Origin of the sequence: Parafrankia sp. EUN1f, assembly GCF_000177675.1 — a bacterium.
Lineage (GTDB): Bacteria > Actinomycetota > Actinomycetes > Frankiales > Frankiaceae > Parafrankia.
In genome coordinates, this window is record NZ_ADGX01000009.1 from 1 (window position 1) to 56654 (window position 56654).

The 56654-nt window shown below is 70.9% G+C and carries 52 protein-coding genes and 1 pseudogene (1 of these 53 running past the window's edge); 31 read left to right on the forward strand and 22 right to left on the reverse strand.

Annotated features, from left to right (window positions below):
- On the reverse strand, positions 1-1198 hold a 1198-nt coding region (locus tag FREUN1FDRAFT_RS03840), incomplete at its 3' end, for an FtsX-like permease family protein (protein WP_006538625.1).
- The gene (locus tag FREUN1FDRAFT_RS03845) at positions 1198-1953 is read right to left on the reverse strand and encodes an ABC transporter ATP-binding protein (RefSeq protein ID WP_006538626.1); all 756 of its coding nucleotides are present in this window, start codon (positions 1951-1953) and stop codon (positions 1198-1200) included. The genes FREUN1FDRAFT_RS03840 and FREUN1FDRAFT_RS03845, both read right to left, overlap by 1 nt.
- Positions 1954-2201: 248 nt before the next feature.
- Between FREUN1FDRAFT_RS03845 and FREUN1FDRAFT_RS03850 the strand changes: the two genes are divergently transcribed.
- The 3 genes from FREUN1FDRAFT_RS03850 to FREUN1FDRAFT_RS03860 all read left to right on the forward strand — a co-directional run bounded on the left by FREUN1FDRAFT_RS03850 (position 2202) and on the right by FREUN1FDRAFT_RS03860 (position 5472).
- Positions 2202-3674 carry a sensor histidine kinase gene (locus tag FREUN1FDRAFT_RS03850; protein WP_063745260.1) on the forward strand — a complete coding sequence of 491 codons (1473 nt, stop codon included), beginning with the start codon at positions 2202-2204 and terminating at the stop codon, positions 3672-3674.
- A gap of 48 nt (positions 3675-3722) precedes the next feature.
- Positions 3723-4436, forward strand: coding sequence for a response regulator transcription factor (locus FREUN1FDRAFT_RS03855; RefSeq protein WP_006538628.1), 714 nt, complete (start codon positions 3723-3725; stop codon positions 4434-4436).
- Positions 4437-4605: 169 nt separating this feature from the next.
- Positions 4606-5472 carry an acyl-CoA thioesterase II gene (locus tag FREUN1FDRAFT_RS03860; RefSeq protein WP_006538629.1) on the forward strand — a complete coding sequence of 289 codons (867 nt, stop codon included), beginning with the start codon at positions 4606-4608 and terminating at the stop codon, positions 5470-5472.
- A 47-nt stretch (positions 5473-5519) separates the two neighbouring features.
- Here FREUN1FDRAFT_RS03860 and FREUN1FDRAFT_RS39450 read toward each other — a convergent pair whose 3' ends face one another.
- Together FREUN1FDRAFT_RS39450 and FREUN1FDRAFT_RS47895 are read right to left on the reverse strand one after the other, a co-directional pair.
- Complete coding sequence (locus tag FREUN1FDRAFT_RS39450; protein ID WP_006538630.1) at positions 5520-6482, reverse strand: tetratricopeptide repeat protein; 963 nt, start codon at positions 6480-6482, stop codon at positions 5520-5522.
- A gap of 31 nt (positions 6483-6513) precedes the next feature.
- Positions 6514-7449: pseudogene (locus FREUN1FDRAFT_RS47895) on the reverse strand (serine/threonine-protein kinase); the annotation flags it as partial.
- Here FREUN1FDRAFT_RS47895 and FREUN1FDRAFT_RS03870 point away from each other — a divergent pair.
- Entirely contained in the window at positions 7377-8858 is a 1482-nt protein-coding gene (locus tag FREUN1FDRAFT_RS03870) for a hypothetical protein (protein ID WP_232295028.1), read from the forward strand. The pseudogene FREUN1FDRAFT_RS47895 and the gene FREUN1FDRAFT_RS03870 sit on opposite strands and share 73 nt — an antisense overlap.
- Before the next feature lie 95 nt (positions 8859-8953).
- Positions 8954-10069, forward strand: a complete 1116-nt coding sequence (locus FREUN1FDRAFT_RS03875) for a transporter substrate-binding domain-containing protein (RefSeq protein WP_232295029.1) — start codon at positions 8954-8956, stop codon at positions 10067-10069.
- A 46-nt stretch (positions 10070-10115) separates the two neighbouring features.
- Here the strand turns inward: FREUN1FDRAFT_RS03875 and FREUN1FDRAFT_RS03880 are convergent, their stop codons facing one another.
- From FREUN1FDRAFT_RS03880 to FREUN1FDRAFT_RS03895, 4 genes are all read right to left on the reverse strand, one after another.
- Positions 10116-11438, reverse strand: a complete 1323-nt coding sequence (locus FREUN1FDRAFT_RS03880) for a VWA domain-containing protein (protein WP_006538633.1) — start codon at positions 11436-11438, stop codon at positions 10116-10118.
- Positions 11439-11480: 42 nt separating this feature from the next.
- A complete protein-coding gene (locus FREUN1FDRAFT_RS03885) occupies positions 11481-13793 on the reverse strand; it encodes a serine/threonine protein kinase (RefSeq protein WP_006538634.1) in 2313 nt (770 codons plus the stop codon).
- A 115-nt stretch (positions 13794-13908) separates the two neighbouring features.
- A complete protein-coding gene (locus FREUN1FDRAFT_RS03890; protein WP_006538635.1) occupies positions 13909-14517 on the reverse strand; it encodes an FHA domain-containing protein in 609 nt (202 codons plus the stop codon).
- The gene (locus FREUN1FDRAFT_RS03895; RefSeq protein ID WP_006538636.1) at positions 14517-15101 is read right to left on the reverse strand and encodes a hypothetical protein; all 585 of its coding nucleotides are present in this window, start codon (positions 15099-15101) and stop codon (positions 14517-14519) included. The genes FREUN1FDRAFT_RS03890 and FREUN1FDRAFT_RS03895 overlap by 1 nt, the downstream gene beginning before the upstream one ends.
- A 297-nt stretch (positions 15102-15398) precedes the next feature.
- On the opposite strand from FREUN1FDRAFT_RS03895, the gene FREUN1FDRAFT_RS03900 reads away from it, so the two are divergent.
- On the forward strand, positions 15399-16322 hold the full coding sequence (locus tag FREUN1FDRAFT_RS03900) for a TIGR03564 family F420-dependent LLM class oxidoreductase (protein ID WP_006538637.1): 924 nt from the start codon (positions 15399-15401) through the stop codon (positions 16320-16322).
- A 60-nt stretch (positions 16323-16382) separates the two neighbouring features.
- Here FREUN1FDRAFT_RS03900 and FREUN1FDRAFT_RS03905 read toward each other — a convergent pair whose 3' ends face one another.
- The 4 genes from FREUN1FDRAFT_RS03905 to FREUN1FDRAFT_RS03920 all read right to left on the reverse strand — a co-directional run bounded on the left by FREUN1FDRAFT_RS03905 (position 16383) and on the right by FREUN1FDRAFT_RS03920 (position 22348).
- Positions 16383-17555: a lipase family protein gene (locus tag FREUN1FDRAFT_RS03905; RefSeq protein WP_157474290.1), complete on the reverse strand. Its 1173-nt coding sequence runs from the start codon at positions 17553-17555 to the stop codon at positions 16383-16385.
- Between the two features lie 283 nt (positions 17556-17838).
- Entirely contained in the window at positions 17839-18711 is an 873-nt protein-coding gene (gene purU, locus FREUN1FDRAFT_RS03910) for a formyltetrahydrofolate deformylase (RefSeq protein ID WP_006538639.1), read from the reverse strand.
- Entirely contained in the window at positions 18708-21032 is a 2325-nt protein-coding gene (locus tag FREUN1FDRAFT_RS03915; protein WP_006538640.1) for an FdhF/YdeP family oxidoreductase, read from the reverse strand. Before FREUN1FDRAFT_RS03915 ends, purU begins: the two co-directional genes overlap by 4 nt.
- Positions 21033-21289: 257 nt before the next feature.
- Positions 21290-22348, reverse strand: a complete 1059-nt coding sequence (locus FREUN1FDRAFT_RS03920; RefSeq protein WP_232295030.1) for an SGNH/GDSL hydrolase family protein — start codon at positions 22346-22348, stop codon at positions 21290-21292.
- A gap of 776 nt (positions 22349-23124) precedes the next feature.
- Between FREUN1FDRAFT_RS03920 and FREUN1FDRAFT_RS03925 the strand changes: the two genes are divergently transcribed.
- Positions 23125-24315, forward strand: coding sequence for an ABC transporter substrate-binding protein (locus FREUN1FDRAFT_RS03925; protein ID WP_232295031.1), 1191 nt, complete (start codon positions 23125-23127; stop codon positions 24313-24315).
- Between the two features lie 87 nt (positions 24316-24402).
- Here FREUN1FDRAFT_RS03925 and FREUN1FDRAFT_RS03930 read toward each other — a convergent pair whose 3' ends face one another.
- The gene (locus FREUN1FDRAFT_RS03930; RefSeq protein WP_006538644.1) at positions 24403-26520 is read right to left on the reverse strand and encodes an MMPL family transporter; all 2118 of its coding nucleotides are present in this window, start codon (positions 26518-26520) and stop codon (positions 24403-24405) included.
- A gap of 376 nt (positions 26521-26896) precedes the next feature.
- Here FREUN1FDRAFT_RS03930 and FREUN1FDRAFT_RS03935 point away from each other — a divergent pair, with 376 nt between their 5' ends.
- The 3 genes from FREUN1FDRAFT_RS03935 (at position 26897) to FREUN1FDRAFT_RS03945 (ending at position 29243) form a co-directional block, all read left to right on the forward strand.
- Complete coding sequence (locus FREUN1FDRAFT_RS03935; protein ID WP_232295032.1) at positions 26897-28099, forward strand: sensor histidine kinase; 1203 nt, start codon at positions 26897-26899, stop codon at positions 28097-28099.
- On the forward strand, positions 28096-28773 hold the full coding sequence (locus FREUN1FDRAFT_RS03940; protein WP_006538646.1) for a response regulator transcription factor: 678 nt from the start codon (positions 28096-28098) through the stop codon (positions 28771-28773). Before FREUN1FDRAFT_RS03935 ends, FREUN1FDRAFT_RS03940 begins: the two co-directional genes overlap by 4 nt.
- A 77-nt stretch (positions 28774-28850) precedes the next feature.
- The gene (locus FREUN1FDRAFT_RS03945) at positions 28851-29243 is read left to right on the forward strand and encodes an MmcQ/YjbR family DNA-binding protein (RefSeq protein WP_006538647.1); all 393 of its coding nucleotides are present in this window, start codon (positions 28851-28853) and stop codon (positions 29241-29243) included.
- Between the two features lie 183 nt (positions 29244-29426).
- Here the strand turns inward: FREUN1FDRAFT_RS03945 and FREUN1FDRAFT_RS03950 are convergent, their stop codons facing one another.
- The gene (locus FREUN1FDRAFT_RS03950) at positions 29427-30053 is read right to left on the reverse strand and encodes a peroxiredoxin (RefSeq protein WP_006538648.1); all 627 of its coding nucleotides are present in this window, start codon (positions 30051-30053) and stop codon (positions 29427-29429) included.
- 282 nt (positions 30054-30335) lie between these two features.
- Here FREUN1FDRAFT_RS03950 and FREUN1FDRAFT_RS03955 point away from each other — a divergent pair, with 282 nt between their 5' ends.
- Together FREUN1FDRAFT_RS03955 and FREUN1FDRAFT_RS03960 are read left to right on the forward strand one after the other, a co-directional pair.
- Complete coding sequence (locus tag FREUN1FDRAFT_RS03955; protein ID WP_006538649.1) at positions 30336-30539, forward strand: hypothetical protein; 204 nt, start codon at positions 30336-30338, stop codon at positions 30537-30539.
- A gap of 176 nt (positions 30540-30715) precedes the next feature.
- On the forward strand, positions 30716-31489 hold the full coding sequence (locus FREUN1FDRAFT_RS03960) for an SDR family oxidoreductase (RefSeq protein WP_035949652.1): 774 nt from the start codon (positions 30716-30718) through the stop codon (positions 31487-31489).
- A 640-nt stretch (positions 31490-32129) separates the two neighbouring features.
- Here FREUN1FDRAFT_RS03960 and FREUN1FDRAFT_RS03965 read toward each other — a convergent pair.
- Positions 32130-32546, reverse strand: coding sequence for a helix-turn-helix domain-containing protein (locus FREUN1FDRAFT_RS03965; RefSeq protein ID WP_006538652.1), 417 nt, complete (start codon positions 32544-32546; stop codon positions 32130-32132).
- A gap of 124 nt (positions 32547-32670) precedes the next feature.
- On the opposite strand from FREUN1FDRAFT_RS03965, the gene FREUN1FDRAFT_RS03970 reads away from it, so the two are divergent.
- The 8 genes from FREUN1FDRAFT_RS03970 to murD all read left to right on the forward strand — a co-directional run bounded on the left by FREUN1FDRAFT_RS03970 (position 32671) and on the right by murD (position 41273).
- Positions 32671-33318, forward strand: a complete 648-nt coding sequence (locus tag FREUN1FDRAFT_RS03970) for a DsbA family oxidoreductase (RefSeq protein WP_006538653.1) — start codon at positions 32671-32673, stop codon at positions 33316-33318.
- A complete protein-coding gene (locus FREUN1FDRAFT_RS43440; RefSeq protein WP_006538654.1) occupies positions 33315-33479 on the forward strand; it encodes a hypothetical protein in 165 nt (54 codons plus the stop codon). The genes FREUN1FDRAFT_RS03970 and FREUN1FDRAFT_RS43440 overlap by 4 nt, the downstream gene beginning before the upstream one ends.
- 418 nt (positions 33480-33897) lie before the next feature.
- Complete coding sequence (locus FREUN1FDRAFT_RS03980; RefSeq protein ID WP_006538655.1) at positions 33898-34776, forward strand: TauD/TfdA family dioxygenase; 879 nt, start codon at positions 33898-33900, stop codon at positions 34774-34776.
- Between the two features lie 70 nt (positions 34777-34846).
- Entirely contained in the window at positions 34847-35413 is a 567-nt protein-coding gene (locus FREUN1FDRAFT_RS03985; protein ID WP_006538656.1) for a hypothetical protein, read from the forward strand.
- The gene (locus tag FREUN1FDRAFT_RS03990; RefSeq protein WP_157474291.1) at positions 35410-36909 is read left to right on the forward strand and encodes an amidase; all 1500 of its coding nucleotides are present in this window, start codon (positions 35410-35412) and stop codon (positions 36907-36909) included. The genes FREUN1FDRAFT_RS03985 and FREUN1FDRAFT_RS03990 overlap by 4 nt, the downstream gene beginning before the upstream one ends.
- Before the next feature lie 43 nt (positions 36910-36952).
- Positions 36953-38326 carry a KamA family radical SAM protein gene (locus FREUN1FDRAFT_RS03995; protein WP_006538658.1) on the forward strand — a complete coding sequence of 458 codons (1374 nt, stop codon included), beginning with the start codon at positions 36953-36955 and terminating at the stop codon, positions 38324-38326.
- A 135-nt stretch (positions 38327-38461) separates the two neighbouring features.
- Positions 38462-39886, forward strand: a complete 1425-nt coding sequence (locus FREUN1FDRAFT_RS04000) for a hypothetical protein (protein WP_006538659.1) — start codon at positions 38462-38464, stop codon at positions 39884-39886.
- Entirely contained in the window at positions 39873-41273 is a 1401-nt protein-coding gene (gene murD, locus FREUN1FDRAFT_RS04005; RefSeq protein ID WP_006538660.1) for a UDP-N-acetylmuramoyl-L-alanine--D-glutamate ligase, read from the forward strand. Before FREUN1FDRAFT_RS04000 ends, murD begins: the two co-directional genes overlap by 14 nt.
- A 295-nt stretch (positions 41274-41568) precedes the next feature.
- On the opposite strand, the gene FREUN1FDRAFT_RS47330 is transcribed toward murD, so the two are convergent.
- The 5 genes from FREUN1FDRAFT_RS47330 to FREUN1FDRAFT_RS04030 form a co-directional block, all read right to left on the reverse strand.
- Positions 41569-42759, reverse strand: a complete 1191-nt coding sequence (locus FREUN1FDRAFT_RS47330; protein ID WP_006538661.1) for an acyl-CoA dehydrogenase family protein — start codon at positions 42757-42759, stop codon at positions 41569-41571.
- Positions 42756-43970, reverse strand: coding sequence for an acyl-CoA dehydrogenase family protein (locus tag FREUN1FDRAFT_RS04015; RefSeq protein ID WP_006538662.1), 1215 nt, complete (start codon positions 43968-43970; stop codon positions 42756-42758). Before FREUN1FDRAFT_RS04015 ends, FREUN1FDRAFT_RS47330 begins: the two co-directional genes overlap by 4 nt.
- Positions 43963-45198, reverse strand: coding sequence for an acyl-CoA dehydrogenase family protein (locus tag FREUN1FDRAFT_RS04020; protein WP_006538663.1), 1236 nt, complete (start codon positions 45196-45198; stop codon positions 43963-43965). The genes FREUN1FDRAFT_RS04015 and FREUN1FDRAFT_RS04020 overlap by 8 nt, the downstream gene beginning before the upstream one ends.
- Positions 45199-45458: 260 nt before the next feature.
- Positions 45459-45887 (reverse strand): nuclear transport factor 2 family protein, encoded by a 429-nt coding sequence (locus FREUN1FDRAFT_RS04025; protein ID WP_006538664.1) that lies wholly within the window; start codon positions 45885-45887, stop codon positions 45459-45461.
- 102 nt (positions 45888-45989) lie between these two features.
- The gene (locus FREUN1FDRAFT_RS04030; RefSeq protein ID WP_006538665.1) at positions 45990-46631 is read right to left on the reverse strand and encodes a TetR/AcrR family transcriptional regulator; all 642 of its coding nucleotides are present in this window, start codon (positions 46629-46631) and stop codon (positions 45990-45992) included.
- A gap of 164 nt (positions 46632-46795) precedes the next feature.
- Here FREUN1FDRAFT_RS04030 and FREUN1FDRAFT_RS04035 point away from each other — a divergent pair, with 164 nt between their 5' ends.
- The 6 genes from FREUN1FDRAFT_RS04035 (at position 46796) to FREUN1FDRAFT_RS04055 (ending at position 51211) form a co-directional block, all read left to right on the forward strand.
- Positions 46796-47851, forward strand: a complete 1056-nt coding sequence (locus FREUN1FDRAFT_RS04035) for a zinc-binding dehydrogenase (protein ID WP_006538666.1) — start codon at positions 46796-46798, stop codon at positions 47849-47851.
- Positions 47852-47917: 66 nt separating this feature from the next.
- Positions 47918-48460: a nuclear transport factor 2 family protein gene (locus FREUN1FDRAFT_RS04040; protein WP_006538667.1), complete on the forward strand. Its 543-nt coding sequence runs from the start codon at positions 47918-47920 to the stop codon at positions 48458-48460.
- Positions 48457-49365 carry an NAD(P)-dependent oxidoreductase gene (locus tag FREUN1FDRAFT_RS04045; RefSeq protein WP_369809769.1) on the forward strand — a complete coding sequence of 303 codons (909 nt, stop codon included), beginning with the start codon at positions 48457-48459 and terminating at the stop codon, positions 49363-49365. The genes FREUN1FDRAFT_RS04040 and FREUN1FDRAFT_RS04045 overlap by 4 nt, the downstream gene beginning before the upstream one ends.
- Positions 49362-50171 carry an NAD(P)-dependent oxidoreductase gene (locus tag FREUN1FDRAFT_RS04050; protein ID WP_006538669.1) on the forward strand — a complete coding sequence of 270 codons (810 nt, stop codon included), beginning with the start codon at positions 49362-49364 and terminating at the stop codon, positions 50169-50171. Before FREUN1FDRAFT_RS04045 ends, FREUN1FDRAFT_RS04050 begins: the two co-directional genes overlap by 4 nt.
- A gap of 1 nt (position 50172) precedes the next feature.
- Positions 50173-50427 carry a hypothetical protein gene (locus tag FREUN1FDRAFT_RS45830; RefSeq protein ID WP_006538670.1) on the forward strand — a complete coding sequence of 85 codons (255 nt, stop codon included), beginning with the start codon at positions 50173-50175 and terminating at the stop codon, positions 50425-50427.
- A complete protein-coding gene (locus FREUN1FDRAFT_RS04055) occupies positions 50381-51211 on the forward strand; it encodes an SDR family oxidoreductase (RefSeq protein WP_157474293.1) in 831 nt (276 codons plus the stop codon). The genes FREUN1FDRAFT_RS45830 and FREUN1FDRAFT_RS04055 overlap by 47 nt, the downstream gene beginning before the upstream one ends.
- A 43-nt stretch (positions 51212-51254) precedes the next feature.
- Here FREUN1FDRAFT_RS04055 and FREUN1FDRAFT_RS04060 read toward each other — a convergent pair whose 3' ends face one another.
- Entirely contained in the window at positions 51255-52703 is a 1449-nt protein-coding gene (locus FREUN1FDRAFT_RS04060) for an aldehyde dehydrogenase (protein WP_006538672.1), read from the reverse strand.
- 260 nt (positions 52704-52963) lie between these two features.
- On the opposite strand from FREUN1FDRAFT_RS04060, the gene FREUN1FDRAFT_RS04065 reads away from it, so the two are divergent.
- The 3 genes from FREUN1FDRAFT_RS04065 to FREUN1FDRAFT_RS04075 are packed head-to-tail and all read left to right on the forward strand — an operon-like array spanning position 52964 to position 55439.
- Positions 52964-54253, forward strand: a complete 1290-nt coding sequence (locus FREUN1FDRAFT_RS04065) for an aromatic ring-hydroxylating dioxygenase subunit alpha (protein ID WP_006538673.1) — start codon at positions 52964-52966, stop codon at positions 54251-54253.
- A complete protein-coding gene (locus FREUN1FDRAFT_RS04070; RefSeq protein WP_006538674.1) occupies positions 54250-54597 on the forward strand; it encodes a hypothetical protein in 348 nt (115 codons plus the stop codon). The genes FREUN1FDRAFT_RS04065 and FREUN1FDRAFT_RS04070 overlap by 4 nt, the downstream gene beginning before the upstream one ends.
- Entirely contained in the window at positions 54594-55439 is an 846-nt protein-coding gene (locus FREUN1FDRAFT_RS04075) for a TauD/TfdA family dioxygenase (protein WP_006538675.1), read from the forward strand. Before FREUN1FDRAFT_RS04070 ends, FREUN1FDRAFT_RS04075 begins: the two co-directional genes overlap by 4 nt.
- 71 nt (positions 55440-55510) lie before the next feature.
- Here FREUN1FDRAFT_RS04075 and FREUN1FDRAFT_RS04080 read toward each other — a convergent pair whose 3' ends face one another.
- Complete coding sequence (locus tag FREUN1FDRAFT_RS04080; protein WP_006538676.1) at positions 55511-56164, reverse strand: TetR/AcrR family transcriptional regulator; 654 nt, start codon at positions 56162-56164, stop codon at positions 55511-55513.
- 134 nt (positions 56165-56298) lie between these two features.
- Between FREUN1FDRAFT_RS04080 and FREUN1FDRAFT_RS04085 the strand changes: the two genes are divergently transcribed.
- Complete coding sequence (locus tag FREUN1FDRAFT_RS04085; RefSeq protein ID WP_006538677.1) at positions 56299-56580, forward strand: 2Fe-2S iron-sulfur cluster binding domain-containing protein; 282 nt, start codon at positions 56299-56301, stop codon at positions 56578-56580.
- Between the two features lie 14 nt (positions 56581-56594).
- A protein-coding gene (locus FREUN1FDRAFT_RS04090) for an SDR family NAD(P)-dependent oxidoreductase (protein ID WP_006538678.1) crosses the window boundary here: on the forward strand, positions 56595-56654 show its beginning. 705 nt of this gene lie beyond the right edge of the window; only the first 60 of its 765 coding nucleotides appear in the window; the start codon lies at positions 56595-56597; the stop codon falls past the right edge of the window.

Genomic DNA, 56654 nt, shown 5'->3' on the forward strand with positions numbered 1-56654 from the left:
GGCCGCGGCCGGCACGCGGCGCCCGGCCGACCGCGATCGCGTCCATCGCGCGCAGCCGGCCCGCCCGCGCCGAGGCGAGCAGCGCGGCGAGGCCGACGAGAAGGAGGACCCAGCCGGCGACGGCGATGTCCACCCAGGGCGGGATGGTCTGCGCCCCCACCTGGTAGGCCGAGGCCTGCTGGTCGAGGACCGGGACCGCCGCGAGGTTGCCCAGAAGCAGCCCGAGTCCCGTGCCGACCGCGTTCGGTACCAGGGCCTGACCGACGTAGGCCCGCACCACCTGGACCGGCGTGAAGCCGAGTGCCTTGAGCACCCCGATCCGCCAGGTCGAGGCGCCCACCGCCCCGCTGACCACGATGCCGATGATCAGTGCGGACATCGCGAGCGCCAGCAGCCCGAAGGCGGCCACGAACGGGACGTAGACCGTGGTGTCCGCAAGCGCGCTCCTCCGGACGGGCAGATAGGACTGCGAGCCGGTCATCGTGCCGGCCGGCAGAGCCTCGCTGATCGCGTCCCGCCCGGCCTGGACCTCGGCTTCGGTGGCGGCCGCGGTGAACCGGTAGAGCATCTGGTAGCCCGCCGACTCCAAAGCCTCCACCAGGGCCGTGAGCTGATCCGGCGTGACCCAGCCGGACGCGCTGTGCGTCATGGATCGGCCCCGGCCGACAACCGTGAGAACCGGAGCGCCCGGCAGATCGGCGAGCGTGAGCTTCAGTCCGGTCAACGGCGGCAGCGAAGCACCGGCGTCGAGCACGATCTCACCCGGCCCGGTCGGCCAGCGGCCGTCGACCAGGCTCACCCTGTCGACCGCGCCGGCCGCGTCCGCCGCCGAGCGGCCGACCAACGTCAGCAGCGGCAGCTGTCCGTCCGGAATGTCCAGGCTGCCGCCGTCGGGCAGGGTGACCGCGGTGGGGCGCGTGGACAGCGTCCGGAAAGGCCCGGCCGTGGCCGCGACTCCTGGAAGGGAACGGGTCGCGGCCAGCGTGTCGGCATGGACGGCGCCGCCGTCGAACCGCGCGGTGAGATGCGCCCCGGCCTGCCGGGCGAACGCGCGGTCGAAGGGCGCCCGGGAAGCGACGAGCAGGCCTGCCGCGAGGACCGAGGCGCTCACGGCGGTGACCACGGTCAGCACCATCACCGCGGTCTGCACCCGCCGGCGCGACACCCCGGAGCGCACCACCCGACCGACGGCCGGCATCAGGCGCCCACCGCGGAATCGCGCACCGTGGTACCGACCACCGCGGCGTCGCGCACGATCGCGCCGTCCACCAGCTCGATGACACGGGTCGCGGTCGCCTCGGCGAGCCGGACGTCGTGTGTGACGAGCACGACGGTCAGCCCTTCCCGGTTGAGCTCGGCGAGCAGCGCCGTCACCTCCTCGCCGGCGGCGGTGTCGAGCGCCCCGGTCGGCTCGTCCGCGAGCAGCAGCGCCGGGCGGTTGACCAACGCGCGGGCGACCGCGACCCGCTGCCGCTGCCCGCCGGACAACCGGCCGGGGTAGGCCGTCGCGTACCGGTCGATGTGCAGGTGGCGGAGCAGGCCGACGGCACGTTCCCGGGCCTGCGCGCGGGGCATCCCGGCGAGCTGGGCCGGCAGCAGGACGTTGTCCAGCACGGTGAGGTCGTCGAGCAGGTTGAAGAACTGGAAGACCATGCCGACGCGGCCACGGCGGAACTTCGCCGACGCCGTCTCACTCATCTGGTCGATCCGGCGTCCGTCCACTGTGACGGCGCCCGAACTCGGCCGGTCGAGCCCGGCGATCAGGTTGAGCAGGGTTGACTTGCCGCTGCCCGACGGGCCGAGGATGGCGAGCGCCTCGCCGGGGCTCACCCGCAGCGACAGGCTGGCGAGCGCGGGCGCTCCGGAGTCGTACTTCTTGGTCACCTCCCGCAGCTCTATGACCGGTGGTGCGCCCGCGGCGGGCTCCTTGATGAGGGGCTCGGTGCTGGTCACGGACGGGGTTCCTCCTCGGCTGCAGGGCCGGCGCCCGGGGCCGCGGGACGGCCGGGGGGGCGCCCGTGGTCGGGTCAACGCGGACGGTAGGCCCGGAGCAGGGCTCGGCACGTCGCCCGCGGGGGCGAGGTTCGGTACCGCTTCCGGCTGATCGACCGGCAGGTCATCCTGGGGATGTACGCGGTCGATGTAGTCAGCTGACCGCTGGGGTTGATGTGCCGGCTGTTCCGCCTTGCCACACTGGTCCGGTGACGCGCCCCAGCCCCGGTGACCGCTGGCGGCGGCTCCGACCTCGCGTCGACGGCCCGGCCGGCGGGCTGTCGGCCTGGGCCTGGGCGGCGGACGTGATCCTGGCGGTGGTGCTCGCGGCCGCGACGATGATCGCGACCTGGCAGTCATCCGGCGATTTCAGCGTCCGAGTGCCTGTGTCAACCAGCGTCGGCGAGCACTCGCAGGCGCAGGACCAGCGGAACCCGGTGGAACCGTCTGACCCGGCGGAACAACCAGAACAGCGAGGACGGCCAGAACAGCCAGAACGGCCAGAACAGCCAGAACAGCCAGAACGGCCGGACCCGCCGGACCCGCTGGTCCGCCAGGGCTGGCCGGGGGCCGCGCCGGTGGGGCCGTTCGAGTACGCCCAGCAGTTGCCCGGGCGCGCCCCGCTCTGGCAACTCGTCCTCGCCGGGCTGAGCGCGTTGCCGCTGCTCGCCCGCAGGTGGCGTCCACTCACCGCCTACGCCGCGGTGCTCGTCCCGGCGCTGCTGGTCCACGTGCGTGCCACCGGCGACGACACGACCGTGTTCACCTTCATCTCGGTCCTCATCGCGGCCTACAGCGCGGCGATGTACAGCCCGCACCGGCGAGCGGCGGTCGCGTGCGTCCTGGTCGGCGCGGCGGTGGTCGCCGTGCGCCACGAGCGCACCGTGCCGGAGATCTCCTCCGCCTACCTGCCGTTCCTGCTGCTGATCCCGATCGGGCTGGCGGCGAACGCCATCCACGGGCAGACGCAGCGGATCCGGCGCCTCGAGGCTGAGCAGGCCACGGCGAGCCGACGCGCGGTCGACCAGGAGCGGGCCCGGATCGCCCGGGAGCTGCACGACGTGGTCACGCACAACGTCAGCGTGATGGTCATCCAGGCCGGGGCCGCCCGCAAGGTGCTCGACCTCGCCCCCGACCGGGCGCGCGAGGCGCTGCTGTCGGTGGAGGCGGGCGGGCGGGCCGCGATGTCGGAGCTGCGGCATGTGATGGGCCTGCTGACGACGACAATGCCACCGGCGGAGACGAGGGATCGGGCCGAGAACGGGCTGGAGCCGCAGCCGGGCCTCGGCCAGCTCGACGCGCTTGTCGCCCGGGTCGGTGACGCCGGCGTCGCGGTCGAGGTGCGCACCGAAGGGACGCCGCTGGCGCTGTCCACCGGGGCGGACCTGACGGCCTACCGGGTGGTGCAGGAGGCGATGACGAACACCATGAAGCATGCCGCCGGGGCGCGCATCCAGGTCCGCCTCGGGTACGAGCCCGACCGGCTCCGGATCGACGTCACCGACTCGGGTGGCACGCCCACCGCGGCGGCGTCCGCCGGCAGCGGTGCCGGGCTGATCGGCCTGCGGGAGCGGCTCGCCGTGTACGGCGGCACGCTGGAGGCCGGGGAGCGGCCCACAGGTGGGTACCGCGTCACCGCCGTCATCCCGGTGCCGGGGCCGATCCCGGTGCCCGCGCCGTGACACCCTGTCAGGTGTGAGGTCGGTGTTTGTCAGGACGGAAGCGGCACCGTGACCGGTGCGGCAACGGCAGGGGCGGCGCCGCCGCTGCGGGTGGTGATCGTCGACGATCAGGCGCTGGTGCGTGCCGGTTTCGCGATGATCCTGGCCGCAGACGGAATCGAGGTCGTCGCCGAGGCGGCCAACGGCGCGCAGGCGGTGGAGGCGGTGCGCAGGACCTGCCCGGACGTCGTGCTCATGGACATCCGCATGCCCGAGATGGACGGGCTGGAGGCCACCCGGCGCATCCTCGGCGGCGCCGCGGCGACCGGCGCGCCCCGGGTGATCATCCTGACGACGTTCGACCTCGACCAGTACGTGTACGCGGCGCTGGCCGCCGGCGCCAGCGGTTTCCTGCTCAAGGACGTCAGCCCGGAGCAGCTGGTCGGGGCGGTGCGGCTGGTCCGGCTCGGCGACGCGCTGCTGGCACCGGCGATCACCCGGCGGCTCGTCGAGCGTTTCGCCCGCACCGACCGCGGCACCACGCTGCACCGCGAGCTTTCCACCCTGACCCCGCGGGAGGTCGAGGTGCTCCAGCTGCTGGCGACCGGCCTGAGCAACGCGGAGCTGGCGGCGCGGCTCGTCCTGAGCGAGGCGACGGTCAAGACCCACGTCGCGCGGATCATGGCGAAGCTCGGACTTCGGGACCGCGCGCAGGCGGTTGTCGTCGCCTACGAGACCGGGCTGGTCACGCCGGGCGCCGGAGTGGGCGGCGAGCCGGGCTGAGCCGCGGCGCGTTGCGATCAGCGGGCCGTGGCGAGCCGGATGCGCGGGCCGCGGCGAGCTGGGATGAGCGGGCTGCGGCGGGTACGGCGTAGCCTCCAACCGTGGCCCTGATCCTTTCGTTTCGGCTGGTAGCCGTGCAGGAGTTGCCCGCCCTGGTACCGGCGGGCAGGTGGCGGTGACCGCGCAGCGGCCCGAGTTCTCGGACCTGCTGGCGCTGGAGCACATCGATCGCGACATCTTCCGTGGCTCGTGTCATGACGGCGCACCGATGCGTGCCTTCGGCGGGCAGGTCGCGGCGCAGGCCCAGATCGCCGCGGGCCGGACGGTGGAGCCCGACCGGTGGATGCACTCCCTGCACGGCTATTTCCTACGGCCGGGGCGCACCGATGCGCCGATCCTGTACCTCGTCGAACGCATCCGAGACGGCCGGTCGTTCTCCACCCGCCGCGTGAGCGCGGTCCAGAACGGCGAGACCATCTTCTCGATGTCGGCGTCGTTCCAACGGCCGCGTGACACCCCCGAGGAGCACCAGCTGAAGGCACCGGACGTCCCGGCGCCGGAGACGTTGCGCCGCTGGTGGGGGCCGATCGACGAGGCCCCCGAGTACCGGCCGTTCCTGCTGATCGACGTCCGCTCGATCCCGAGCGGCGCCGAGGGCGCGGCGCACCGGCCGACGTTCGATCGCGCGCTCGCGGCCGCCGACGGGATGCCGCGCCAGAACGTCTGGGTGCGGGTCGACCAGCCGCTGCCGGACGACCCGCTGCTGCATGCCTGCGCGCTGACCTACCTGTCCGATCTGACTCTGGCGAGCACCGCGAGCCTGCCCTACGGCGCCGGGCCGGGCCGCCTCGACGTGGTCTCCCTCGACCACGCGATGTGGTTCCACCGAACCTTCCGCGCCGACGACTGGCTGCTGTTCGCGCAGGACAGCCCCAGCGTCGGTGGCGCGCGCGGGCTTTCCCGGGGCACCTTCTTCACCCGGGACGGCCAGCTCGTCGCCTCGGCCATCCAGGAAGCCGGCCTGCTCCGACGCTGACCGGGCGGTGGCGGCGGCGTGAGGACCGACCGTGAGGACCGATCAGCTCACGGAGTGGGCGCGACGGTCTGCTCCTGCGCGACGGCCTGCTCCTGGTGGATCCACCACTGCAGCGCCGCCGCGGTGCGCAGAACGTCGGGGTGGCCGGCGCCGAGGAGCCGGCAGCGGTCGGCCCAGACGTTCTCGCCGATCGTGCGGGCCTCCTGGTAGCGGCCGAGCCGGCCCAGGTAGACGGCGAGGTTGAAGGCCGCGGCGAGGGTGTCGTCGTGGTCGGGGCCGAGCGTGCCGCGGCGCAGCCTGAGGGTTTCCTCGCCGAGAGCGCGGGCGTGCTCGTGCTCGTCGAGGGCGCTCAGCACGACCGCGAGGTTGAAGGCCGTGGTGAGGGTTCCCGCGTCGGCGGGGCCGAGGACGGCGCGGCGCCGGGCGAAGGTGTCCAGGTAGAGGTCGCGGGCACCGCGGTGGTCGCCGAGCGCCGCGAGGTCGGCGGCGAGGTTGTGTGCCGTGGCGAGGGTGTCGCGGTGGTCGGGCCCGAGGACGCGCAGGCGCCGGGCGAGCGTGTCCTCGTCGAGGGTGCGGGCGGCCTCGTGGTCGCCGACCTCGCTCAGCTCGCTGGCGTCGCTGTGCGCCGCGGCGAGGACTTCCGGATGGTCGTCGTGTCGGGTCTGCCGCTGGCTGGTGCGGGTGCCGCTGTGCTGGCTGGTGCGGGTGCCGCCGGGCTGGCCGGTGCGGGTGCCGCCGGGCTCGGGGTGCCGTCGCGGCCCGCCGTGCGTGACGATGGTCCGCTGGCCGGTGGTGTCCGCGGCGGATCCGCCGGGGACGCCGGATCCGGCGGCGGCCCGGACGGCGTCGTCGAGGTGCAGGGGGAGCCCGACCCGGGTGAGCCAACCCGGGCCGAAGGCCTCGCTTCCGGCCCGGGCGAGGGCGAGGGCGAACTCGACGGCGCTGGCGTAGCGGTCCGCAGGGAACCTCGCCAGTGTCCGCAGGATCACCGTGGCGACGGGGGTGGGCACGTCGTCCAGCGGGGTGGGGGTCCTTGCGCTTCTGGTAGCGCAGCAGGCCCCACTCCTTTGATCCGTCGTAGGGGGCGCGGCCCGCGAGCGCCTGGTAGAGCACGGTGGCCAGCGCGTACAGGTCGGTCGCCGGGCTCAGCCGGTCGCCGTTGAACTGCTCGGGCGCCATGTACGCCGGGGTGCCGGCGAGCCCGCTGGCCGCGGCGCCCGATCCGTCGAAGAGCTTCGCGATCCCGAAGTCGCCGACCTTCGGTGTTCCGTCCGCGGCGAACAGGATGTTGTCGGGCTTGATGTCGCGGTGCAGCAGGCCCTGGGCCTGGCCACCCCGCCGGTGGATGTAGGCCAGCGCCGCGGCCACCGCCAGGCCGACCGCGCAGACCTGCGCCGGCCCGAGGTCGGCCTGCCGCTGGGTCAACGTTCCGCCGGGCAGCAGCTCCATCACCACGAGGCACAGGTCGTCGGTCCGCCTCGAGTCGTAGACCCGGACCACATGTGGGTGGTCGAGCTGACCGAGCAGCTTCGCCTCGTCGATGCGGTTGCCCCGCAAGGTCTTCGCCGGCAGCACCTTGACCGCCACCGGCCGGTCCATCTCCCGGTGCTGCGCGGCGAGCACGGCCCCGAAGGTTCCCGAGCCGAGATGCGCGCCGAGGACGTAGTCCGGCAGCGCCCGGGCGACCTGTTCCCGGTCGTAGATCACCGCACACCACCGTGGCCGCGCCGCCGCCCGGCCCGCCGCGCTGCCCACCGGCCCGTCGGCCACATGATCGTTCCTCCGTCGTCGCACTGGCGATCCGCGATCTCCAGCCAGGGGATATGCCAGACGTACCACGGGTCCTGGAGGGGAACACCGTCGACTGCGCGGATCACGGAAATCTTCGCAGGCTCTCCTGGCCGTTGTCAGGACGGCGTCCAGCGGACAGATGTCGGGAACACGGCGTATTTCGGCGGCGGTGCGGACCAGGCGCATCGCGGAGAATATATTGCCGGATTGTGGCCAGTTCTGTGCAGCGCGTGGCACTCGCCGGGGCGGCGGCCAGCCCCGTGGTCTCCCGGTGGAGCCGGGCCGACACACCGATCCGGCTCCGCGGAACCGCCCTCTTCGTCGTCGGTTGGCTGCTCGTCGCCGGGACTGCAATGATCTTCGTGGCGTCCGTGCGTGCCGACGCGCTGGCCGACGCCAGGAACCGGGCCGGTGAGGTCGTTATCGAGGCCCAGCTTGTCCGCAGCAAGGTGTCGAGCGCCGACGCGGCCGCGGCAGCGTCGGTGTTCGCACACGTGGCGCAGACGGACCCCGTTCACGACACGCCGGAGGAAAAACGGGCCGCGTACGGCACCGCGGCCGACCGTGCCACGACCAACGATGACGTCGAGACGGCCGCGGCGGGTGTTGTCGAAATGCGGCGACTCGGTGTCGAGGGCTGCCCCTCCGGCGGCCCGTCAGTCGGGCGGGAGTGCGCCGACGACCTGTTGAAAAGGCTGGGGGAGCTGATCCCGCAGTACGTAGGCCTGGTGAACACGGCCCAGGCCTACGTGCGGACGGGAAGCTCGACCGCCGAGGCGTATCTCCGCAGGGCTTCCGACCTGGCTCGGCAGGAGATCATCCCGCGGGTCGACAGCCTGATCGGGATCGCGGGAAACGGGGTCGACGCCGATTTCCGCACCGCGACCGACGGCCGTGTCGACCTGCTCCTCGTCGTGTTCGTCGCCGGCGGCGGGACGGTGCTGCTTGGGCTGCAGGTCTATTACTCCCGACGAAGCCGCCGGGTTTTCGAGATCCGGTTGGTGGCCGCGACCGGGTGTGTGCTGGCGGCGGCCAGCCTGTTCGGTGCCAGTGCTCTGCTCCAGGAATCCAGGGCCAGCAGCAGTGTGAACGAAGGGTACATCCCGATGACGACACTGTCGCAGGCACGGGTCTTCGCCTCGCAGGCCCGCGCCGACGAGAATCTGGCGGTGCTGTCGCTGGGCGTCAACGATGACTCCGAAAACGACTGGGACAACTCGCTCGCCGACCTCAGCGAGGCCATGACCGTCGAGGAGCTGCCGGCGGAGACCGTGGGCCAGATCAGGACCAATATCGCGCGCTGGCAGCGGAACCATGATGAGGTCACCAGAGCTCTTTCCGGAACCGGCACGGAGTTCCTGAGAGCGGCGCGGCTGACCGTCGGCGAGGGCGCGGCGGCCTTCGCGGATCTCGACAACAGTTTCGAGACCGCGGTCAGCGCCAGCACCAGGAGATTCCAGGCGCATATGGCGGCCGCCAAATCGCCGGTGCCGACGGCTTTGGGCTGGGCCGCCGGCTGCATGCTGTTCCTCGCGGCGATCCTCGTCCACATGGGGATGCGGCACCGCCTTCAGACCTACCGGTTCCAGCGGTGAACACCACCGGCGCTCCAACGCCGGCCCCGGCTCCACCCCAGGGCCGGTGGGCACGTGGTGGCCGTCGTGCCCGCCGTCGGTGGGTGTCCGCGCTGGTGATCGTCGTGGCCGCCGCCGTGCTCGGTGCCTGTGGGACGACCGGTGCGAGGTTCCCGGCAGAGATCGAGCCACGGCCTGCCGCCACCGCCACCAGGACAGCCGATATCACGGTTACGGGCACGGGCACGGGCACGAGCACGAGCACGAGCACCGGCAGCGACGGGTCCGGCGCGGCGAAACCCTGCGCAGACGGGCGCCCCGTTCGCTGGAGCCCGGCTCCGCCAGCGTCGATGCCCACGCCCGGAGTCTTCCGCCCCGGCTCGATCATGGACGATATCTGGCGCAAGGGCGACCTGACCGTCGCGATCGTCACCGACGCTCCGCCCGCGGGCTCGATGAACTGGACGGAGCCCACGCTGGAGGGCTTCGACGTCGACATCGCCGGCGCCATCGCCACCGCCCTGTTCGGTAACGGGGGAGAAAGCAAGATCCGGTTCCGCGCGGTGACAACGAAGGACCGTGCCGCGCTCCTGAAGAACCCGAACTCAGGCGTGGATATCGTCGTCGCGACCTACACGATCACCTGCGAACGGAAGGAAAAGGAGAACATCCTGTTCTCCGGGGTCTACTTCGAGTCGCGCTTCGCCCTGCTGGTTCCCGCGAAGGCCGGATTCAAGACGCTTCGCGACTTCGCGGGTTACACGATCTGCTCGACCGAGGGCGCGACCTCTGTGCAGAAGCTCGAGGATGCGGCCCGCAGTGCTTTGGCTCCGGGCGACCCGCCGCTGACAATCACCTTGCGCCCCCGCGCCGCCGACTGCCTCGTCGCGGTGCAGCAGGGCGAGGCTGACGGGGTCGCGACCGATGACATCATCCTCGCCGGAATGAAGGCACGGGACCAGTATGTGGATGTCCCCCCCGGCGGCGTCACCGCTGCGGGCGACGACTTGGCCGAGCCTTACGGTGTCGCGCTGCATCGCAGCCACCTCGATGACCCGAACGCGAACAAGCTGCGCGATGAAGAGTTCGTCCAGTTCGTCAACGGCGTGCTGCGGGACATGATGGCCAGCGGGGGCTGGGCGACGAGCTATCAGAACTGGTTCCACGTGACCCGGGAGGAAGCCGAAGCCGCCGCGCCGCTGGCCCGGAACCCCGGCTGGCCGGCAGGGTGAGCTCCGCACTCCTGCCGGGCCGTGAGCCTGACGGCCCGGCAGGAGTTCAGCCGATGGGGACGGTCCACCGCGAGCGCAGCTCGTTGATGTTGAGCTGGTGCGCACTCACGTCTTCGCGGATCCGCACCTTGCCGGCCGCGGCGTCGATGACGGTGAGCAGCCCACGTTCCAGCTGATCGATCCTTTTCTGCTCGCCCGCCTCGTACGCGAGCCGGACCGCGCGGCCGAGGTGCTCGGCGGCCAGCGCCAGGTCGTGCTCGCTGTACGCGGCGACTCCGCGGCGGACGGCCTCGCCATACCCGACCAGCCCCGCGTACCTGGCAACCTCCCGGTTCACCACCGAGTAGCGGGAGGCGTCCTCGGTCCACAGCGCGAAGATCTCGCCGCCGGCGTCCAGACCCGTGCCCGTGCCGCTCGTACCGTGAGAACTCGGGCCGTCGTGGACGATCGTGACGCAGCCGGCCAGGCTCGCCTTCTCGCCCGGGCGGCGTCCCCTGTCCGCGCCCGGGTCCTGCAGGCCGCCGATGCCGATCTGGTAGTCGCGCTGCTCGTTGCCCCAGTCGCCGATGGGGAAGTCGAACGTCTGGGGGTCGTCGGGATCCGGCACCGCGGTCAGGGCCTGGATGGTCGGTGCGACCTGCTTGACGTACCGGATCCTGGCGTCGAGGGGAATCCAGACCTGCAGCCGTACCGCGCTCGCCGCCCGGTACGCGGCCGCCGTGACCAGGTCGCGGAAGTCGCGCTGCAGGTCGTCGCCGGTGGGTGTGTCCAGGGAGGTGCCCTGGAGCCGGTCGGAGATCAACAGCAGGTCCTCGGCCTTCCAGCCGACACCGATGCCCCGGCAGTCGCAGCGGAAGTGGCCTTCGCTGTATCTGACCGTGGCCTCGAGCTCTTCCCGCGGGGACTCGTTGTAGCCGTCGGTGAGCAGGACTGCCTGCCGGATCGTCGCTTCCGGGTGCCGGTCGAACACCTCTCGGGCCCGGGTCAGCCAGGTGTCCATCGCCGTCCCGCCATGGGACCTGAGGTGGCGGATGGCCGACCTCGCTTCCTCGCGGGTCTCCGGGTCGGCCCTGGCCAGGCCGGTGGCCGGGTAGACGGCCTCAGCCTGGTGATTGCCCGCGATGACGGCGAAGAGGGTCCCGGCGGGGAGGGCCTCGACCGCCGCTCGGGCCGCCGCCTTCGCGGCGATCTGTCGGTCGGGCACGGCTCCCATGGAGCTCGAGACGTCGATGATCAGCACGATGGCCCGCTGCCCCGGGGTGGCCGTGGCCCCGTCCGTGCGGGCCCGCACGGACACGATGGCGTCGATGTCGGTCTCACCCGACGGCAGGAACTGGTTCTGGGCGACGCTGACCTCGAAGGCGATCAATGTAGTCCTCCCTTGCGTGCAGGTCTCAGCACCGTGCAGGTCTCAGTACCAGGTCCAGCGGCGGATCCGGTTCGCCTCGTCGACGAGCCGTACCCGGGTGCGGCGATCCTCCGTGTGGCTGGCCAGCTCCAGCAGCGTTTTCTCCACCGCGAGGCGCAGACTGTCCGGATCACAGGGGTGGCCGAGAACCGTGCCCCTTGCCGGGAGGGCACCCGCGGCCAACAGGGCACTCGCGACTCGGAAGATCCTCAGCCGCAGGCCGAGTCGCCGGGTCGCGGTCATCTCGCGCTCGCCGTTGCGGAGCAGCCGGCAGGCCCGCTCCAGGCGTTCCTCGGCCAGCTCCATCGACCGGTCGCGTGGGGTCGAGGCGTCCAGCTCCGCCGTGAGCGAGGCGACGAGCGCCTCGACCATGCGCGCGCGGGCCTCGGGATGGAAACGCGATGTCTCCGGTACCCGGGCGTACGCGGCGATCCGGTCGGTGGGTTTCGACCGGCAGCGGGCCAGCCCGAAGGCGGCGCCGATCGCCGACCGGTCCGCAACGGAGACCACGTCGTAGTACTCGGCCGCCCGGTCGTGGTCGCCGGCACGTTCGTAGGTGACGGCCAGCGCCAGCCGAGGCGCGAGCTCCCCGGGAACGGCGGAGAAGACCCTGTCGAACGGTTCCGCCGCGTCCGCGGCCTTCCCCTCCGCGAGGGCCACGAGACCTCTGTACCAGTCCACCCGCCAGTCGGTCGGCCGTGGTGGGTCGCTCAGGACGCCCCGGGCCCCACCGCCCGGGGCGCCGTCATGCCCCAGAACGCGACCCACCTGGGGCGGACGCTGCCAGCCGAGCCCGAGTCCGGGCCGGGCGCCGAGGTCATCCCGGGCGATCTTCTCGAGCAGGTCGCGGGCCTTGCCCGGCCGCCCGGCGTCGAGTTCGAAACGCACCCGCCGCAGCTGTACCTCCACCGTCATCGGCGCGAGCTCGGCCAGCATCCGGGCGATGGTGGACGGATCGCCGTCGGCCGGGATGGCGGCGAGGGCAGCGGCGGCCGGGTCATCCGGATCGACCTGGGGGCTGGGGAGGATGGCGTCCGGCGGCGGATCGTCGTCCTCGCCGGTGAGGTAGGGCATCGGGGTGAACCGGCGGCTCAGCGGCGGAGGCAGCGCGCGATCGGTCTTCTGCCGGGAGTCCTGCCTGGCGAGGATCTCGTGCACCACACCGAGCATCTCGTGCTCCAGCTCGGCGATGTCGGTGAACCGGGCGGCCGGGTTCCGCTCGGTGGCGCGCAGCAGCAGCCGGTGCAGCGACTCGTGGTCGCGAAACACCTGGTGCTCGTCGCGGGCCGGGAGACTGTGCCGATGCTCGCCGCCCAGGCCCCAGCCGGTGCCGAGGAGAAGAACGGCGAGGGTCCGCCCGACGGCGTAGATGTCCGAGGCCACCGACGGGAACGCACGCGGTGCGGGACCCGGGCCGCCCGAGCCGTCCGTGTCGTCGATCTCCGGTGCGCGGAAACCCGGCGTGCTCAGATAGGCCGATGTCAGGTCGTCGGCCCGGCGTGCTCCGCCCAGGTCGATCAGCATGATGGCGTCCGACCTGACCATGACGTTCTCGGGTTTCAGGTCACAGTAGACCAGGCCGCGTTCGTGCAGGTAGCGCAGCGCGGGTAACAGCCGCTGCACGTAACGTGTCGCGTCGGCCGGGTCCAGCCGGCCGTTCTGGTCCCGTCGCAGTTTCTCCAGGGAATCACCGCGGACATAGTCCATCACGATGTATTCCGCGCCGTTGTGCGTGACGAAGTCGCGGATCCGGACGATGTCGGGGTGCTCCACGGCGGTGAGGAACACGCGTTCGCGTTCCGCGGCTATTCGGGCCTGGGCGTCCCCGGTGTCGAGCAGGCCTTTGAGGACCACCCAGCTACCGGACCGCTCGTCCTTCGCCGCGTAGATCCAGCCCTGGCCACCGCGGGCCATCCGACCGAGGATCCGGTAGCGCCCCTCCACGAGGTCGTCAGTGCGCAGCGCCGGCGTCGTCGAACCTGGGGAAACGGGGTTTCCGCAGCTGGGGCAGTGGCCGTTGGCCACCGCGGCGGCGTTGAGATCGTTGCCGCATCCCTCGCATCGCCAGTCATCGGGCGGAACGTGCTGGTCCGAGATGACCGGTGGTGGGTCGGAAGCCGAGTCGTTCGCTGTTGACGGCGGCCGGGTCGGATCGGTGAGGTCTTCCGGTCGTGGGTGGGGCGGTTGTTCCTCGGCCTCGGGCTCGTCCTGCTCCGGAGGGTGCCCGCAGACGGTGCAACGCCCGCGCGGCCCGATGATCCCCTTGCCGTTGCAGCGCGGCCGGATGCAGGGGACGCCGGACGGCTCGTCGCTCATGGCCGCGCTGCCCCGGACATCGCCAACCCCCGAAATCGTGTCGATCTGGTACGGAGAGTCATATCAGAGTAGGTCCTTTCCTGATTCGCTCCGGGCACGACGGCTCGGTGCGGTGTCAGGCGCGGGTGGGACGTTCGCTGCCCTCCGGGCTCGGCGGGCTCGGCGGATCCCAGCTGTGGCGAACGGTGACCCTGGTCCAGGAACCGAGGAAGAACGCGTCGCCGTCGCCCAGCCGGACGCACTCCTGCGGGCCCAGTCGCGGGTGGCCCGGGCGCAGCCGGATGCCGTTCAGGGAGCCGAGGTCATGCAGCATGTACCGCCCGTCGTACTGGAGGTCGAGCTGCGCGTGGAACGCCGACATGCCCGGGTCCGGCGGCGGCTTCACCAGATCGACCCCGGGAGGAAGGCGGCGCGGTGATGAATGGGAACCCAGCACGACGACCGCGGCCCGCAGCGGCGCGACCTGGGCCGGTGGCGGCTGGGCAGGGAAGACCGGATCCTGCCGGAGCGAGTCGTAGTACCCGCGGTCGGCCTCGATGTGCAGCTCCCAGCGCCTTCTGCGGAAAGGAACCAACCGGGGTGGCTGGGGCGGTCGCGGCGGCCGGGGTGGGTTACCGGTGGCGAACTCGAGCCGGCAGCCGAGGCAGAACGGCTCCTCCTGGCGGCGCGTGGTGCGGCAGACCGGGCACCGCTGATGGCGCAGTGTCGGAGGCTCCTCGGGCATCAGCGGGCCTCGGGTGTGTCGGGCGCGTCCGGTGCGTCGGGGCCGTGCCGGTTCACGGCCGCGACATACTCCGCGACCAGCCGGGCGGCGGCGTCCAGATCGACCGGTGGCCGACCGAGTGCCTCCTGAGCCGCGGCATGCAGGCGGAACAACTCCGGCTCCTCGGCGACGCCGAAATGGCCCGCCTTGACCTGGAAGCCCTCCAGCCGGTGGCGCAGCTCGCTCAGGAGCTCGGTCGACTCCTGGATGACCCTGTCGTTGGTGTCGACCATGGTCCGCACGATCTCGCGAGTGCTCTCGGCCCGCAGCCGCCAGGCGGCGATGCCGGTGGCGACGTCCTTCTCGTCGCGGCCGGACTCTCGCGCGGCCCGCAGGTCATCCAGCCAGGGGCGCAGACCGGACGGGCCGTCGAGGCACTCGGTGTCGGCGAGCTCGACCAGACCGGGTGCTGCGACGAAATGGCCCTCGGCCTGTGCCGCGAGCGCGGAACCGCTGCGCGCCAGGTACTCGATGTCGGCCATTGTCCTGGTGAGCGCGTCCAGGTCGTCGGCGGGCAGCTCGTCGCCGGTGCGTCCATGGGACATCGACAATCCCCCGTCTCCGCCCGCGATTGCTTTGTGCGGAAAGCCGTTTTCGGTATCACGGCGTACCCCGCGCTGACGTCCGGATCATACTTTGGGTGAACTGCCCCCGGGCGCGTCTCCTGCGGAGCGATGTGGGCGCACCGTGTACATAGTGGTGCGTCGGCGGCGGTTATCGCGGCATCTTGTGTGGCCGGTGTGCTGTGTGCTGCGGGTGGCGGGACGATCGGGAACGGAACTGGAACCGGCGGAACCGGCACGGACACGACGGCGAGACGATCGGCGACGGACGGAGTCATCATGCGTATCGGTATCACCCTCACGGATTCCCGCGGACCGGACGCGCTCACGCGGCTGCGCGACGAACTCGCCGACGCGGCGGCGAACGGCATGCAGTCCGCATGGTTGTCGAACATCTTCGGGCTGGACGCGCTGACCGCCCTGGCGGTCGCCGGTGGCCAGGTCCCCGGCATAGAGGTCGGTACGGCGGTCGTGCCGACGTTCCCCCGCCATCCGGTGGCGCTCGCGCAGCAGGCGCTGACCACGGCACTCGCGGTGGGCGGGCGGCTCACCCTGGGCATCGGGCTGTCGCACCGCGTCGTCATCGAGGGCATGCTCGGCTACAGCTTCGACCGCCCGCTGCGGCACCTTTCCGACTATCTGGATGCGCTGCTGCCGCTGCTCGACGGGGAGCAGGCCGACGTCAGGCGCGAGACGGTACGGGCCGTCGCCGGCCTCACCACGCCCCGGGTGGGCCGGGTACCGGTGCTGGTCGCGGCACTCGGGCCGAAGATGCTGCGGCTGGCCGGCGCCCGGGTCGACGGCACCGTGCTGTGGATGACCGGCGTGTCGACGGTCCGTGACCACATCGTGCCGACACTGCAGGCGGCCACGTTCGAGGCCGGGCGGCCACCGGCCCGGGTCGTGGCGATGCTGCCGGTGGCTGTCACCGACGACACCGACGCAGCGCGGGAGCGGGCGGCCCGGGAGTTCAAGGTGTACGGAACGCTGCCGTCCTACCGGGCCATGCTCGACCGCGAGGGGGTCGCCGGCCCGGCGGACATCGCGCTGATCGGAGACGAGAAGTCGGTGCGGGCCCGGATCGAGGAGTTCGGCGACGCCGGCGTCACCGACTTCGTCGCCGCCGCGTTCTCCGGCCCGGACGCGGCCCGTACCCGCGCACTGCTGGGCGAGCTGGCCAACACTGCGGCCAACACTGCCTGACCTTTACCTCTACCTCCCGCCGGCCAGCCGGGTGCCGGGCCGGCGGGAGGGGGCGCGCTGTCAGCGCGGGCAGGTGTTCGTGGGCGCCCGCCCGCCGAAGCGGTCGGAGAGGAAAGCGAGTTTGTCGTTCTGGCGGACGATGGCCTCGAGAGCGTGTTCACCGATGAGGTCGCGGACGGTGTGGACCGTGGCCCCGGCGGCGCACCAGCGGCTTACGAGAGTGTTGTCCTGGGCGACCGGAACGATCTCGTCGGTGTCGGCGTGGTAGTCGTAGATCGGCATCGTGGGGGCCGCGGCACCGAGAGTGTTGGCGGCCAGGACGCGAGCCACAGAGGGTATGGCCAGCGGGTCGCGCACCGTGGTGTGGTCGGCCAGCTTCCTGAAGGCGAACCTGACGAGCAGATCGATGATGCAGATACCGCGGGCATTGGCCATCGCCTTTCTGCCCGCGGCGTTCAGGATCGCACCGATGCCGGCCTCCGGGTACTGGCTGTCGAAGCCCGCAGTGGCCGCGAAGACGAAGCCGGCGACCAGACCGCCGTCGATGTACCGGCTGACCGCGGCGGGGTCGGCGGGAATGCCGCCTATCGCCGCTCCCACGAGCTGGACGTCAGGGGCGTAGGAACGCTGCAGCTGGGCGGCCCAGCCAGTGGCCTGGGCTCCACCGGAATAGCCCTCGACTGCCCATGGGTTGGCCGTTCCCACGCCGCCCAGGCCCGCGCTTCTGGTGGCACGGATGCTGTCCAGCACGACATGGCCGGCCAGTAGTCCGTCCATGAAGGCCGAGGCAGCGCCTTCGAAGTCGGGCAGGACCGCTGCCCAGCCCCGGTCGAGGATCGGCTGTGCCGATCCGGTGGCGATGATCGCGCCCACCCCGTTGCCGGACGCCAGCCCGTACGACGGGGCGCACTGGGTGCCGGTGGAGTCCTCGGCGACCTGGACGGACACGACCGGCCGAGGACCGGTGCCACGCCAGGGTGTTCTCGGCTCGAGCAGGGTGGTGACCGCGAGCTCGGGGGAGTCGTGGGCGTCGTTGGTGCGGAAGGAGATCTGCCAGGCACTGACGCCGGTCAGGCCCTTGGGTGTGACCGGCCTGGTGGCCACGACCTCGCCGGGTTGGTAGGAGGCGATGTCCGCGGGGGCGTCGTAGAAGGGGTCCTCGTCCGGGACGACCGACCCGGGAGCAGGGGCCGTGTCGGCGTGGGCCGGCCCGGCGGGGAACGCCGTCAGCACCGCGGCCACCGTCACGGCCAGTGCTAACGGTAAGACTCCCGCCTTGCGGCGCATCGCCCTCGGGCGCGCTCGACGCCCTGACCCTACCGATCTGTTCATGATCTCTCCTGCCGTCGGAACAGGCCTCCGTACGGTTACCGGCGAGTGTTACCGAAGGGTTCTACCGGTGAGTACGGATGTCTTGACGGTAGGAGCGTGGTCACGATGCGTATGGGTCATCGTCGGTCGACGGCACTAAGGTGTGCCCCCGACCGCGGGGGTCGTCGCCAGCCGGGTGCCGCGCTCAGTGCAGGATGACGGTCTTGCCGTCGCTGAGGATGATGCGGTTCTCGGTGTGCCAGCGCACGGCGCGGGCCAGCGCCCGGGTCTCCGCCTCGCGGCCGCGGGCGGCGAGCTGGTCCGGGTCGAGGGTGTGGTCGACCCGGATGAGCTCCTGCTCGATGATCGGGCCCTCGTCGAGGTCCTCGGTCACGTAGTGGGCGGTCGCGCCGATGAACTTCACCCCGCGGGCGTAGGCCTGGTGGTAGGGCTTCGCGCCCTTGAAGCTCGGCAGCATCGAATGATGGATGTTGATCGCTCGGCCGGCGAGGTGCTCGCACAGGCGCGGGGAGAGGATCTGCATGTAGCGGGCCAGCACGACCAGGTCGACCTGCTCGGCGTGGACGAGATCGAGCAGGTCGGCCTCAGCCTCGTTCCTGGTGGCGGGCGTGACCGGGAGGTGCCGGAACGGGGCGTCGAAATGGCGGGCGATGCCGCCGAGATCGGGATGGTTGGACACGACCGCGACGACGTCGAGGTTCAGCTCGCCGATCGACGTACGGAACAGCAGGTCGTTTAGGCAGTGCGCGAACCTGCTGGCCATGATGACCGTGCGGGTGCGATGCGCGGTGTCGGCCAGCCGCCAGGTCATCCCGAACCGGGCGCCCAGTGGTGCGATCCGCGCCCGCAGCTCGTCGAGGTCGAGCCGGGAACCGTCGATGTGGGCGAACTCGACCCGAAGGTAGAAGGTGCGGGTGGCGGCGCTGCCGAACTGGTGGCTCGCCACGATCGTGCACTTCTCCTGCAGCAGCAGCTCGGCGACGGCGTGCACGATGCCCGGCGTGTCCGGGCAGGAGAGCAGCAGCACCCCGTGCTGGGCGCCGGCGGGCGCGGTCACGAAGCCCCCGGATCCCGCCCGGCAGCCAGCCGTGGCTCCAGCCGGACGACCAGGGACTTCGAGGTGGGGGTGTTGCTGCGCCGCGCGGTGCTGTCCAGGGGGACCAGGACGTTGGTCTCGGGGAAGTAGGCGGCGACGCAGCCGCGGGCGGTGGGGTAGGCGACGAGGCGGAAGTCCTCGACGCGGCGTTCGACGCCATCCGCCCAGACACTGACGACGTCCACCCGGCCTCCGTCGGACAGCCCGGCGGCGGCGAGGTCGTCGGCGTGGACGAAGACGACCCGCCGGCCCTGGCGGACACCGCGGTAGCGGTCGTCGAGCCCGTAGATGGTGGTGTTGTACTGGTCGTGCGAGCGGATCGTCTGCAGCAGCAGGTGACCGGGCGGTGGGCGCAGCACCTCCAGCGCGTTCACCGTCAGCACCGCACGACCGGACGGCGTCGGGAAACGCCGGTCGTCCCGCGGCGGGTGGGGCAGCCGAAACCCGCCGGGCTCGGCCACCCGCCGCTCGTAGTCGGCGAACCCGGGGATCACGGCCGCGATGTGGCCACGGATGCGCCGGTAGTCGGCGGCCAGGCCGGCCCAGTCGACAGGCGTGGCCGGCCCGAGGGTGGCGGCGGCGAGCCCGCAGACGATCGCGACCTCCGAGCGCAGTGCCGGCCCGGCCGGCGTGAGCGTGCCGCGGGAGGCGTGCACCTCGCCCATGGAGTCCTCGACCGTGACGAACTGCGGGCCGGCCGGTTGGACGTCCAGCTCGGTGCGGCCGAGCGTGGGCAGGATGAGGGCCTGCTCGCCGGTGACAACATGGGACCGGTTGAGCTTGGTGGAGATCTGGACGGTGAGCCGGCAGCCGCGCAGCGCCGCCTCGCTGACGGCGGTGTCGGGCGCGGCGGCCACGAAGTTGCCGCCCATCCCGACGAAGACCCCGACCCGGCCGTCGCGCATCGCGCGGATCGCGTCGACGACGTCGTAGCCGTGCCGGCGGGGCGGGGTGAACGCGAACTCGGTGCCCAGGGCGTCGAGGAAGGCGTCCGGCATCTTCTCCCAGATGCCCATGGTGCGGTCGCCCTGCACGTTGCTGTGCCCGCGCACCGGGCACACCCCGGCGCCGGGCCGGCCGATGTTGCCGCGCAGCAGGAGGAAGTTGACCACCTCGCGGATGGTGGCGACCGAGTTCGCGTGCTGGGTCAGGCCCATCGCCCAGCACACGACGATCCTGTCGGCGGCCAGCACCCGGCGGGTCAGCTCGTCGATCTCGGCGTCGGCCAGGCCGGTGGCCGCCCGCACCTCGTCGTCGGACAGCGTGCGCAGGTGCGCCGCGAAGGCCTCGAAACCGGTGGTGTGCTCGCGAAGGAAGTCATGATCGAGCACGGTGCCCGGGTTCGCGTCCTCGGCGTCCAGCAGGCGGCGCGACACCGCCTGGAACAGGGCCAGGTCGCCGTTCAGCCGGATCTGCAGGAACTGGTCGGCGAGGGTGGTGCCACGGCCGAGGACGCCGGCGGGCCGCTGCGGGTTGCGGAAGCGCAGCAGTGACGGCTCCGGCAGCGGGTTCACCGCGACGATGCTGCCGCCGCGCCGCTTGACCTTCTCCAGCGAGGTCAGCATCCGCGGATGGTTCGTCCCGGGGTTCTGCCCGACGACGAGCACCAGGTCGGCCGTTTCCAGGTCGTCCAGGGTGACGCTGCCCTTGCCGATCCCGATCGTCTCGACGAGGGCGGCCCCGGACGACTCGTGGCACATGTTCGAGCAGTCCGGCAGATTGTTCGTCCCGAACGCGCGGACGAACAGCTGATAGGCGAACGCGGCCTCGTTGCTGGTCCGACCGGAGGTGTAGAACGCGGCCTCGTCCGGGCTCGCCAGCCCGTTCAGCTCGGCGGCGATGATCCCGAACGCCTCGTCCCAGCCGACCGGCTGGTAGTGGTCGCTACCGGCCGGCCGGAACATCGGCTCGGTCAGCCGGCCCTGCTGGCCGAGCCAGTAGCCCGACCGGCCGGCGAGATCCGTCAGCGAGTGGGTGGCGAAGAACTCCGGTGTCAGCCGCCGCAGCGTGGCCTCCTCGGCCACCGCCTTCGCGCCGTTCTCGCAGAACTCGGCCAGGTGGCGGTGCTCGTGGTCCGGGTCCGGCCAGGCGCAGCCCGGGCAGTCGAAGCCGGACGTCTGGTTGAGCAGCCGTAGCGTGGTCACCGTCCGCCGGACGCCCATCTGGCTCCAGGCCTGCCCCAGCGCGTGGGAGACCGCGGGCAGCCCCGCGGCCGACGTCGCCGGGCCACGTACCGAGAGCTGCTCGTCGCCCGGATCCGCGCTTACCGGTCCGCGTGCCACGGTGGCCCACCTCCACAAGATCTTCGGAGCTGGACGGACCCAGCCCGGCTGATACCCGTCGCTTGGCGAGCCGTGTCATCCTACGAGGCCTGAGCGTGCGGACCGGGTCGCCGCGAGGTGCACCGAACGTATTCATTGCTGACCAGGTCCGGTCCGTACCGACCCTTGTCGCCGCGGTCTCGGAGCCGCCCAGCCTCGCCGACCGCATCGCCGAGACCGCGGCGGCGTAGCGCGCCCTGACCCGGCCTGACAGGTGGTTACTGGGCGGTGGCGGTGCCCGACGGGCCGGCCTGGCCGGTCATGTTGCCCTTGATCGGGACGATCCGGTACTCGGTCCTCAGCCCGGCTGGCAGGGTGCCGGTCGTCCACGTGTTCGTCCCGGGCTTCGCCGCCAGCGGGTACGGCAGGCGGTAGAACGTCTGCTCGCCGTAGGAGAGCACCCGCTGCTCGACGAGGTAGGCGGACGCGCCGGGCGTCGCCGCCCAGGTCAACGTGTGCTGGCCGGGCTTCCCGACGGTGGTGACCGCGCGGCCGGTGCCGGGCCAGGGCACGGTGCCGTACAGCGGGCCGAAGGTCGTGCCGATCCCGAGCTGTGCCAGGGCGTTCGCGACCCCGCGGGCGATGACGAAGTCGCCGGTCGGGTTCGGGTGTGACCCGTCCCAGGTGTGCTGGTAGGGGTTCCAGTCGGCGTAGTCCCGCGCGACGACCACCTTGGACGTCGCGGTCTGCCAGTTGCCGATCTGCTGGTCGAGCAGGGTGTTGTAGGCGGTGGCCTGGGGCTGCAGGTTTCGACCGCCGGCGTAGTCGGAGCGGTCGAGGACCTGGGCGACGACGACGTCGATGTCGGGGTTCACCCGTCGGGCGTTGTTGATCAGCGCCAGCATGTCGTCGGCGGCCTGCTGCGGGGTCGAGAAGTAGGTGAGGTCGTTCGCGCCGAGCGCCACGATGAGCACGTCGGCGGGGGTCGCTCGCAGCAGGCCCTCGACCGCGTCGCGCTCGGTCCGGGTGGCGTCGCCCCAGATGGAGTGGTGGTCGCGGTCGAACCAGGCGTCGACGTAGTCGTTCGAGCCGGCAGTGTTGGCGGTGTTGTCCCAGACGTCGATGCGGTCCCCGACGAAGTCGACGGCGCCGGGCGCGCTGAGGCCCAGGTGCTGGGCGAGCCGGTAACGCCAGGTGTAGTCCCCGGCGGTCTGGTGGGTGACCGAGTCACCCAGGATCATCACCCGGGTCTGGGTGGCTGCCGTGGCCACGGGGCTGGCCACCACCGTTCCGGCCAGTGTCACGCCGCCGGTGAGCACGATCGTCGTGCCTGCCACCCCCGCCACCCTGCGGATCGGCTGCCCCAACCGCGCGCCTGGGCTGGGCTGAACGCGGCGGTGTCTGCCCACTGCTCGTCACACCTCCTTCCGCCCGATTCGCTTCCGCGCGATTCGCGAGGGACGTCGCCGATCCTGGCACTGAGCCGCCTCCGCCGGTCGGCCGTCGGGCATCCGGTGGGCGGCAACTCCTTCGGGTTCACCCGAAGGTGCCAGTCGGTGACGCGGCGCGGTAGGGCCCGGCCGACCCGGCCAGGGATCCTGCGCGTCGCGTGGCCGAATGCCGGCGTCATCTGGTGAATAATCCGATTTGCCGAGTTTGACCCCCGCGTTTGGGATTTTCTGCCCGGTGAGCGGTGACGGGTTTCCGCGGGACCATTCGCCAATGGCGGCGACCCGGGTACGCGTGCCGGTGTGACCCTGTTTGTTTCTGATAGTTAATTCGGTGACTCGGTGATCGGTAAAATCCGGCGTTCCGGGGTGCGTGGAGAACTGGGCTCGGGCTGCTGCCGAGTGCGCGACTTCGGCGTGCCCGTATCGAGAGGAACCTCACGTTGCCACAGATCCTGCCGTCCCCACAGACCCCGCCGGCGTCACAGGCCCGACCAGCGTCCACAAGGCTATCCGTACAAAACGACAACCTTAGATTAACAGACTCGCCGTCAATGCGCGGCGATTCGTCCACGCGGAATGGTTCGCGAACCCGATCCGGTCCGCTGGCGCGGTGGCGGCGGCGTGGCGGGGGACCAGTGCGTGCCCTGGCCGGTCGGTGCGCTGTGGCGGTCACCGTTCCGCTGCTTCTCTCGATGACGTCTGCCTGTTCGGGGAGCAGTGGTGCGCCGGCCGCCGAGAGCTGCGTCGCTCCGGGCGTCACCGCGGACCAGGTGAGGATCGGATTCGTCTACCCCGACACGGGCACGGACGCCGGTGCGTTCTCCGCGGCGCGCGGCGGGGTGGAGGCGCGGGTCGGTCTGGCCAACGAACAGGGCGGCATCAACGGCCGCCAGGTCAGCTACGAATGGCGCGACGACCAGATGTCGACGGAGACGAACCGCCGGGTCGTCGGCGAGCTTGTCGACGATGTCGGTGTCGCGGGGCTTGTCGCGACCAGCTTCACGATGAGCGGCTCCGCGGCCTTTCTGGCCGAGCGGGGCGTCCCGGTGACGGGTGCGGGCACCGAGCCGGTCTGGTCCCAGTACGAGAACATGTTCGTGTTCGCCAACATGAGTGGTTCCGTCGACACCTGGGGGCGGTACCTCAGAAACAACGGGGGCACCCGGGCGCTGATCGTCATCCCGGAGAACGTCGCGTCGACGGCCATCTATGCCGACCGGCTTTCGCTCGGCCTACGGGCGGCCGGTGTCATCCCGGCGGGCATCGTGCAGTTCACCGAGGCCGCACAGAGCCCGCAACGGGTCGCCGAGGCCTTCGCCGGCGCCGGCGCCGACGTCCTTGTCAGCATCATCGACCCGCCGGTACTCGCCGGCATTCTCAACGCCCTGCGCAGTGCCGGGGCGACACTGCGGGCGACGCTCTCCGTCCCCGGCTACAGCGCGAATCTGCTCGGCCGGTACGGTCCCGCGCTGGCCGGGGTGTCGATCATGAGCTATGTGACGCCGCTGGAGCTGGGTGGGCCCGCCGCGGAGCAGTACGCGGCCGCGATCGCCCACCACGCCCCGCAGGTGGGGAACCCGGAACAGGAGTTCACGATCCGTTCCTACATCGAGACGGACATGCTGCTGCGCGCGGTCGCTGCCGCGGGGGAATGCCCCGACCGGGAGAGTGTGATCAGGGCGCTCGACGGAATGCGCGACTACGACGCGGGTGGGCTGATCCAGCCCACGGACCTCAGTGACAGCCGCAGCCAACCGCAGAACTGTCTGGCCTTCGTCCGTGTCAATGACGCCGGCAACTCGTTCGACGTGGTGGACCGCAGGCTCTGCGGGAACGTGCTGCCGGCCCAGTGAGGTACGGCCCCTGGAAGCTCGCCAGCTGACCGGACGGGAACGCCTGGCCCGGCCTCGGCGACAACCCGAAGGCCGGGCCGGGCCGTGTCAGCCATGCTCGACGATGCCGGTGCGCGGGCGCGGGGCCCGGTGGCCACCCCAGCTGGGCAGCCACCAGTTCGCCCTGCCCAGCAACGTCATGATCGCGGGGACCAGGATCATGCGGACGATTGTCGCGTCGAGCACGATCGCCGTCGCCAGCCCGAGGCCCAGCATCCGCACCAACGGCGACGGGTCGGCGACGAAACTCAGGAACACCACCGTCATGATCAGGGCGGCTGAGGTGATCACGCGCCCGGTGCCGGCCAGGCCCCGGGCGACTGACTCGACGTTGTCGCCGCTGGCGTCGTACTCCTCGCGGATCCGGGAGAGGAGGAACACCTCGTAGTCGACGGACAGGCCGAAGAGCACCGCGAAGAAGATCGTCGGCAGTGGAGAGGCGATCTGGTAGGTCTCCTCCAGGCCGAACACGCTCCCGAACCACCCCCACTGGAACACGGCGACGACGACGCCGTACGCGCCACCGATCGACAGCAGGTTCAACGCGGCGGCCTTCAGTGGCACCACGATGGAACGGAACATCACCATCAGCAGAAGGAACGACGCCGCCAGAATCGCCGCGATGAAGATCGGAAGAGTGTCGCTCAGCTGCCGGTCGAGGTCGTCGGTCATCGCGGTCAGGCCCGCGACCGCGACGTTGCCCGGAACGAGACCACGGACGCGGGCGAGTGTCTCCGAGGTCGCGTCGTCCGCGGGTGCAGTGGTGGGCAGCATCGACAGCACAGCCGTGTCGCCGTCGGGTGAGAACCGGGGATCACCGACCTCCGCGATGCCAGGGTCGGCTTCGACCCGATCGGACAGCGCGGTGAGGGCACGATCCACACCTGGGCTGCGTAGGTCCGCGACCAGCAGTAACGGCGCGTTGACGCCCGGACCGAAGCCTTCGGCGAGCAGATCGTAGGCCCGGCGGGCGGAACTGCTGCTGGGCGATTCATCACCTGCGTCCGGGAAGCCCGTCTGCAGGCGCAGTGCGGGGGCGGCCAGCACGAGCAGCACGGTTACCGAGAGGATCAGATACGGCCACGGCCGGCGGGCGACCCGGTGAGCGAAGCGCCACCACACGGTGCTCTCAGGCAGCGAGTGGAGGCGGCGGCCCGGGACTCGACCCGCGTCGACGCGGTCACCGAGCAACGAAAGCATCGCTGGCAGCAGGGTCAGCGCGCTCGCCACCGCGCAGACCACGACCAGCGCCGTGCTCAGACCGACCGAGGTCAGGAAGCCCAGACCGGTCAGTGCGAGGGCCGCCATCGCGGCGACGACCGTCCCGCCGGCCAGCACGACGGCGCTGCCTGAGGTCGCCATCGCCGCGGAGAGCGCGGCGGCGTTGTCCTGGCCGGCGCCACGGTTCTCCCGATAGCGGGCCACGATGAACAGGGCGTAGTCGATGCCGACGCCAAGACCGATCATCGCGCCGATCGTCGGTGCCGCGGAGGAGACCTCCAGGACGTTCGCGAGCAGCAGCACGCTCCCCAGCCCCACGGCCACCGTGATCAGTGCGAGCGCGACCGGGATCAGCGCGGCCACGATCGTGCCGAAGGCCAGGAGCAGGACCACCAGCGCGGCCAGCAGGCCGATCGCCTCCGCACCTGACGTAGCCGCCTCACCGTTGATGAACGCGGCGTCGCCGCCCAGCTCTGTCACGACACCCGCGTCGCGCGCCGGCCGCATGGCGTCGCCTATCGCGGTGAGTGCTCCTGGATCGAGATCGGTCGCCGGCACATCGAACGTGATCTGGGCGTAGCCGATCCGACCGTCCGGTGAGGTGGTACCGGCGGCGAACGGGCCGGCCACCGCGGCGACATGATCCACCGCCGCGATCTGCGCGACCGCGGCGGTGACGGCCGCACGGTGGCGGTCGAGTCGTTGGCCCGCCGACACGGCGAACACCGCCTGTGCGCTGCCATCGGCGGCGTCGGGAAAGCGCTGCTCCAGCAGGTCCTTCGCCTTCTCGCTCTGGCTGCCGGGAGCGACGAAGTCGTCGACGAACGACCCTCCGGCCGTGCTGGCAAGGGCGAGGGCGAGGACGGCGGCGAATACCCAGGCCGCGACTGTGCGCTGAGGTCTGCGTGCGCTCGCTGCTGCGATGTGGCGGGTGAGCCGATTCATGGCTACCTCTCCTGCGAGATTCGGCGTGGCTCGACCGGTCGCTCTGAAGGGCAGGACCGGCCGGGACTGCCCGGCGGCGGTGCCGTGTGCGCGGAAGGTGGGCCGGGCCGGTCCTCGACCCGAGCGCCGTGTGGGCTCAACTGTGCTGGCTGTGCCCCGAAGCTGTCGTCCGCCTGGGAGCGGATTTGGCAACCCGCCGCGAGAAGGATTGCGTCGTGTGGGTTCCGAGCCGTTCTCCGTCTGATGGGGGAGAACCATCCCCGCCGGAAGGCCGGAGACCGCACTGTCCCACTGGCATACCGTGAGCCCATGCCCACTGACGAAGCCGCGACCAGTCGCGGTTCACCTCGCTGAGAACCAAATGGAAAGCCGTGCGATGCCGAACACCCCGACGCCGCATGAGGACGTCCCGCGGAGGTTCCGAGGGCCCTTCGCCCGCTGGCCTCGCGCCGCCGACACCGTGCTCGTCCTCGCGCTCTACTTCATGGCCGCTTTCATGGCCGACGGGCCCGGAGACGCGATAACGATCCGCCCGCTCGGCGATGTCCCGATCCTCGTCCTGCTGGTCTGCGCGGTGGCCAGTCCGGCCCTGTTCTGGCGCCGGCGCGCGCCGCTGCGTGTGCTCGGCCTGACGTTGGTCTGCTGGGCCGTGCTGGTCGGCAGCGACACCCAGCTGGGCTGCGTCCCGATCATCGCGCTGTACGCCGCGGGGCGGTACAGCTCGGCGGACTGGCAGGGCGCTGTCGGAGTCGTCGTCGCGACCGGCCTGGTCGGTCTCGATGGCCTCGACGATCCGGGCCCGTGGTGGCAGGAGCCCGCGTTCGGCGGCCTCTTCATGGCCGGGGCGTGGTATGCCGGGCGCCGCATCCAGCTGCGCCGTGCCCGCACCGTCGAGCGCCGCCGCGAGCACGCGGCGGAGAACCGGCGGATCGTCATGGAGGAGCGGGCCCGCATCGCGCGGGAGCTCCACGACGTCGTCGCCCACCGGGTGAGCCTCATGACCGTGCAGGCGAGCGGAGCCCGGGCTGTCGCGGAGCAGGACCCGCAGGCCGCGCTGCACGCGATGACGGCGGTCGAGGAGGCGGGGCGCCAGGCCCTCGACGAGCTTCGCCATCTTCTCGGCGTCCTGCGTCCGGAGACAGGCCATGACGGCCTGGGCCCCCAACCCAGCCTCGCGGAGCTTCCCCGGCTGATCGAGCAGCTCCGCGGGGCCGGTGTGGTCGTGCAACTGGCGATGGACCTGCCGTCAGCGGAGATCTCTGCCCGGGCAGATCTGTTCGCCTACCGCATCATCCAGGAGGCACTGACCAACGTCCTCAAGCACGCCGGTCCTGGAACCCAGGCTGAGGTGAGTCTGCGTACCGGGCACAACGGCATGGTCATCGAGGTCCGCGATGATGGTCGCGGCAGCACCGCCGCCCCAAGGCCGGACGCCGGTGGTGACCATTCGGGAGGCCACGGCATCGTCGGGATGCGGGAGCGGGCTCTGCTGCTGGGCGGGAGCCTGGACGCAGGACCTCGCGTGGGCGGTGGGTTCCAGGTCGCTGCCCACCTGCCTTTCGGAGGGAAACCGGGTTGACTGTTCGTGTTCTCATCGTCGACGACCAGGCCTTGGTCCGTGGTGGCCTGGCCATGGTGCTGCGGATCCACAGCGACATCGACGTCGTGGCCGAGGCAGGCAACGGGCTGGAGGCGATGGAGGCCGCCCGGGAGCATCGTCCCGACGTGATTCTCATGGACATCCGGATGCCGGAGATGGATGGCCTGGAAGCCACGTCGAGAATTCTCGCCGAGGCGGACTGGGGCGTGCGGGTGCTGATTCTCACCACCTTCGATCCGGACGAGTACGTCTATGAGGCGCTCCGCGCCGGAGCGAGCGCCTTTGTGTTGAAGGACATTCCGGCCGACCAGCTCGCTGTCGCCGTCCGCACCGTGGCCGACGGTGGCGCATTGATCGCGCCGTCGATCACCCGGCGCCTCATCGGCCGGTTCACCGAACGCAGGCCTGTCAGCTCGACGGTCGCGCGCCGTGTGGAACGCCTGACCGACCGCGAACGTGACGTGGTGGTCGCGGTCGCCCGCGGGTCCAGCAATTCGGAGATAGCCAAGGAGCTCTTCATCGGGCCCGCGACAGTCAAGTCGCATGTGTCGAGCATCCTCACCAAACTCGGCCTGCGCGACCGCGCGCAGGTCGTGGTCTTCGCCTATGAAAGCGGGCTGGTTGAGGCCGGCGACCACGACATCGGCCGGTGAGACTGGTGTCCCGGCCCGCCAGGCAGGCTCGTCGTAGCCTCGTCGAGATTCAACCGTGCGTCCGAAGGAGGGTCTTGGTGGCTGATGCCGACGACGTCCGGCGCCTCGCGATGAGCCTGCCGCATGTTGTGGAGATCGACAGCGACGGATTCGACTTCCGGGTCGCGGACAAGGGATTCGTCTGGTCCTACCCGGAACGTGTGCCGGGGAGGCCACGGGTGATCCGAACTGACATCGCCGTGCTCTTCGTCGGTGACGAGGCGGAGAAGCAGGCGCTTCTGCTCGGCGAACCCGACCTCTTCTTCACCGCGCCCGGCTACGACGCCTGGCCGGTGGTCATGGTGCGACTGGGGGAGGTGACGGTCGAACGGCTGGCGGAGCTGGTGACCGACGCCTGGCGGATGCGTGCACCCGAAGAGGAAACGCTGGTGAGCGACCTGGACGAGGCGAGTCTCGGGCAGGCCCGCTGAGCAGGGGAGTCCGCGGTGCCGGGCGCAGACGTTTCGGACGTGTCAGAAACGACGCTGCTACCCGGATGCGGGTCGGACTCACCGCGTCCCCTGCCCAGGGCGCCGAAAACACGAACGCCGCTGCCGGCCCGTGACGATGGACGGGCTGGCAGCGGCGCGGACGAACCCGAGCCGTCAGGCAGCTCAGGGAGCGTCGGCGTAGCGGAGGTAGGGCTTGACCTCTTCGACGTTGCTGAACTTGCCCTTGGCGTCCTCGGTCGACAGCGTCGGCGCGACGATCACCCGGTCGCCGGGCTTCCAGTCGACCGGCGTGGAGATCGGGTTCTTGTCGGTCGCCTGCAGCGCGTCGATGATCCGAATGATCTCGTCGAAGTTGCGCCCCACCGACTTGGGGTAGGTGAGGGTAAGACGGATCTTGTTGTTCGGGTCGATGATGAAGACCGAACGAACGGTGGAGGTGTCACCCTCGCCGGGGTGGATCATGTCGTACAGCTCGGCGACGGCACGGTTCGGGTCCGCGATGATCGGGAAGTTCAGCGCCGTCCCGCTCACCTCGGCGATGTCGGGTGCCCAGCCGCGGTGGTCCTCGACCGAGTCGACCGACAGCGCGATCGCCTTCGTGTTGCGCTTGTCGAACTCACCATGCAGAGCCGCGGTACGCCCAAGCTCGGTGGTGCACACGGGGGTGAAGTCGGCCGGGTGGCTGAACAGCACCGCCCACGAGCCCTGCTTCCAGTCGTGGAAAGAGATCTCGCCATCGGTGGTCGTGGCGGTGAAATCGGGCGCGATGTCGCCCAGGCGGAGGCCCATAGGAGCGTCCCTTCGTCGTTGTCAGAGACCGCACGGCTGCCACGGCCCGAGGCGTGACAGTAGGCCAGAAACTACCTGAGATTGCGCTGCCCCCCGCACGTCCCCGGCGTCCAGCATCGCAGAGACGTCCGAGGTCACGACGGCCACGAGCACACCGGCACCACCCATCCGCGGTTCGCCGCCGAGCGGCCTACCTCAGGTGTCGGCTACCTGCCCCAAAAGCACTAGTCCGATGTAGCTACGATGGTGGTCGGCCAGTGCCATCCGAGAGGGAGCTTCGACATGAGCAACCGCTCTGACGTCTCCTACGTGCCGCCGCAACCAGACGCCGGCCCGGACGACTTCGCGTGGTGGGTACACGAGATCGACCCGTTCCACCGGCTCTCGCCGCCTGTCCGCCAGGCCCGCGCCCGAGCCGCCCGCCGCCATTGGCTCGCCGACAACGAGGCCGCCGCCATCCGCTGCCGCCTCGCCGAGAGCAGGTAGCCGGCGCGACCGCCCGGGCGGAGGTCACCAGCCGCAGGGGCAGGTCGCCCAGCGCCAGACAGGTGGCCAGGTCGGCAGGTGGCCGTGGCTTGGGCTCCCCGGCTTCCGTGCTGCGCGCCCGCGCGGCACATGGGAGCATGCGGTCGCGCGGCGACCGAGAGACGGTGATCGGCACAATGGGTGCGCTTGACGGCAGCACGGCGCTGGTCACCGGGGCCAGCCGCGGCATCGGCCGGGCGATCGCGCGCCGGCTCGCCGCGGACGGCGCGGTCGTGGCCGTCCACTTCGGCAGCAGTGAGGCCGCGGCGAAGCAGACCCTTGAAATGATCATCGCTGCCGGTGGCCGCGCGTTCCCGGTGCACGCAACGCTGGGCGCGCCCGGCGACGCGGCGGCGCTCTGGGCCGCCTTCGACGCGGGGCTCGCGGCGGCCGGCCTCGACCCCGGGGTCGACATCATCGTGAACAACGCGGGCATCGGCCGGTCGGAGGACATCAGGAACGTGACGCCGGCGGAGTTCGACCAGCTGTTCGCGGTGAACGTGCGGGCACCGTTCTTCATCGTGCAGCACGGCCTGGTCCGGCTGCGTGACGGCGGGAGGATCATCAACATCTCCTCGGGCGTCACCCGCATCGCCACCCCGGACATCCTCGCCTACGCCATGACCAAGGGCGCGCTCGACACGTTCAGCCTCGCGCTGGCCAAGGATCTCGGCGCGCGCGGCATCACCGTGAACTCGGTGAACCCCGGCATCATCGACACCGATGTGAACGCCGACTGGCTGCGCGGCGACGAACAGGCCCCCGCGGCGCGGTCCGCCGCCTCCCTCTCGGTCTTCGGCCGGGTGGGTCAACCGCAGGGCGTCGCCGATGTGGTCGCCTTCGTGGCCTCTCCGGACGCCCGCTGGGTCACCGGCCAGACCATTGACACCACCGGCGGCTCAGCGCTGTAGGCCTGAGCCCACTCCGGCAGGCGCACCTCCACGCCCCAGCTGTACGGCCGGAGCCTCCCTGCCGCTGGCGACCCGGTGCGAAGGCGGTTGTCGGTCCCGACCGGCACGACACGCGGCGTGTCGGCGCCCGAAAGGCGCTGACCAGGACCTTTTCGAGCCAATGCCAATTCGCGGCCTCCCTTGAGCCCAGCTACACCCTTCGATCTAGTCAGATATGACTAGGATTAGGTAGTCCATCAGTGCTATCCACTGGAGTAGTTGAGATGCGCATGCGCTCAGCCATCACCCACAACCCGCCTCAGCCGGACGTCGAACCCGACGACTTCGCATGGTGGGTACACGAGATCGACCCGTTCCACCGGCTCCCTCCGACCGAGCGCACGGCTCGTGCCTGGGCCGCCCGACAGGGATGGCTCACGGATATCGAGGCAGCCGCCAGCCGGCACCGACTCGCCGGTTCCAGGCGGGCCTCGGATCGGACGGCGGGACGGCCACCACCCGTCCCGCCGCGCCGTGGGCAAGACCGGCCGCCAGCCGGCTCGTCCCGCCCACGGACGGGACGAGCCGCGCTTGCGCCCGGGCTCCGGACCACCCGGTTCGGGCCATGGGCGGCCCACCGGCCCGGTATCGCGCGAACGGCTTACTCCGGGGGACTGCCGGCCTCCTCCAGCCGGTCGTAGTCGCCCTGGGAGCGGAAGACCGTGGCCGCGTTGCCGCGTACCCACTGCAGGATCTGGCGGAGCGGCTCGGCGGCGTCGGCGCCCAGCGGTGTCAGGGCGTATGTCACGCTCGGCGGGGCCGTCGGCGCCACCACCCGAGTCAGCAGCCCGTCCCGGGTGAGGGTGCGCAGCGTCTGGGACAGCATCTTCTCGCTGACGCCGTCGACCAGCGTGCGCAGCTCGTAGAACCGCAGTGGGCCGTCCTGGAGTGCCACCAGGACGAGGAGGCCCCAGCGGCTGGTGAGGTGGTTGAGCACGACACGCCCGGGACAGTCTCTGTTGAACACGTCACACGGATCGTCGATCGTTGGGCTGTTGACCTGCGAACCAACCTCCACGCCAGGAGCTTACCTCAAGGTATGGGCTTTCTAAAAGTTAGCCCGGGTCCTAGTGTCCGCTCCCACGGAGACACCAGGAGTAACCGTCGGCCCACCTCCCGCGCGGGAGGTGGAGCCGCTCACCGTGGACATCTGGTCGGACTTCGTCTGCGGGCACTGCTACGTCGGCCAGCACCGGATCTCCACCGCGCTCGCGGGACTGGGCGCCTCGGGCTCCTTGCGGGTGCGGTGGCGCAGCTTCGAGCTCGACCCGCGGCCCGCTGATCAGCGACCGACCGGGGACCTGTACGACTACCTCGCGCGATTCAACGGCAGCCGGGAGGCCGGTCGGGCGGCCATGCAACGCATCAGCGTCACCGCGGCCGCCGAAGGGCTGGAGTTCCACCCGGACATCGCCCGCCCCGGGAACACCGCGAACGCCCATCGGCTGGTCCATCTGGCCGCCGAGTACGGACTTCAGCGCACACTGGTCGACCGGCTGTACCGGGCGTACTGGGTCGAGGGCAGGCCGATCGCCGACCCGGACACGCTCGTCGCGCTGGCCCTGGAGGTCGGGCTACCGGCCGAGCGGGCCAGCGACGTCCTCTCGGGATCGGAGTTCGCCGAGGACGTCGCCGCCGATGAGCAGATGGCCGCGGCCTTCGGTGTGGGCGGGGTGCCGACCATCGTCGCGGGAGGCCGCTGGCGGATCGCCGGCACGGAGCCGGTCGCGGTCCTGTGCGGCATCCTGGAGCAGATCCTCGCCGACCGGGCCCGCGAAGGCGCGCGGTGACCGCGGGCCCGGCCGCGGCCACACCGGCCGCCACCATCCCCGAGGCACCGTCAGCGAGCCCGTCGAAGGTGCTCGCCGCGCTGGTCGCCGCGGTCTTCGGATATGCCCTGATGCAGACCCTGCTCATCCCCGCGCTGGGGCTCCTGCAGCGGCGGCCCTGATCGCGTCCGGCACCTCGCGCACCGGGGTGACGAGCGGGTCGACCTTCACCGTTGCCTTCTGGCTCGCCGCGGGGGCCGGAGCTCTCGGCACCCTGACCGCGCTGGGCACATCGGCCCGGCGCGGCCGTCCACAGACGCCGGAGCAGCCGATGGAACGGGCTCTGGCCGAGGGATCCCTTCGGCCAGATGCCAGCGCGGCCGATATCTGACTGACCTGCCGGCGTTGCGCCTGCTGGTACTCGTCTGCAGTGTCCGCCAGACCGGGACCGTACTTGAAAACTCTGTGCGGCGGCCTTCGGCGATGCTACTGTTCCGATCTGGAATTCTCGGACTGATGGTGCCGACAGAAGTCCCGCCAGGTGCATCCGCCGGCGGTGCTGGCCCGTTCCGTGCGGAAGGTTCCAAGGGGGGATTCATCATGGTCGCCGATGTTCATATTCCCGTCCTCGACGACGTCGACCCAGGCACGGCGCTTACGGCTGTCATCGAGCACGGTGCGGCGTTCATCAAAAGGCCAGGAACGACCCTGTTCGACTTCAGGGAGTTCACCGAGGCGCTCATGGTCCCGATGGTTCACCACGCAACCAACACCATCGAACGTGACCCGGTGGGCGCGGATCCAAGCACGTCCACCGTCAACAAGGGTATGGACGCGATTCCGCTGCACCGGGAGGGCTCCTACGCGCCGGGCTGCCCGGACCTGCTCGTCCTCTACTGCGAGCGCCCCGCCGCCGCCGGTGGTGAGACCGTCCTGTGCGACGGGGCGGAACTGCTGCGGCGCCTCGACGAGTCGACCCGTGCGTTTGTCTCCGACCTGGACCTTTACTGGAGCTGGGAGGCTACGCCGGCACGCTGGCAGCAGACCTTCGGCGTGACCGACGTGGCGCTGGCCCGGGTGGCGCTGGCTCGGGTCGGCGGTTTGCTGCGCCCCTACGAGCGGCTTGACGGCGACTTCCAGGGGGATGTGCTCCACGGCCGGTTCCGCACAAAGGCGGTGATACCGTCAAACGGCGGTGTTCCGTCCTTCTGCAACTCGCTGATGATCTATGCCTATCGGCAGAAAAGCGACTATTACGCCAGGGACAGCTTCCGTGTCGCGCTGGCGGACGGAAGCCCTTTCCCGGCTGATCTCCTCGCCGAGATCCGCGAGGTCGCCGAGACGGTCTCCGTGCGCGTCTCCTGGGAACCCGGGAACCTCGCGGTCTTCGACAACGCCCGTTTCATGCACGGCCGAACAGGGTTCGATGACACCGGTCGCCGGGTCCTCATCAGGATGGGTCATCTCAGGAAACGGTGATCCTTTTTCGTCTCACGGTGCATGGCCAGGGATGCCGCAGGTCCGAGTCGACGACGGAAAAGGATCGGTCATGATTGAAATCTTCGACGGGAGTGACGCGGCCCGCCTCGCCACGGTCCTCTCGCTTCGGAGGGCCGCATTCTCCGGCAGCCGGCGCGATCCGGCCCACCTCGACGCCTGGTCGTCGGACACGTACGACCGCGACTGCCGGCACATCGTGATGACGGACGACACCGGCGCTCCGGTCGCCGCGGTGCGGGTCGTCCTCGAAGGCCGCTGGCCGCTGCAGGACCGCTATGACGGGCCCCTGGAGCAGACGAGGGGCGCGGAGTTCGGTCGGCTCTGCGTGCTGCGGCGGGAGACCGCCGACGCCAGGAACCTGTACGAGCTGATGGTCAACGCCGCCCGGCACTGCGTCGCGTTACAACGGCCGATGATGTACGGCCTGACCATCGCACCCTTCTGGCGAGCCCTGGCCCGGGCGGGCGTTCCCCTGACGCCGCTCTCCGGCCCGATCCAGGCCTACGGCGAGGAGGAGAACGTCATCCTCTTCGACGCCCATGATCTGATCGCCTTCTACGACGGCTGGCGCTCGCACCGGGCCACGCCGGACCACGGCGGACACGGTGACCGGTGAGCGGGCCTGAGCGCCCCGGGACGATCCCGGCCCGCGTTCTCGGGGAGCGGGCGATGCGGAAGCTGGCGGAGAACGCCACCCCCGGCAGCCTGCAGGAGACGGCCCGACTGCTGCGCACGGGGGAGCTCTCCCCACGGCAGGTCCTCGACGACTGCCACCGGCGCGCGACCCAGGCGAACGCGGCGCTGAACTGCTACGTCACCATCGGCGCGGTGCAGGCCCTGGAACAGGCGCTGGAGCAGGCGCTATCCCGCACCCGCACCCGCACGCCGGACGATCGGCCCCTGCTGTGGGGAATCCCGACCTCCGTCAAGGACCTGACCCCCACCGAGGGAATGCGCACGACCTTCGCGTCCCGTGCGTTCGCGGAGCACGTACCGCCGCACGACGCGCCGGTGGTCGGACGGATGAAGGCTGCCGGCACGGTCGTGTTCGCGAAGACGAGCACGTCCGAGTTCGGCATCCTCCCGGTCACCGAGCCCGAGCTGAACGGTATCTGCCGAAATCCCTGGGATCACACGCTCAGCGCCGGCGGGTCGAGCGGAGGCGCCGCCGCGAGTGTCGCGGCCGGGGTCACCGCCGTCGCGCACGGAAGTGACGGGGCGGGATCGCTGCGCATCCCCGCCTCGTGCTGCGGGGTCTTCGCGGTCATGCCGGGGCCGGGCCGCCTTCCCGCGACCCCGCGCCCGACCCTGGGCGCGGGCGCCCAGGACGGTGTTGTCAGCCGCACGGTCGCGGACGCGATCTACTGGCTGACCGCGTTGGGTGCGCTCGACCTCGACGAGGTGGCCCTGGCGGTGTCCGAGGATCCGTGGCCGGCGGTCGACCACCGGGTTGTGATGACGAACGTCCCGCCGGTCGACTGCGAGGTCGACCCGGCGTGCACCGCCGCCGCCGTGGCGGCCGCGGACCTGCTGGCAGGGGCGGGGTGCCGCGTCGAGGAGGTGTCACCGGACTGGTCGGCCGACGCGGTTCTCGACGACCTGATGCTGGTGCGCAGCACGGTTCCGGTGGCGTACGGGGATCCTCGGCCCGAGCTGCTGGACGCGACGACGCGGGCGGGCCTCGAGCTTGCCGGCCGGACCAGCGCGCTCGACCTGCACCGGGCCATCGCACGGCTCGGCGCATACACCCAGCGGGCCAGCCGCCTGCTCGCCGAAGGCGACGTCCTGCTGACACCGACCGTCGCGAGGCCGTCGGTCCCGCACGGCTGGGTCACCAGCCCCGCACATCCGGCGGACGTCTTCCGACGCGCGGCGCACTTCGCGCCGTTCGCCGCGTTCGCCAACCTCGCGGGCCTGTGCGCGGTCTCGCTGCCGCTGGGCGCAGCGGGTGCAGCGGGTGCACCCGGTGCACCGGGTGTCGGTGGACCCGTTCCGGTCGGGGTCCAGCTCATGGCACGGCCGCGAGACCTGGCGGGCCTGCTCGGGCTGGCCCTGCGGCTGGAACGGCTCGCCCCCTGGGCGGACCGGGTGCCGCCCGTCTGGGTCGGCTGACCAGGCACCGTCATACCCGAGCCGCCACACAGGAGCGCTCCCCTTGACAACCTCCGAAACGCTCAGGCCGATCTCGGCGCCTGCCAGCCCCCGCTTCTACAACGCCGCATCGCTCGACGGCCTGCTCGAGCGGGCCGGCCTCGCCGGGCCCGACCGCCTGATGGCCCGCGCCGTCGCGGCTGTGCTGCCGTTCCGCGTCAACGACTACGTGGTCGACGCGCTCATCGACTGGGATGCGGCCCCCGACGACCCGATCTACCGGCTGGTCTTCCCGCAGCCGGACATGCTGCCCGCCGAACAGGTGGCGCCGATCGCCCAGCTCCTGGCGCGCGGCGCGCCCACGCGTGAGGTTCAGGCCGCCGCGGCGGCGGTGCGTGCGGCGCTCAATCCGCATCCGGCGGGCCAGCGGGAGCTCAACGTCCCGGAGCTCGCCGGCACCCGCCTGGACGGGCTCCAGCACAAGTATCCCGAGACCGTCCTGTACTTCCCCGCCCACGGGCAGACCTGCCACGCGTACTGCACCTACTGTTTCCGGTGGGCGCAGTTCGTCCAGGAGCCGCACCTGCGGATGGCCTCGCGCAACGTCGACGACCTCGTGACGTACGTGCGTGCGCATCCCGAGGTCACCGACGTCCTGATCACCGGTGGTGACCCGATGGTGATGTCGGCCGAGATGCTGGCGCGGTGCGTTCTGCCGCTGCTCGACGAACCCGGGCTCGGGCATCTGCAGTCGATCCGCATCGGCACGAAGTCGTTGTCGTACTGGCCCGCGCGGTTCGTCACGGATCCGGGGGCCGACGACACCCTGCGGCTGTTCGAACGAGTGGTGGCCAGCGGGCGCAGCCTCGCCCTGATGGCCCACTACTCACACCCGCGTGAGCTGGAGACCGACGTCGCCGAGCACGCGGTGCGCCGGGTGCTCTCGACCGGGGCGGTGATCCGGACCCAGGGCCCGGTCATCCGCTCCGTGAACGACGACGCCGGGGCCTGGGCGGCCATGTGGCAGCGCCAGGTGCGGCTCGGCATGGTTCCGTACTACATGTTCGTGGAGCGTGACACCGGGCCGCGCGGCTACTTCGAGGTCGCGCTGCTGCGCGCCTACGAGATCTTCAGCGCCGCCTACCGCTCCGTGTCCGGTCTGGCACGCACCGTCCGTGGGCCGGTGATGTCCGCCACGCCGGGAAAGGTCGTGGTCGACGGTGTTCACACCGTGGGTGCGGAGAAGTACATCGCGCTGAGATTCCTGCAATGCCGTGATCCGGAGCTGGTGAACCGGCCGTTTCTGGCCCGGTATGATCCGCGGGCGTGCTGGTGGGACGACCTGCGCCCGCCGGTTGGCGCGGCGCCCGGAGTGCCCTGGTCCTCCTGGGGTGTGGACCACGGCCCGGATATTCCCCTGGCGCGGGAAGAAAACTGACCGCGGGTCCGGCCGGCTCGGGTGCGCTCCGTGCTCACTGTGGCTCACTGGTAGGATTGGCCTCCAGTGCTGGCACGGTGATGAGTTGCATGATGATAAGTTGCACGGTCGAGCGCGGGAGGAAATTCGAGCACGATGTTCGATCCGGCTGGATTCAGCGAATTCTCCTATGAGGGCTATTCCTTCGATTCGACCGGGGAGACCTTTCGCGCGTTCTACTCACTGCTGGGGCGGGCTGGGAGCATCGAGTTCGTCGAGACGATCCGCCTCCCGAACGGGAACCAGGGTCGGCCCGCTGGAGTGCCGTCGGCGCGGACGGCCCGGCTGCTGGCACTGGCGAGTGGCCTGAGCTACTACAAGGCGGCCGCTCCCGGCACGGTCCGGGTGGGGTTCGGTCTCACCGACGGAGAGCACACGTTCCTGTCGGAGCTGATCAGGAACGGGCTCGGCGAATTCGCGTTCCGTAACCAGCTGCCCGGCGCCCTCACGCCCCAGATCACGGGCAAGCGCCTGGACGAGGTCCCCGACGAGATCACGGGCGCGGGCGGCGGCGGAGCTGCTGGCGGCGGTAACGGAGCTGGCGGCGGTGCGGTGGCCGCGGCACCGGCCGCGCCGCTTGTTCCGGTCGGCGGCGGCAAGGACTCCGTGGTCACGATCGAGTCGCTGAAGGCCGCGGGCTTCGGCCCGGTGCTCTTCTCCGTCAACGCGTTCGCGCCGATCACCCGCTGCGCGCGGGTCAGCGGGCAGCCACTGGTCTCCGCCCAGAGGTCGATCGACCCCGCCCTGCTCGAGGCCAACCGGCAGGGGGCTCACAACGGCCATGTGCCCGTCACCGCGGTCGTCAGCCTGATCGCCCTGATGGCGGCGGAGCGCCTGGGTCTCGGTCCGGTGGTCATGTCCAACGAGCGGTCGGCGGAATACGGAAACCTCTCCTGGAACGGCCACACCATCAATCATCAGTGGTCGAAGAGCATTCATTTCGAGGCATTGCTCCGCTCGGCGCTGGAGAGTTCCGGGGGAGCTGCTTCCGGAGGAACCGGTGCCGACGCGTACTTCTCGCTGCTTCGCCCGCTCTCGGAGCTGGAGATCGCCCGCCGGTTCGCCGGGTTGCCGGCCTATTTCGAGGCTTTCACCAGCTGTAACCGCAGCTTCCGGATCGACGAGTCCGAACGGGCGTCGTCCTGGTGCCGTGAATGCCCGAAGTGCCAGTTCGTCTTCCTGGTGCTCGCCCCCTTCATGTCGACCGGGCGGCTGACGGAGATCTTCGGGGGAAACATGCTCGACGACCCGGCGAACCTCGACGGCTACCTGGAGATCCTGGGTCTTCGCGGGCACAAGCCCTTCGAATGCGTCGGCGAGTACGACGAGGCGCTGGTCGCCCTGGCCCTGCTGGGGCGCGATTCCGGGTGGGCCCGGGCCCGGCTGGTGGGGCCGCTCACTGACGAGATGAACGCCCAGGGCCAGGCCCCGGCCCCGGGGCTCGACGCTGCGTTGCTCGAGCCTTCGGCCACCCACTTCATCCCGCAGCCCTTCCGCGAGGCACTCGATGCGCTTGGCTGAGATCGCCACCAGGCGCGTCGGGATCTGGGGTCTCGGCCTGGAGGGGCGCGCCGTCCTCGGCGCCGTCGCGGCCTCGCCCGCCGGGGTGGTCGTCGTGGATGAGCGGGAGGCGTCCGCGCACGTGGCCGAGACTCTCCCCGGGGTCGAGTACGACTGGGGCGCCGGCAGCCTGGAGCGGCTGCTCGACTGCGACCTCGTCGTGGTGAGCCCGGGGATACCGAGGACCCACCCGTTCCTGGAGACGCTGCGGGCGAAGGAGATCCACCTGACCTCGGGCTCCGCGGTCTGGCTCGAGTCCGAGGCCGAGCGGGCCGTCGGGGTCACCGGCACCAAGGGCAAGAGCACCACGGCGTCCCTCATCCACGCCATCCTGAACCAGCCGACCGGCACCGGCACCGACGCCGACGCCGGCACCGGCACCGACGCGGGCGCGGGCGCCGTGCTCGCCGGGAACATCGGCCTGCCGCTGCTGGCCGTGCCGCCGGGCCCGGCCGCGGTGGTCGCGGAGCTGTCGAGCTACCAGTGCTTCTGGATCACCCGGTCGCCACGGGTGGCCGTCGTCACCAACCTCTACGAGGAGCACCTTCCCTGGCACGGCTCACTGGAGCGGTACTGGCAGGACAAGGCGCGGATCGCGGTGCACGGCGCCGCGGCGCTGGTCTGCGACGAGCCGACCCTGGCGAAGCTGCTCTCGGTCGAGCCGCGGGTCCGCGGGCTGCCCACCCTGTTGGCCGCCACGTCCGGCGAGGACATCGTGGACCGCGACGGCACCCGCCTGCTGACGGTGCGCGAGCTGCCGCCGCACCTGCGGGCCGGCCATCTGGTCTCCAGCGTGCGACTGGCGGTGCTGGCCGCCGGCGCGGCCCTCGAAACGCCGCTGTCGCCGGACGCCGTGCGCCGAGGCCTCGCCGGGCATGCGCCCCTCCCACACCGGCTGGAGACGATCAGCCACGGCGGCGGGCTCGTCTGGGTTGACGACACGTTGTCCACCACGGCGAACAGTGTCATCGCCGCGGTCGAGGCGTTCGACGCCGAGCACACGGTCCTCATCGTCGGCGGCCAGGACCGCGGCATCTCCTACCAGCCGCTCAACGACTTCCTGCTGGGCAGCCCCCGCAGGGTGGACGTCATCGCGATCCCGTCGAACGGTCCCGCGGTGGTCGCGGAGTTCGGCGAGCGCCACCCGGATCGGGTCCACCCCGCCGCCGGGCTGCGGGAAGCGGTAGCCCTGGCGGCCCGCCTGGGTTCGCCGGGCTGCCACGTGATTCTCTCGCCGGGCGCGCCGAGCTACGACCGGTACGCGAACTACGCCGAGAAGTCCGCGGAGTTCCACGACGCGGTGACCCGGCTCTACCCCCCGACCCCCCAGATCGCCCAGATCGCCTGACGGCCCGCGCTACCCGAGGGGTGGCCGTTGATGCCGAGCACCGAAAAGTACTGGCGATTCAACCCTAATAGGGGCAAATAGCGCGCGGAGTCGCTTGACGGCTCGCAAGAAGTGAGGATGTCGGCTGTTGCCGCAGCCAATATCCTCACTTCTTGCTCGGTGACAACGACGGCAGCGGCGGCAGCGGCGGAAGCCCGAAGCCCGAAGCCCGAAGCTCGGGATTCTGCGACGGCTGCTGGACGACGAACATCTCCAGCTCGTCGGACGGGCTGGGCCCCCGGCGGCGCGCCGAGCGCTAGTGCGGAGCTCCCGGCAGGTGCACCAGCGATGCCAGCAGGGCGCGATGGGCACCCGGGGTGCCGAACGCGATCTGGTCGGCCTTGGCCTTCTTCAGATACAGGTGCGCCGGGTACTCCCAGGTCATGCCGATGCCGCCGTGCAGCTGCACCGCCTCCTCCGCGGCGACGACCGCGAGGTCGCCGCAGAACGCCGCCGCGACGCTGGTGGCCACGGCCAGATCCGGGTCGCCGGACGCCAGTGCCGCGGCGGCGTAGCGGGCGGCCGCGGCCGCGGACTCGACGCCGGCGTAGAGGTCGGCCAGCCGGTGCTTGAGTGCCTGGAAGCCACCGACCACCCGGCCGAACTGCCGGCGTGTCCTGAGGTACTTCACGGTCTCGTCCAGGCACCAGCTCGCCACGCCGAGCTGCTCGGAGGCGAGCAGGGCGGTGCCCGCGGTCAGCCCGGCGCGAATCGCCCGCTCGGCGGCTCCGGGGTCGTCCGGGTCGTCGAGCACTGGTGTGGCCTCGACGTCGAGCAGGTGCACATCGGCGAGCTGGCGGGTCATGTCGAACGAGACCACGGGCCGCCGATCCACCAGGGCCGCGTCGACGGCGTAGAGCGTGACGCGTCCGTCCCGGTAAGCCGGCACGAGCAGCAGGTCCGCCTCGAGCGCGCCGGCCACGGTGGTCACCGTGCCGGTGAGCGTGTGCGGCCCGACCACGTCGACAGCGGCCAGCCGAGCACCCGGCGCCTCCGCGCCCGACGCCTCCGCACCCGGCGCCTCCGCGCCCGACGCCGCCGTGAACGGTGCCGCCGTGAACGGTACGACCAGCACAGCGGTCCGCTCACCGGCCGCGAGTGACGCCGTGAGCGTGGCCGCGAGATCGGAACCGGCCGCCAGCAGCACCGTCGTCGCGACGACCGCGCTGGTCAGGAAGGGGACCGGTGCCGCCGCGCGGCCGAGCTCCTCCAGCACGACGGCGGCTTCCCGGGCCGAGGCCCCGGCGCCGCCCCGGTCCTCGGGAACGAGCAGCCCCGCCAGGCCGAGATCGACAGCCAGGGCCTGCCACAGCGGGTCGACGAGCGTGCGGTCGCCGTCGTACACGGCGATGACCGCCGCCGGCGGGCAACGATCCGCGAGCAGGTCGCGCACGGTCGAGCGCAGGTCTTCCTCGACCTCGGAGTAGAGCAGATCGAGATCGGTCACCGGGCTGTGTCCTTCCAGGGAACGTCCTTGTCGACGCGTGGCTCACCGGGCAGGCCGAGCACCCGCTCGGCCAGGATGTTGCGCAGGATCTCCGAGGTGCCGCCCTCGATCGAGTTCCCCTTGGCACGCAGATACCGGTAGCCGGCGTCGCGGGCGGTGAACTCGACCCGCTCCGGTCGGACCATCGTCCAGTCGGAGTAGCGCAGGCCTTCCTCTCCGAGCAGTTCGAGCTCGAGGCCGGACAGCTGCTGGTTGATGCGGGCGAAAGCCAGCTTGATGGCGGAGCCTTCCGGGCCGGGCTGCCCCTGGGCCAGCTTCTGCGCCAGCCGCCGACCGGTCAGCCGGGCGACCTCCGCCTCGACCCAGAGCTTCATCAGACGGTCGTGCAGCTCGGGTGTGCGCAGCTCGGGCCGTACCCGCCAGGTATCGGCGACGACTCCGATCATTCCGGCCTCGCGCACGGTCGCCTTGCCGCCGATCGAGACGCGCTCGTTGTTGAGCGTGCCGGTGGCCACCCGCCAGCCGTCCCCGACCGCCCCGAGCCGCTGGCTGTCAGGAATGCGGACGTCGGTGAGGAACACCTCGTTGAACTCCGCCTCGCCGGTGATCTGCCGCAGCGGGCGCACGTCGACCCCCGGATCGTGCATGTCGCACAGGAAGTAGGTCAGCCCGCGGTGCTTGGGCAGGTCGATGTCGGTGCGGGCGACGAGGATCGCCAGGTCGGAGTGATGGGCACCCGACGTCCACACCTTCTGCCCGTTGACGATCCAGGTGTCGCCGTCGCGCACGGCGCGGGTGGCGACGTTCGCGAGGTCCGAACCGGCGCCCGGCTCGCTGAACAGCTGGCACCAGATCTCCTCGCCGGTCCACAGCGGGCGCAGGTACCGCCGCTTCTGCTCCTCCGTCCCGAAGGCGGCGATCGTGGGCGCGGCCATGCCCAGCCCGATGCCGTTGGCGTGCGGTCGGTTGTCGGGCGCGCCGGCGGCGGCGAAGCTCGCGTCCACCTCGGACTGGTACGACTGCCCCAGCCCCAGGCCGCCGTGGCCGACGGGGAACGCGACCCAGGCCAGGCCGGCGTCGTACCGGCTGCGGAGGAACTCCAACCGGTCGGCGTCGGTGCGCACCCCCGCCGGGTCGTGGTCCGCGAGGAACGTCCGCACCCGCGTGCGCAGGTCCGCGTGGATCGCCTCTATCGCGTGCTCGTCAGCCACGGCGGGCCTCCCGTGCCTTGGCCTGGCGGCGCAGCTCGGCCCGCGCCAGGGCGTTCTTGTGGACTTCGTCGGGGCCGTCGGCGAACCGCAGGGCTCGAATGCCGGCGTACTGGCGGGCGAGGGGGAAGTCCGGCGAGAGCCCGCCGGCGCCGTGGGCCTGGATGGCCTTGTCGAGGATCCACTGGACGGTCGCCGGCGTCGCGATCTTGATGGCCTGGATCTCGGTGTGGGCGCCCTTGTTGCCGACCGTGTCCATCAGCCAGGCCGTCTTGAGCACGAGCAGGCGCAGCTGTTCGACCCGGACCCGGGACTCGGCGATCCAGTCCCTGATCACGCCCTGCTCCGAGAGCGGCCGGCCGAACGCGACCCGGCCCTCCACCCGCTCGCACATCAGCGCGATCGCCTTCTCCGCGACGCCGATGGAGCGCATGCAGTGGTGGATCCGGCCCGGGCCGAGGCGGGCCTGCGCGATCGCGAACCCCGACCCCTGGGCGCCGACCAGGTTCGCGGCGGGCACCCGGACGTCGTGGAAGGCCAGCTCGGCGTGGCCACCGTGATCGTGGTCGTCGTACCCGTAGACCTCCAGGCCACGCCTGATCTCCACGCCGGGGGTGTCGCGGGGGACGAGGATCATCGACTGCTGCCGGTGGCGGTCGCCGGAGGGGTCGGTCTTCCCCATGACGATGAAGATCCGCGCGTTGGGGTTCATCGCCCCGGTGATCCACCACTTGCGGCCGTTGACGACGTACTCGTCGCCGTCCCGGGTGATCCGGGTGGCGATGTTGGTCGCGTCGGAGGAGGCCACGTCGGGCTCGGTCATGGCGAAGGCGCTGCGGATCTCGCCGGCCAGCAGCGGCTCGAGCCACGCCCGCTTCTGTTCCGGCGTGCCGAAGTCGCGCAGGACCTCCATGTTGCCCGTGTCGGGGGCGGAGCAGTTGACCGCGGCCGGCGCGAGACGGCTGTGGCCGGTGATCTCGGCGAGCGGCGCGTACTGCAGGTTGGTCAGGCCGGCGCCGTCGCCGCCGGGCAGGAAGAGGTTCCACAGGCCACGCTTACGCGCCTGCGCACGCAGATCCACGAGCGCCGGGACGGTGTCCCACGCCCACCGGTCCGGCTGCGCGGCGAGCTGGGAGTCGAAGTCCGCCTCCGCCGGCTCGACGCAGGTCTGCACGAAGTCGAGCAGGTCGGCGCGCAGATCCTCGGTGCGGGCGTCGAGCGAGAACTCCATCGGCCCCTCCAGAGACTGGTCGGTGGGATGCCGTCGCCGTCCGGCACGGCGGCTGACTAAGCGACCGCTTATTTCTGGCTGTCAGCCTGCCGTCAGCTTCCCGCAGTGTCAACCACTGCCGTGGCTACGAGCCCCTGTGAGCCCACGACCAGGAACGTCGCGCCGATGGTCCGCGGATCCGCGGTGAACGCCGAGCCGACGCCTTTGGAGGCGCCGGCGCCCGGCGCCCGGCGACCACGACCGGTAACCACGGGTGAGGGTCAGGAAGCTCCGCCGGCCGGGTCCTCGGGTGCCCCGATGGCGCCGGTGTGGACCGAGGTGAAGTGTCGCCGGGCGATCCGCCAGCCGCCCGCGGTCCGGACGAGGTCGTCGTCGTAGAAGCCGTGTGCGGTGACACCGCCGCGCCCGTCCGACAACATGATCAGTGCGTTGACGTAGGTGCGTGCCTGGGCGCGGTCACCGTCGAGACGGATGTCGATGTTGCTGAGACTGTGCATGGTGTGACCGAGGGGGGCGTGCAGGGCGGTGAAGACCTCGGTGAACGCCGCGGCGTCTCGCCACGAGCCGATCTCGCCGTAGTCCAGGTCGCAGTCGTCGGTGAAGCATGAGCGGAACAGATCCCAGTCGCGGCGATCGATACCGGTCGAGTAGCGCAGGAGCACGTCGGCGATCGCGTCTCGGTCACTCATACGGGTCTCCGTTCGGACGAGCCACGAAGCCGTGGCGGGGCGTCGGACCTTCGGGCCAGGCCGAACGCCTCGGTCTCGGGAGCCGCCCTGGCCGGAGATGCTCTAGGGGGCGGGCTCGTCCACCGGCTGACCGCTGCCGCGTTCGACGGTGCCGTGGGCGGCCTGAGGTTGCAGTACGCGCAGGATCATCTCGACGGTGCGCTCGACGGGACGGCGCCGGGCGGTGGTGTTGAACAGCAGCGTGCGGGTCAGGACGGCGCCGAGGAGCAGGTCGAAGACGTCGTCCGGGTCCACGGCGGGGTCGACGCTCCCCGCCGGGGCGGCGCACAGGATGTCCTGGAACTGCGGCCGCGCCGACACCCGCAGGTAGAGCTCTGGCGGGCGTTGCCGGCCGCCGGTCTGATGGTGGGCGAGCAGGCCGGCGGCGGCCGCGCGTGCTGCCGGTGCGTCGAAGGCCGCCACGTAGGCACGGATGAAGCGGCGCAGGTCGCGCCGGAGGTCTCCGGTCGGCCGGACGCTCAGCGGGCTGAGGCCGGGAAACGTGGCCTCCTCGATCAGCTCGATCCGCGACCCCCAGCGGCGGTAGATGGCGGAGGCGTGTACCCCGGAGTGCCCGGCGACCGCCTGGATGGTCGTCGCGTCGAAGCCGCGCTGCACGAGCAGCTCGCGGGTCGCGGCCAGCGCCCGCTCATCGATGCTCGTGTCGCGGGGGCGACCCGGGCGGCGGCGGGCGGGCTCTGTCATGGCAACGATCGTAAGGGGTGGTGCGTCCGACCAGCGTCGCCGGCGCCGATTTACAGGACAAGATCTTCTATAATTTTTTAGGACGCCCTCTTCTGTAACTCCAAAACCGTGGCTACAGTCCCGTGACGGGACAGGTCCCGGTCGCGAACGAGAGGGAGAGGCCGATGCGTGCTGCGGTGCTGCGGGGCGGAACGGTGCAGGCACGCGTCATCGACGATCCGGTCCCGGGGCCGGGGCAGCTGCTCGTCCGGTCGCTCGCCTGCGGGATCTGCGCGTCGGACCTCCACTTCATGGATCACCTGGAGGCCGGCGCCGACGACGACAGCGGGATGTCGACCTACGACCGGGACGTGGACATCGTGATGGGCCACGAGTACTGCGCGGAGGTCGTCGACCACGGCCCCGGTACCGAGCGCCGCATCCCCGTCGGCACGCGGGTGAGCTCCCTGCCGGTCCTGTCCACCGCCACCGGCCGGAGGATCATCGGCCAGAACCCCGAGTCGCCCGGTGGGTTCGGCGAGTACTTCCTGCTGGACGAGTCCCTCACCCGCGTCGCGGTCTCGGAGCTCCCGAGCGAGATCGTGTGTGTCGCCGACGCGATCTCGGTCGGCTGGTCGGCCGCCTCCCGGGCCCAGCTGACGACGAAGGAGGTGCCGCTGGTCATCGGCTGCGGGGCGATCGCCCTGTCGGCCATCGCCCAGCTCAGGCGCCTCGGCGTGGGCCCGATCATCGCGGTCGACTTCGTCGCCTCGCGGCGCGCGACCGCGCTGGCCATGGGCGCCGACGTGGTCATCGACCCCGCCGAGATCTCGCCGTACCAGGCGTGGCGGGAGGTTGCCTACGGCTCAACCGAGTCGATGCGGGAGATGATGGCGACGGCCAGCCTGCCGGGCTGCGTGGTCTTCGAATGCGTCGGTGTCCCCGGCGTCCTCGACTCGATCATCAAGGGGTGTGAGCGCGGCACCCGGATCTTCTCCTTGGGCGGCCCGCCGGAGGGCGACCACCTGCACACCCTGACCGCCAAGCGGAAGGGCCTGAACATCCAGTTCGGTGGCGGCCCGTCGCTGCAGCACTGGGACGAGGCGTTCGAGGCGGTCTGCTCGGGCAGTCTCGACGTCACCCCGATGCTGGGCCGAACGGTCGGGCTCGACGAGGTCGCGGCGGCGCTCGACGCGTCACGCGACGCCAACGGGCCGGTTCGCATCGTGGTCGTCCCCTGAACCGCGTCGCCTGAACCGCGTCGCCTGAACCGCGTCACATCGCCGTCCCTGGAGGGGCTGTCGCGTATGAGTGAGATGGACGATCTTCGTGCCGTGGTCGAGAAACTGGCGGCCAGGGTCCGCGCCCTGGAGGACCAGGTCGAGATCATGCAGCTCGTCGCCCAGTACGGGCCCGCCGTCGACAGCGGCTCGGCCGAGGCCACCGCGGCGCTGTGGACCGAGGACGGCACCTTCGACGCCGTTCCCCACCTGCGGATGCGGGGTCGGGGCGACATCGTCGACATGGTCAACGGCGGCCACCAAAGCCTGATCCGCAGCGGCTGCGGCCACGTTCTGACGGTGCCGCATGTCGTGGTCGACGGCGATGAGGCGACCGGCCGCAGCTACGCGCTCAACATCCGCTGGGACGCCGGCGCCGACCGGTTCTGGGTGGCCCGGGTCTCCGCGAACACCTGGCGGTGGGCGCGCACCGCGCAGGGCTGGCGCATCACCGAACGGGTCAACGCCAACCTCGACGGCACGGCCGAACACCGCGAGATGCTGGCACCGCCGCGGCAGCCCCCGTCGGAGCAGTCGTCCGTTCGTGGCGCCGACCGCGGGTCGACCTGACCGCGTCGGCACGGTGGCCAGCACGCTGTCTGGAGGATCGAGGATCAATGAAGATCGGGTTTATCGGCGCGGGCCGCATGGGTCGGCCGATGGTCGACCGGCTGATGGCCGCGGGCCACTCCGTCACGGTCCTGGCACGTCGCCCGCAGGCCCGGGCGGCGGCTGAGGCCGACGGGCTCACCTGGGCCGACACCGTGGCTACGACGGTCCGCGACGCCGATGCGGTGTTCGTCGTCGTGTTGACCGACGAACAGGTCCGCTCGGTGTGCCTCGGCCCGGACGGAGCCATCGCGGGCATGAGACCCGGTGCGACGCTTGTCCAGCACACGACGTCCGACCCGGAGACCGCGCACCAGCTCGCAGCGGCGGGATCAGGCCGGGGGATCGGGGTGCTCGACGCCGCGCTCTCGGGCGGCCCGCACGACATCGCCGCCGGCCGGCTGACGTTGTGGGTGGGCGGTGACGAGGCGCTGCTGGAGCGGATGCGCCCGGCGCTCGGTACGTACGCGTCGCCCATCCTGTCCGTCGGGCCGGTCGGTAACGGCCAGCGGGTGAAGCTGGTGAACAACGCGCTGTTCGTGGCGCAGGTGGGTCTCGCGATCGACGCGGTGCGCCTCGCGGGCTCGCTCGGGATCGAGGAGAAGGCGATCCTGGCCGCCCTGCAACACGGCAGTGGCGCCAGCCGCGGGCTCGGCGTCGTCGCCGGAGGCGGTTCGGTCGACGCCGTCGCGGGCCGCATCGGCGACCTCATGCTCAAGGACGTCACGGTGGTGCGCGAGGTGGCCCGAGGCGCGGGTGCGGACCTCGGGATCATCGGAACGGTCCTGGCCTCGGAGGCGGTAGAGAAGAAGGTGCTGTGCCCGCCGGATGCGCCGGAGTCGACATTTGCGAGGAGGGCACAGTGAGGGTTGGATTCATCGGTCTCGGCAGCATGGGGCTGCCGATGGCACAGCGGATCCAGGCCGAAGGCCACGAGCTCACCGTCTACGCTCGGCGGCCGGCTTCTCTGGAACCGTTCGCGGGCACCGGCGCGAAGGTCGCGGGGACCCCGGCGGAGCTGGGGGCGGCGGTCGAGACCGTTGGCATCTGTGTCTTCGACGCGGCGGGTGTGGAGGAGGTCATGTTCGGCCCGAACGGCCTGGCCGAAACCCTCGAACCCGGCGCGGTGGTGCTCGTGCACAGCACGGTGGCGCCTGCGCACATACAGAAGATCGCCCAACAGGCGGCGACACACCGCCTCCGCGTTCTCGACGCGCCGGTGAGTGGCGGCAGCCCACGGGCGCTGACCGGCGAACTGACGATCATGGTCGGCGGCGACGCCGAGGCCCTCGCTGATGTCGCCGACCTGATGTCGGCGCTGTCCAACCATGTCGTGCACCTCGGCGGGATCGGGACGGGTTCGTACGCGAAGCTCATCAACAACACCCTGTTCTCCGCGCAGGTCGCTCTCGCGGACGAAGCGATGAAGGCAGGGCGGTCGCTCGGCGTCGATCCCGCTGGCCTCGCGGCGATCCTGACGACGAGCAGCTCGGCGTGCGTGGCATCCGCAATGTTGCTGCGCGCGGGCTCCATCGCGGCTCTCGCGGATTCTCCCGCCAACCTGCCGCTCACCAAGGACGTCACCTTGATGGCGGACGTCCTGGGCGATGCGCCCGGAAAGGAACTCGTCGAGGTGGCGCGGCGCTTCGTCACCGCGATCCGGTCCAGCTGACATGGAACGACCGGGGATAGAGCATCAGACCGTCTTCGGGCTGCCACCGGTGGAGTTCGCGAACCTGGCCGCCGACCTCGGCTGCCGGCACATCGCCGTCGTGCTCGCCGGAAACCCGGTCAACCCGGACGGGCGGGGGTCGGTCGAGCCGCTCCCAAAGACGCCACCGAGCCACCAGGAACGCCGAGAGACGAGGAATGGATACCGCGATGACAAGTGCGTACGGGCCGTGGGGGATCGTGGCCGGTGGATCTGACGGAGTCGGGGCCGCGTTCGCCCACGAGATGGCAGCCAGGGGCCTGAACGTCGTGCTGGTGGCACGGCGGGTCGCCGTGCTGGAGGCGTTCGCCGAAGAACTCCGCGCGAAGCACGGCGTCGAGGTCCGCGCGGTCACGCTCGATCTCAGCGCCCCGGGCGCGGTGGCGGAGCTCGCGAGCGTGACGTCCGACATCGAGATCGGGCTCTTCGTGTACAACGCCGGCGGCGACGACTTCAGCACCCCGTTCCTCGACAAGGACCTCGACACCCACCTGAGGCTGATCCACCGCAACTGCGACAGCGTGCTCGAGGCGGCCTACCGCTTCGGCGGGCCGATGGTGGCGCGCGGGCGGGGCGGCATGGTGATCGTGACGTCGGGAGCGGCCTGGGTGGGTGGCGCCACGCTCGCCACCTACGGTGCGACCAAGGCGTTCGACCTCGTCCTGGCCGAGGCGCTGTGGGCCGAATGGCGTTCCCGCGGGGTCGACGTCCTGGGCCTGGTGCTCGGCAAGACCGACACACCGTCGATGCGCCGGGTGTTCGACGCCAAGGGTGAGCCGTACGGCGACGCCGCCGACCCCGACGACGTCGCCCGGGAGGCGCTCGACCACCTCGCCGACGGACCGACCTGGATCTTCGGTAGTGCGGAGCCGACCGGCGGTTCGCCGTTCGGTGCGATGCCCCGCCGCGACGCGGTGCTCGCGATGAGCCGTGCCAGCTCCGCCTCGACCAGCCACGCGGACGACGCGGCTACCGCACCGGGAACCGATCAGTCAGATTGATCGGTCCCGGTCCCGGTCCCGGCGCCGGTGTCACGGGCCGGTGTCAAGGGGCCGCGACGGAGATGGATTTGACGTCGAGGTAGCTCTCGATGCCCTCCCGGCCGAGCTCGCGGCCGTAGCCGCTGGCCTTCACGCCCCCGAACGGAGCCGCGGGGTCCATCACATAGCCCTGGTTCACGCCGAAGGTGCCGGTTCTGACCTGGGCCGCCACCGCGAGCCCCCGCTCGACATCGGCGGTGAAGACCGATCCGGCCAGACCGTACTCGGAGTCGTTGGCGATGCGGACGGCCTCGTTCTCGTCGTGGTAGGGAATGACAACCACGACCGGGCCGAAGATCTCCTCCTGGGCGATCGTCATCGCGTTGTCGACATCGCTGAAGACGGTCGGGCGTATGTACCACCCACGGTCGACACCGTCGGGCAGCTCGGTGCCTCCGGTGACGAGCCGGGCGCCCTCCCGTATGCCGGTGTCGATGTACCCACGCACCCGCTCCTGCTGGCGCCTGGCGACCAGCGGGCCCATCTGTGTCGCGGGGTCGGCCGGGTCGCCGACCCTGATGGCGGACAGGGTCGCCGCGAGCGCGTCGGCGTGCTCGTCGATGCGGTTCGCGGGCACGACCACGCGGGTGAGGGAGTTGCAGATCTGCCCGGCCATGCCCATGCCCGAGAGTCGGACCGCCAGCGCCACGGCGGCCGGGTCGGCGTCCGCCAGCGCGATGGCCGCCGACTTGCCGCCGAGCTCCAGGCTGACCTTGGTGAGCTGGGCGGCGCACGCCGCGGCCACCTGCCGGCCGGCGCCCGAGGAGCCGGTGAACGAGACCTTGTCGATCCCGGGATGGCCGACCAGGTAGGCGCTCACGTCGCGGTCGGCGGGAACGACGTTCAGGACGCCCGCGGGCAGGCCGATCTCCTCGACGAGGTCGGCGAAGAAAAGTGCGTCCAGCGACGATTCGGGGGCCGGCTTCAGAATGACCGCGCAGCCCGCGAGCAGCGCCGGGATCACCTTTGTCACGGTCAGGAACTGGGGCATGTTCCAGGGGACCACCGCGGCCACGACACCGACCGGCTCCCTGCGCAGGATGATGTCCCGGCCGTACACGCCCGGCCGTTTCTCCTGCCACGGGTAGCCGGCCGCGATGTCGGCGAACGCGTTCATCATCGTGCCCGGCAGGCCGACCTGCGCACGCCTGGCGAAGGAGATCGGTGCGCCCAGCTCGGCGCAGATGAGCGCGGCCAGTTCGTCACCGCGCTTTCCGTAGAGCGCGGCCAGCCGGCGGATCGCCTCGACCCGCTCGGCCGGGTCCGTGCGCGGCCAGGGCCCCTCGTCAAAGGCCTGCCGGGCCGCGGCGACGGCGCGGTCGACGTCGGCGACGCTCGCCGCTGCCACCTGACCGATCGGTTCCTCGGAGTGCGGAGAGATCATCTCGATCCGCCGGTCGGTGCTCGGCGCGACCCATGCGCCGCCGATGAACAGGTGCTGCCGATCCCACATGCCTGCTCCCTCGTCCATGCCAACCGCGGGCTCCGCCGATGCCGACCCTGGGCTCCGCCGATGCCGACCGTGGGCTCCGCCGATGCCGACCACAGGCTCCGCCGATGGGGTGCTGTGGGCGCCAACGCCGCCTGCCGCGGGCTCCGCCGGACCTTGCGGTCCGGAGGGTCCTCATGTTAGTCACTTGTAGAACAGAAAGTTAGTCGAGTGTTGAACATGCCGATCTGGTGATCTCCACGGATGCGAACGGAGGGCTAGCCATGGCGCATGCCGGCAAGCCGGCGGAGGCCAGCTGGACCGGGCGTTACCCGGACCTGGGCACCGGGCTCGTGTCGTATGAGGACTCGATCTCCCCGGAGTTCTACGAGCTCGAACGCGAGGCGATCTTCAAGCGGGCCTGGCTGAACGTCGGCCGGGTCGAGCAGCTGCCCCGCAAAGGAAGCTTCTTCACCAAGAACCTGGACGTCGCGAAGACGGCCGTGATCATCGCGCGCGACATGGACGGCCGGGTTCGGGCCTTCCACAACGTCTGCCGGCACCGGGGGAACAAGCTGGTGTGGGAGAACACCCCGAAGCACGAGACGAGCGGTGTATGTCGCCAGTTCATGTGCCGGTACCACGGCTGGCGCTACGGGCTCGACGGGCAGCTGAAGTTCGTCCTCCAGGAGGAGGAGTTCTTCGACTTCGACAAGGCCGACTTCCCGCTGGTGTCCGTCCACTGCGAGGTCTGGGAAGGCTTCATCTTCATCAACCTGGCGGACGAGCCCAGCCAGACGCTGCCCGAGTTTCTCGGGCCGATGGTGCGTGGGCTCGAAGGCTATCCGTTCCATCTCGTCACCGAGCGGTACGCGTACAAGGCTGATCTCCTCAGCAACTGGAAGATCTACCTGGACGCGTTCCAGGAGTACTACCACGCCTCCGTCCTGCACTCGCAGCAGCAGGTCCCGAGCCTGCGAAGCTTCGAGTCCGGTTTCAAGGCCCCGTATTACCAGACCGACGGGCCGCACCGGCTGGTGAGCACCGGTGGCTGGAAGGGCGTGCCGCGCCATCTGCTGCCGCGCGACCAGATGTACCCGATCGAGCCCAACATCGAGGCCGGGCTCATGGGGCCCTGGCAGCGCCCGGACATTCCCGAGCTCGACCCGGCGAACCTGCCGGCGGGCCTCAACCCCGGCGGTCTCGACCCCTGGTCGATCTCGAATTTCCAGATCTTCCCGAACTTCGTGATTCTGGTCTACGAGCGGGGCTGGTACCTCACGTACCAATACTGGCCGACCTCCCACAACACCCATTCGTGGGAGATGTCGTACTACTTTCCGCAGTCCCAGAATGCCAGCGAGCGGATCCGGCACGAGCTCACCGCCGTCATCTCCAAGGAAGCCGGACTCCAGGATGCCGGCACCCTCGACGGCACCCAGATGGGCCTGGAATCCCGGGTCATCGACAGGTACCCGCTCTCCGACCAGGAGATCACCGTTCGGCATCTCCACAAGGTCACCGAGAACTGGGTGCAGTCCTACCTCCGTGCCGAAAAGGCGGTGCGGGCATGAGCGACCCGTCGGGCGGGCCGTTGCTCCCGGCGGAGTTCGCCGACCTCGAGCCCTTCGCGCGACGCTGGTGCCTCGCGACCGAGCCGGCCCGGTACGCCGAGCGGCTCAACAGCACGATGGCCGACATGGAGGCCTTCTACGACGCCGCGTTCGGGCGGGTACGGGACGCCATGGCCTATCTCGACAGGTTCCCCCTGCAGGAACTTTCCGCAACGCAGGAGAACCTTCTCCACCTGGTCTATTCGCTCATCATGGTGTCGCTGCCCGTCGAGGTCTGGCACCAGCCCCGGGTCATCGATTCCGGGACCGCCTACTTCGACCGTTACCTGGAGCCCGCACCGTGACGCCGACCATCATCTGCGAGCCGCTCGCCGCGACGGTCGGCGCCGAGGTCAGCGGGGTCGACGCGGAACAGCTCGGTCAGGACGACGCGGTCGCCGGAGCCGTCCTGGCGGCACTCGAGCAGTACGGAGTGCTCGTATTCCGCGGTCTGGACCTCGACCCGGAATCCCAGGTCGCCTTCTCCCGGCGCCTCGGCGAGATCGACTACGAGCCGGGGCACCACCCCGTCCCCGGGATCTACCGGGTCACCCTCGATGCGTCGAAGAACTCCTCGGCGGACTACCTGAAGGCCACGTTCGAGTGGCATATGGACGGCTGCACCCCGCTGCACGGAGAGCCACCGCAGAAGGCGACGGTGCTCAGCGCCAAGGCGGTGGCGGCGACCGGCGGGGAGACCGAGTTCGCCAGCACCTACGCCGCCTACGACGCGCTCGGTGACGAGGAGAAGGAGGCGTTCGCCGCCCTGCGGGTCGTCCACGCCATGGAGGCCTCCCAACGCCGGGTCACCCCCGATCCGACCCCTGAGCAGCTCGCGCGGTGGCGGGCCCGCCCGACGTCGGTCCACCCGCTGGTGTGGAGGCGCCGCACCGGCCGGCGGTCGCTCGTCATCGGCGTCCAGGCCGGCCACGTCGTCGACATGGATCTCGCCGAGGGCCGGCGGCTGCTGCAGGACCTGCTCGACCGGGCGACGGCGCCCGAACGGGTCTACCGCCACCGGTGGTCCGTCGGCGACACCGTCATCTGGGACAACACCGGGGTGGTGCACCGGGCGGCGCCCTACGACCCGCGCTCGCCGCGGGAGATGCTGCGGACGACCGTGTTCGGTGACGAGCCGATCCGTTGACGCCGACGCCGACGCCGACGCCGTCCGCGCCGTCCGCGCCGTCCGCGCCGCGGAGCTTGCCGCCGGGCTGGTCAGCCGGCCTGACCTGCGGCGCCCTGACCTGCGACGGCGTGGCCGGCGACGGCGTGGCCGCTCGCCAGGCGGCGCTCTCCCTCCAGGGCGCGGATCTCACGTTCGATCACGGCGACCATCTCGGCGTGGCCGACGGTGACGTCGAAGTCCTCCTCGATCTGCAGGAATCGGGAGATCGCGGTCATGGCGAGGATCAGCGACACCGGCGGCCATCGCTCACGGTCCACTCCGTAGTCCTTGAGCACCTCGGTGAGGGCATCGAGCTCCAGCTTGCGGAAGGTACGCGAATAGGCCGCTATCTCGGCTCGGATCGCCTTGCGGTGATTGGCCAGTGCGGTGAACTCCATCGTGAGTGCGTTGCTGGAGAAGTCGTGGGTCAGGTCCCAGAGGGCCCACAGCGGCTGCGGGGACTGCAGGATGAGCCGCAGGCGCGCCAGGCTCCGCTCGGCGCCGCGCCGGAACAGCTCGATGTACAGGCCGTCCATCGTCCCGAAGTAGTAGTAGACGAGCCCGTTGTTGACACCGGCCTTGCTGGCCAGCCGGCGGGTGGTGACGGCGGCGTAGCCCTCTTCCAGCATCAGGCTCTCGGTGGCGTCGAGAAGCGCTGTGCGGGTGATCGAGTCCTCGACGGGGCTCCGCCGTGCCGGCGCCATGAACGTCCTCCCGCAGGTCGGCGGTGCTGCAGCTGCACTCAGCTGCCCTCAACTGCACTCCCAGTGTTACGCCGCCGGCACCGGTGGGCTGCTCGCACATCCGGCCATCGTGATGTTAGTCATATGGAGAACACGTGTCAGATGACGTCGAGGTGACCATCAGGCTCGGCGGCAGGACGATCACGACCGCCTACCACCGGGGCTCCACGCTGCTGCAGACTGCGCGGTCCGCGGGCCTGCGGCCCCCCTCGTCGTGTGAGACGGGAAGCTGCGCCACCTGCATGGCCCAGATCGTGCGGGGGCGGGCCGAGATGCGCAACAACGACGCGCTGACCCTCGACGAGGTCGCCGAGGGCTGGGTGCTCACCTGCCAGGCCGAACCCGCCACCCCGACCGTCGAAGTGGTCTACGAGTGAGGAGGCAGACAGGTATGTCAGGTACCAGGCCGCGGAGGTCCCGGGTGGCGGTGGTCACCGGCGGGGCGTCGGGC

Excerpts from the sequence above, each read along its gene's own strand:
- FREUN1FDRAFT_RS03885 (WP_006538634.1), bottom strand. The coding sequence starts at position 13,793 with ATGAGCGACGAGCCGTCCGGCGTCCCCTGCATCCGGCCGCGCTGCAAC.
- FREUN1FDRAFT_RS03890 (WP_006538635.1), bottom strand. The coding sequence starts at position 14,517 with ATGCCCGAGGAGCCTCCGACACTGCGCCATCAGCGGTGCCCGGTCTGC.
- FREUN1FDRAFT_RS03895 (WP_006538636.1), bottom strand. The coding sequence starts at position 15,101 with ATGTCCCATGGACGCACCGGCGACGAGCTGCCCGCCGACGACCTGGAC.
- FREUN1FDRAFT_RS03900 (WP_006538637.1), top strand. The coding sequence starts at position 15,399 with ATGCGTATCGGTATCACCCTCACGGATTCCCGCGGACCGGACGCGCTC.
- FREUN1FDRAFT_RS03930 (WP_006538644.1), bottom strand. The coding sequence starts at position 26,520 with ATGAATCGGCTCACCCGCCACATCGCAGCAGCGAGCGCACGCAGACCT.
- FREUN1FDRAFT_RS03935 (WP_232295032.1), top strand. The coding sequence starts at position 26,897 with ATGCCGAACACCCCGACGCCGCATGAGGACGTCCCGCGGAGGTTCCGA.
- FREUN1FDRAFT_RS03950 (WP_006538648.1), bottom strand. The coding sequence starts at position 30,053 with ATGGGCCTCCGCCTGGGCGACATCGCGCCCGATTTCACCGCCACGACC.
- FREUN1FDRAFT_RS03955 (WP_006538649.1), top strand. The coding sequence starts at position 30,336 with ATGAGCAACCGCTCTGACGTCTCCTACGTGCCGCCGCAACCAGACGCC.
- FREUN1FDRAFT_RS03960 (WP_035949652.1), top strand. The coding sequence starts at position 30,716 with ATGGGTGCGCTTGACGGCAGCACGGCGCTGGTCACCGGGGCCAGCCGC.
- FREUN1FDRAFT_RS03980 (WP_006538655.1), top strand. The coding sequence starts at position 33,898 with ATGGTCGCCGATGTTCATATTCCCGTCCTCGACGACGTCGACCCAGGC.
- FREUN1FDRAFT_RS03985 (WP_006538656.1), top strand. The coding sequence starts at position 34,847 with ATGATTGAAATCTTCGACGGGAGTGACGCGGCCCGCCTCGCCACGGTC.
- FREUN1FDRAFT_RS04000 (WP_006538659.1), top strand. The coding sequence starts at position 38,462 with ATGTTCGATCCGGCTGGATTCAGCGAATTCTCCTATGAGGGCTATTCC.
- murD (WP_006538660.1), top strand. The coding sequence starts at position 39,873 with ATGCGCTTGGCTGAGATCGCCACCAGGCGCGTCGGGATCTGGGGTCTC.
- FREUN1FDRAFT_RS04020 (WP_006538663.1), bottom strand. The coding sequence starts at position 45,198 with ATGGAGTTCTCGCTCGACGCCCGCACCGAGGATCTGCGCGCCGACCTG.
- FREUN1FDRAFT_RS04025 (WP_006538664.1), bottom strand. The coding sequence starts at position 45,887 with ATGAGTGACCGAGACGCGATCGCCGACGTGCTCCTGCGCTACTCGACC.
- FREUN1FDRAFT_RS04030 (WP_006538665.1), bottom strand. The coding sequence starts at position 46,631 with ATGACAGAGCCCGCCCGCCGCCGCCCGGGTCGCCCCCGCGACACGAGC.
- FREUN1FDRAFT_RS04035 (WP_006538666.1), top strand. The coding sequence starts at position 46,796 with ATGCGTGCTGCGGTGCTGCGGGGCGGAACGGTGCAGGCACGCGTCATC.
- FREUN1FDRAFT_RS04040 (WP_006538667.1), top strand. The coding sequence starts at position 47,918 with ATGAGTGAGATGGACGATCTTCGTGCCGTGGTCGAGAAACTGGCGGCC.
- FREUN1FDRAFT_RS45830 (WP_006538670.1), top strand. The coding sequence starts at position 50,173 with ATGGAACGACCGGGGATAGAGCATCAGACCGTCTTCGGGCTGCCACCG.
- FREUN1FDRAFT_RS04055 (WP_157474293.1), top strand. The coding sequence starts at position 50,381 with ATGACAAGTGCGTACGGGCCGTGGGGGATCGTGGCCGGTGGATCTGAC.
- FREUN1FDRAFT_RS04060 (WP_006538672.1), bottom strand. The coding sequence starts at position 52,703 with ATGTGGGATCGGCAGCACCTGTTCATCGGCGGCGCATGGGTCGCGCCG.
- FREUN1FDRAFT_RS04065 (WP_006538673.1), top strand. The coding sequence starts at position 52,964 with ATGGCGCATGCCGGCAAGCCGGCGGAGGCCAGCTGGACCGGGCGTTAC.
- FREUN1FDRAFT_RS04070 (WP_006538674.1), top strand. The coding sequence starts at position 54,250 with ATGAGCGACCCGTCGGGCGGGCCGTTGCTCCCGGCGGAGTTCGCCGAC.
- FREUN1FDRAFT_RS04080 (WP_006538676.1), bottom strand. The coding sequence starts at position 56,164 with ATGGCGCCGGCACGGCGGAGCCCCGTCGAGGACTCGATCACCCGCACA.